Annotated in this window: 44 protein-coding genes and 1 pseudogene; 15 read left to right on the forward strand and 30 right to left on the reverse strand. The window is 69.0% G+C overall.

What is annotated here, in order from left to right; translation table 11 throughout:
- Positions 1 to 23: 23 nt before the first annotated feature.
- Together H5J31_RS28580 and H5J31_RS28585 are read right to left on the reverse strand one after the other, a co-directional pair.
- Entirely contained in the window at positions 24 to 506 is a 483-nt protein-coding gene (locus H5J31_RS28580; protein ID WP_181775757.1) for a hypothetical protein, read from the reverse strand.
- 142 nt (positions 507 to 648) lie between these two features.
- Positions 649 to 3,150: a DNA translocase FtsK gene (locus tag H5J31_RS28585; protein WP_207898940.1), complete on the reverse strand. Its 2,502-nt coding sequence runs from the start codon at positions 3,148 to 3,150 to the stop codon at positions 649 to 651.
- Positions 3,151 to 3,277: 127 nt separating this feature from the next.
- On the opposite strand from H5J31_RS28585, the gene H5J31_RS28590 reads away from it, so the two are divergent.
- The 6 genes from H5J31_RS28590 to H5J31_RS28615 all read left to right on the forward strand — a co-directional run bounded on the left by H5J31_RS28590 (position 3,278) and on the right by H5J31_RS28615 (position 8,443).
- Positions 3,278 to 4,087 (forward strand): lysophospholipid acyltransferase family protein, encoded by an 810-nt coding sequence (locus tag H5J31_RS28590; protein ID WP_181775759.1) that lies wholly within the window; start codon positions 3,278 to 3,280, stop codon positions 4,085 to 4,087.
- A gap of 47 nt (positions 4,088 to 4,134) precedes the next feature.
- Entirely contained in the window at positions 4,135 to 4,749 is a 615-nt protein-coding gene (gene wrbA / locus H5J31_RS28595) for an NAD(P)H:quinone oxidoreductase (RefSeq protein ID WP_181775760.1), read from the forward strand.
- A gap of 69 nt (positions 4,750 to 4,818) precedes the next feature.
- Positions 4,819 to 5,106: a hypothetical protein gene (locus tag H5J31_RS28600; RefSeq protein WP_181775761.1), complete on the forward strand. Its 288-nt coding sequence runs from the start codon at positions 4,819 to 4,821 to the stop codon at positions 5,104 to 5,106.
- Complete coding sequence (locus H5J31_RS28605) at positions 5,106 to 6,644, forward strand: alpha/beta hydrolase (protein WP_181775762.1); 1,539 nt, start codon at positions 5,106 to 5,108, stop codon at positions 6,642 to 6,644. Before H5J31_RS28600 ends, H5J31_RS28605 begins: the two co-directional genes overlap by 1 nt.
- Positions 6,645 to 6,709: 65 nt before the next feature.
- Positions 6,710 to 7,255, forward strand: coding sequence for a hypothetical protein (locus tag H5J31_RS28610; protein WP_181775763.1), 546 nt, complete (start codon positions 6,710 to 6,712; stop codon positions 7,253 to 7,255).
- A gap of 219 nt (positions 7,256 to 7,474) precedes the next feature.
- Positions 7,475 to 8,443 (forward strand): EamA family transporter, encoded by a 969-nt coding sequence (locus H5J31_RS28615; protein ID WP_181775764.1) that lies wholly within the window; start codon positions 7,475 to 7,477, stop codon positions 8,441 to 8,443.
- Here the strand turns inward: H5J31_RS28615 and H5J31_RS28620 are convergent.
- Entirely contained in the window at positions 8,420 to 9,007 is a 588-nt protein-coding gene (locus tag H5J31_RS28620) for a DUF305 domain-containing protein (RefSeq protein ID WP_181775765.1), read from the reverse strand. The genes H5J31_RS28615 and H5J31_RS28620 overlap by 24 nt on opposite strands.
- A gap of 307 nt (positions 9,008 to 9,314) precedes the next feature.
- Here H5J31_RS28620 and H5J31_RS28625 point away from each other — a divergent pair, with 307 nt between their 5' ends.
- The gene (locus H5J31_RS28625; protein WP_181775766.1) at positions 9,315 to 10,715 is read left to right on the forward strand and encodes an amino acid permease; all 1,401 of its coding nucleotides are present in this window, start codon (positions 9,315 to 9,317) and stop codon (positions 10,713 to 10,715) included.
- Here H5J31_RS28625 and H5J31_RS28630 read toward each other — a convergent pair.
- The 7 genes from H5J31_RS28630 to thyX form a co-directional block, all read right to left on the reverse strand.
- Positions 10,666 to 12,258 carry a substrate-binding domain-containing protein gene (locus tag H5J31_RS28630; RefSeq protein WP_181775767.1) on the reverse strand — a complete coding sequence of 531 codons (1,593 nt, stop codon included), beginning with the start codon at positions 12,256 to 12,258 and terminating at the stop codon, positions 10,666 to 10,668. The genes H5J31_RS28625 and H5J31_RS28630 overlap by 50 nt on opposite strands.
- A 239-nt stretch (positions 12,259 to 12,497) precedes the next feature.
- Positions 12,498 to 13,328, reverse strand: a complete 831-nt coding sequence (locus H5J31_RS28635; RefSeq protein WP_207898941.1) for a pentapeptide repeat-containing protein — start codon at positions 13,326 to 13,328, stop codon at positions 12,498 to 12,500.
- Between the two features lie 64 nt (positions 13,329 to 13,392).
- The gene (locus H5J31_RS28640; RefSeq protein ID WP_181775768.1) at positions 13,393 to 15,090 is read right to left on the reverse strand and encodes a ribonuclease J; all 1,698 of its coding nucleotides are present in this window, start codon (positions 15,088 to 15,090) and stop codon (positions 13,393 to 13,395) included.
- Positions 15,087 to 16,100, reverse strand: coding sequence for a 4-hydroxy-tetrahydrodipicolinate synthase (dapA, locus tag H5J31_RS28645; RefSeq protein WP_181775769.1), 1,014 nt, complete (start codon positions 16,098 to 16,100; stop codon positions 15,087 to 15,089). The genes H5J31_RS28640 and dapA overlap by 4 nt, the downstream gene beginning before the upstream one ends.
- A 111-nt stretch (positions 16,101 to 16,211) precedes the next feature.
- Entirely contained in the window at positions 16,212 to 17,732 is a 1,521-nt protein-coding gene (locus H5J31_RS28650) for a serine/threonine-protein kinase (RefSeq protein ID WP_181775770.1), read from the reverse strand.
- Between the two features lie 83 nt (positions 17,733 to 17,815).
- A complete protein-coding gene (locus H5J31_RS28655) occupies positions 17,816 to 18,208 on the reverse strand; it encodes an ACT domain-containing protein (RefSeq protein WP_181775771.1) in 393 nt (130 codons plus the stop codon).
- Positions 18,208 to 18,960, reverse strand: a complete 753-nt coding sequence (thyX, locus tag H5J31_RS28660) for an FAD-dependent thymidylate synthase (RefSeq protein WP_005156312.1) — start codon at positions 18,958 to 18,960, stop codon at positions 18,208 to 18,210. Before thyX ends, H5J31_RS28655 begins: the two co-directional genes overlap by 1 nt.
- A 133-nt stretch (positions 18,961 to 19,093) precedes the next feature.
- On the opposite strand from thyX, the gene H5J31_RS28665 reads away from it, so the two are divergent.
- Complete coding sequence (locus H5J31_RS28665; protein ID WP_181775772.1) at positions 19,094 to 19,618, forward strand: toxin-antitoxin system HicB family antitoxin; 525 nt, start codon at positions 19,094 to 19,096, stop codon at positions 19,616 to 19,618.
- Between the two features lie 10 nt (positions 19,619 to 19,628).
- Complete coding sequence (locus H5J31_RS28670; protein ID WP_181775773.1) at positions 19,629 to 20,537, forward strand: DUF4097 family beta strand repeat-containing protein; 909 nt, start codon at positions 19,629 to 19,631, stop codon at positions 20,535 to 20,537.
- A gap of 198 nt (positions 20,538 to 20,735) precedes the next feature.
- Here the strand turns inward: H5J31_RS28670 and H5J31_RS28675 are convergent, their stop codons facing one another.
- Positions 20,736 to 21,956, reverse strand: coding sequence for a winged helix-turn-helix domain-containing protein (locus H5J31_RS28675; RefSeq protein WP_181775774.1), 1,221 nt, complete (start codon positions 21,954 to 21,956; stop codon positions 20,736 to 20,738).
- Between the two features lie 112 nt (positions 21,957 to 22,068).
- Here H5J31_RS28675 and H5J31_RS28680 point away from each other — a divergent pair, with 112 nt between their 5' ends.
- Positions 22,069 to 22,629 carry a GNAT family N-acetyltransferase gene (locus H5J31_RS28680; protein ID WP_236005437.1) on the forward strand — a complete coding sequence of 187 codons (561 nt, stop codon included), beginning with the start codon at positions 22,069 to 22,071 and terminating at the stop codon, positions 22,627 to 22,629.
- A 66-nt stretch (positions 22,630 to 22,695) separates the two neighbouring features.
- Here H5J31_RS28680 and H5J31_RS40465 read toward each other — a convergent pair.
- Positions 22,696 to 23,103: pseudogene (locus H5J31_RS40465) on the reverse strand (GtrA family protein); the annotation flags it as partial.
- Positions 23,104 to 23,252: 149 nt separating this feature from the next.
- Here H5J31_RS40465 and H5J31_RS28690 point away from each other — a divergent pair.
- Complete coding sequence (locus tag H5J31_RS28690) at positions 23,253 to 23,774, forward strand: YqaA family protein (protein WP_181775776.1); 522 nt, start codon at positions 23,253 to 23,255, stop codon at positions 23,772 to 23,774.
- 55 nt (positions 23,775 to 23,829) lie between these two features.
- Here H5J31_RS28690 and H5J31_RS28695 read toward each other — a convergent pair whose 3' ends face one another.
- The 13 genes from H5J31_RS28695 to H5J31_RS28755 form a co-directional block, all read right to left on the reverse strand.
- Positions 23,830 to 24,279: a tetratricopeptide repeat protein gene (locus tag H5J31_RS28695; RefSeq protein WP_181775777.1), complete on the reverse strand. Its 450-nt coding sequence runs from the start codon at positions 24,277 to 24,279 to the stop codon at positions 23,830 to 23,832.
- Positions 24,276 to 25,028 (reverse strand): 4-hydroxy-tetrahydrodipicolinate reductase, encoded by a 753-nt coding sequence (gene dapB / locus H5J31_RS28700; RefSeq protein ID WP_181775778.1) that lies wholly within the window; start codon positions 25,026 to 25,028, stop codon positions 24,276 to 24,278. Before dapB ends, H5J31_RS28695 begins: the two co-directional genes overlap by 4 nt.
- Positions 25,025 to 26,389 carry a M16 family metallopeptidase gene (locus H5J31_RS28705; protein WP_181775779.1) on the reverse strand — a complete coding sequence of 455 codons (1,365 nt, stop codon included), beginning with the start codon at positions 26,387 to 26,389 and terminating at the stop codon, positions 25,025 to 25,027. The genes dapB and H5J31_RS28705 overlap by 4 nt, the downstream gene beginning before the upstream one ends.
- Positions 26,390 to 26,483: 94 nt before the next feature.
- Positions 26,484 to 28,748, reverse strand: a complete 2,265-nt coding sequence (locus H5J31_RS28710; RefSeq protein WP_181775780.1) for a polyribonucleotide nucleotidyltransferase — start codon at positions 28,746 to 28,748, stop codon at positions 26,484 to 26,486.
- Positions 28,749 to 29,001: 253 nt separating this feature from the next.
- Positions 29,002 to 29,271 carry a 30S ribosomal protein S15 gene (gene rpsO / locus H5J31_RS28715; RefSeq protein WP_003084034.1) on the reverse strand — a complete coding sequence of 90 codons (270 nt, stop codon included), beginning with the start codon at positions 29,269 to 29,271 and terminating at the stop codon, positions 29,002 to 29,004.
- A 128-nt stretch (positions 29,272 to 29,399) separates the two neighbouring features.
- Positions 29,400 to 29,909, reverse strand: a complete 510-nt coding sequence (gene thpR, locus H5J31_RS28720; RefSeq protein ID WP_181775781.1) for an RNA 2',3'-cyclic phosphodiesterase — start codon at positions 29,907 to 29,909, stop codon at positions 29,400 to 29,402.
- Positions 29,909 to 30,388 (reverse strand): helix-turn-helix transcriptional regulator, encoded by a 480-nt coding sequence (locus H5J31_RS28725; RefSeq protein WP_181775782.1) that lies wholly within the window; start codon positions 30,386 to 30,388, stop codon positions 29,909 to 29,911. The genes thpR and H5J31_RS28725 overlap by 1 nt, the downstream gene beginning before the upstream one ends.
- 113 nt (positions 30,389 to 30,501) lie before the next feature.
- The gene (locus H5J31_RS28730; protein WP_181775783.1) at positions 30,502 to 31,464 is read right to left on the reverse strand and encodes a bifunctional riboflavin kinase/FAD synthetase; all 963 of its coding nucleotides are present in this window, start codon (positions 31,462 to 31,464) and stop codon (positions 30,502 to 30,504) included.
- Between the two features lie 39 nt (positions 31,465 to 31,503).
- A complete protein-coding gene (truB, locus tag H5J31_RS28735; RefSeq protein ID WP_181775784.1) occupies positions 31,504 to 32,427 on the reverse strand; it encodes a tRNA pseudouridine(55) synthase TruB in 924 nt (307 codons plus the stop codon).
- Between the two features lie 66 nt (positions 32,428 to 32,493).
- Complete coding sequence (locus H5J31_RS28740) at positions 32,494 to 33,804, reverse strand: MFS transporter (protein WP_181775785.1); 1,311 nt, start codon at positions 33,802 to 33,804, stop codon at positions 32,494 to 32,496.
- Positions 33,805 to 34,011: 207 nt separating this feature from the next.
- A complete protein-coding gene (locus H5J31_RS28745) occupies positions 34,012 to 35,337 on the reverse strand; it encodes an MATE family efflux transporter (RefSeq protein ID WP_181775786.1) in 1,326 nt (441 codons plus the stop codon).
- 9 nt (positions 35,338 to 35,346) lie between these two features.
- A complete protein-coding gene (locus H5J31_RS28750; RefSeq protein WP_181775787.1) occupies positions 35,347 to 36,528 on the reverse strand; it encodes a cytochrome P450 family protein in 1,182 nt (393 codons plus the stop codon).
- Entirely contained in the window at positions 36,525 to 37,538 is a 1,014-nt protein-coding gene (locus H5J31_RS28755) for a DHH family phosphoesterase (RefSeq protein WP_181775788.1), read from the reverse strand. Before H5J31_RS28755 ends, H5J31_RS28750 begins: the two co-directional genes overlap by 4 nt.
- A 25-nt stretch (positions 37,539 to 37,563) precedes the next feature.
- Here H5J31_RS28755 and H5J31_RS28760 point away from each other — a divergent pair, with 25 nt between their 5' ends.
- From H5J31_RS28760 to H5J31_RS28775, 4 genes are all read left to right on the forward strand, one after another.
- Positions 37,564 to 38,607 (forward strand): TRM11 family SAM-dependent methyltransferase, encoded by a 1,044-nt coding sequence (locus H5J31_RS28760; RefSeq protein WP_181775789.1) that lies wholly within the window; start codon positions 37,564 to 37,566, stop codon positions 38,605 to 38,607.
- A 224-nt stretch (positions 38,608 to 38,831) separates the two neighbouring features.
- Positions 38,832 to 39,782: an amino acid ABC transporter permease gene (locus H5J31_RS28765; protein WP_181775790.1), complete on the forward strand. Its 951-nt coding sequence runs from the start codon at positions 38,832 to 38,834 to the stop codon at positions 39,780 to 39,782.
- On the forward strand, positions 39,779 to 40,546 hold the full coding sequence (locus H5J31_RS28770; protein WP_181775791.1) for an amino acid ABC transporter ATP-binding protein: 768 nt from the start codon (positions 39,779 to 39,781) through the stop codon (positions 40,544 to 40,546). Before H5J31_RS28765 ends, H5J31_RS28770 begins: the two co-directional genes overlap by 4 nt.
- A gap of 20 nt (positions 40,547 to 40,566) precedes the next feature.
- Positions 40,567 to 41,514, forward strand: coding sequence for an ABC transporter substrate-binding protein (locus H5J31_RS28775; RefSeq protein WP_181775792.1), 948 nt, complete (start codon positions 40,567 to 40,569; stop codon positions 41,512 to 41,514).
- A gap of 72 nt (positions 41,515 to 41,586) precedes the next feature.
- On the opposite strand, the gene H5J31_RS28780 is transcribed toward H5J31_RS28775, so the two are convergent.
- From H5J31_RS28780 to infB, 5 genes are all read right to left on the reverse strand, one after another.
- Positions 41,587 to 41,841 (reverse strand): hypothetical protein, encoded by a 255-nt coding sequence (locus tag H5J31_RS28780; RefSeq protein ID WP_181775793.1) that lies wholly within the window; start codon positions 41,839 to 41,841, stop codon positions 41,587 to 41,589.
- Positions 41,842 to 41,860: 19 nt separating this feature from the next.
- A complete protein-coding gene (locus H5J31_RS28785; RefSeq protein WP_181775794.1) occupies positions 41,861 to 42,727 on the reverse strand; it encodes an alpha/beta hydrolase in 867 nt (288 codons plus the stop codon).
- Entirely contained in the window at positions 42,708 to 43,184 is a 477-nt protein-coding gene (gene rbfA, locus H5J31_RS28790; RefSeq protein WP_181775795.1) for a 30S ribosome-binding factor RbfA, read from the reverse strand. Before rbfA ends, H5J31_RS28785 begins: the two co-directional genes overlap by 20 nt.
- Positions 43,185 to 43,213: 29 nt before the next feature.
- The gene (locus H5J31_RS28795; RefSeq protein ID WP_181775796.1) at positions 43,214 to 43,507 is read right to left on the reverse strand and encodes a DUF503 domain-containing protein; all 294 of its coding nucleotides are present in this window, start codon (positions 43,505 to 43,507) and stop codon (positions 43,214 to 43,216) included.
- Positions 43,508 to 43,579: 72 nt separating this feature from the next.
- Positions 43,580 to 45,507: translation initiation factor IF-2 (infB, locus tag H5J31_RS28800; protein ID WP_181775797.1), on the reverse strand; the 1,928-nt coding region annotated here is incomplete at its 5' end.

Here is a 45,507-nt window from a genome sequence, read left to right on the forward strand (position 1 = left end):
CAACCCAGAGACCTAGAACGCGCTTAGGCCTTAGAGACCCGCAGGGTGATCTGGTCGCCCCCCGAACTCACGGCGACCAGATCCACCCGGCAGGCGGCGAACTCGACGGACTGCCTGCCCCCACGTCCGGTGGAGGCGAGTTCCGCCGTCGTCCGCTCACCGCGTCCGGGTTCGGCCAGGGTCAGCTCGACCACGGCCTCTCCTTCCCAGACGCAGACCATGCCCGCACCGCAGCGGGAATCGGACACGAGCTTGGCGAACCGGACACTGACGTCCTTCGACGCGACCTCGGCCGTGTCACCGGCCTTGAGGACGACGGTCTTCCCCAGCTCAACCGCGGGCTTCTCGACAGGCTTTTCGACCGGCTTCCCCGCGGGCTTCTCGGCGGGCTGGACCACCGACGCGGGCGCTGCCGCAGCGGGTTGTTCCCGCGCGGCGGAGCTGCCGGCCCCGCAGGCCAAGCCGAGCAGGGCGCAGAGGACGACGAGCAGCTTCTTGGTGTCCACGAATCCTTGACGGAACGGAGCCCCCGGTCCGTTGCATCGGTCCCTCAGTTGATCTCCGCGCGTGCTATGAACGGCTCGTTACTTGCAAAATTTGCAAGTAACGAGCCGTTCATAGCACGACGCAAGAGGCTCCAGGGCCAGGTCAGTCCTCGTCCGGCAGCTCGCCGCCGTTGGCGTCGCCGCCGCCGCGGATCATGAACAGCACCGACTCCAGTTCCTCGGGCTTGATCAGCACGTCGCGTGCCTTCGAGCCTTCGGACGGCCCGACGACGCCGCGGCTTTCCAGCAGGTCCATCAGGCGTCCGGCCTTGGCGAACCCGACGCGCAGCTTCCGCTGCAGCATCGAGGTCGAGCCGAACTGCGAGGTGACGATGAGCTCGGCGGCCTGCAGCAGGACGTCGAGGTCGTCGCCGATGTCGGAGTCGATCTCCTTCTTCTCGCCGGCCTTCGCCGCGGTGACGCCGTCCTGGTAGTCCGGCTGCGCCTGTTCCTTCGCGAAGTTCACCACCGAGGCGATCTCTTCGTCGCCGACGAAGGCGCCCTGGATACGGACGGGTTTCCCGGCGCCCATCGGCAGGTACAGCGCGTCACCCATACCGATGAGCTTCTCCGCGCCCGGCTGATCGAGGATGACCCGCGAGTCGGTGAGAGAGGACGTCGCGAACGCGAGCCGCGAGGGCACGTTGGTCTTGATCAGGCCGGTCACGACGTCGACCGACGGACGCTGGGTGGCCAGCACCAGGTGGATACCGGCGGCACGCGCCTTCTGGGTGATCCGGACGATCGCGTCCTCGACGTCACGCGGGGCGGTCATCATCAGGTCGGCGAGCTCGTCGACGATCGCCATGATGTACGGATACGGCGCGTAGACGCGCTCGCTGCCGGGCGGCGCGGTGATCTCGCCCGAGCGCACCTTCTTGTTGTAGTCGTCGATGTGCCGGACCTTGTTGACCTGCATGTCCTGGTACCGCTGCTCCATCTCCTCCACCAGCCAGGCCAGCGCGGCGGCGGCCTTCTTCGGCTGGGTGATGATGGGCGTGATCAGGTGCGGGATCCCCTCGTACGGGGTCAGCTCGACCATCTTCGGGTCGATCAGGATCATCCGGCACTCGTCGGGCGTCGCCCGCGCGAGCAGCGACACCAGCATCGAGTTCACGAAGCTCGACTTACCGGAACCGGTGGACCCCGCCACCAGCAGGTGCGGCATCTTCGTCAGGTTCGCGGTGACGAAATGGCCCTCGATGTCCTTGCCGAGCCCGATGACCATCGGGTGGTTGTCCTTGACCGTCGACGGTGCGCGCAGCACGTCGCCGAGACGCACCATCTCGCGGTCGGAGTTCGGCACCTCGATACCGACCGCGGACTTACCCGGGATCGGCGCCAGCAGGCGCACGTTGTCGGTCGCCACGGCGTAGGCGATGTTCTTGGTCAGCGCGGTGATCTTCTCGACCTTCACACCCGGGCCGAGTTCGACCTCGTACCGGGTGACCGTCGGGCCCCGGGTGAACCCGGTGACCTGCGCGTCGACGTTGAACTGCTCCAACACGCCGGTGATCGCCTCGATCATGGCGTCGTTGGCCTTGCTGCGGGATTTCGGCGCGTCGCCGAGTTTCAGCAGGTCCGGCGGCGGGAGCTTGTAGTCGCCTTCCACGGTCCTGGTGACCGCGAGCGGCGCCTCCGCCTTCTTCGGCTTCTTCTCCTCGACCGGCTTCACAGCGGGCTTCGGAGGGCGAAGCGGCGTCGGTGCCTCCGCCAGCGCGGCCTCGATGTCGAGCTGCTCGGCCGCGTTGTCACCGGTCCCCTGACGGCGCCGCGACGGCTTCCGCAGACGCACCGACTTCGGGTCGGCCTCGGTGACGGCGTCGCGTTCGTCGTGGATGGCCTTGCGCTCGGCCTCGGCCTCTTCGATCTCCTCGGGGTCGAGACCCCAGTTGCGCAGGCGATGCGGGATCTCGCGGACCGGCGTGCCGGTGAAAACGAGCGTGCCGAACAGCAGCGCCAGCACCAGCAGCGGCACCGCGACCCAGGTGGTGACCCCCATGGTCAGCAGGCCGCCGGAGAACGCGCCGATCACCCCACCGGCGTACATCCGGCCGTCGTTGGTCTCGGGCAGCGCGGTGAAGATGTGCAGCAGGCCGAGGACGGACAGGAGCACCAGGAGCGTGCCGATGACCATCCGGGGCCGGGCCTCGGGCACCGGTTCGGAACGCATCAGCGCGACGGCCACCACGGTGAGCACCAGCGGCAACGTCACCGCGCCGGCACCGAGCACCGACCTGGTGGCGACCTCGACCCAGCCGCCGATCGGCCCCGCCGCCCGCCACCAGACACCGAACGCGATCACCAGCGCCAGCGCGATCAGGCCGAGCGCGAGGCCGTCGCGACGGTGTTCCGGTTCGAGCTCACGGCCGCGGCCGACCGTCCTCGCCAGGGTGCCGAGCCCCTTCGCGAGCAGGTTCCAGGTGCCGCGCACGCCCTTCGCGAACGTGCCGGACGACTTCTTCCTGGCCGCCGGGCGCCGTGGAGCGGGCTTCCTCGCGGCCGTTGACCTGGGCTTCGCCGGGGTACGTGGCTTTCGCGCCGGCCCCTTGCTGCCGCCGCTTCGTGCCGTACTCCGCTTCCTGGTCGTCGACCCGCTAGCCATATCTCCAAGGTAACCGCAACGGCCCTTCAGTCCCGGGTGCCACTCGGAGCACATCCGGAACATTCGTCTCAGGTCACAGCTTGAGCGGCCATCCGGGTGAAAGCGGGGTCATGACATGCTCTGCCCCATGTTCGCGCTGCATCAGGATGAGAATTCGGCTCGCCGCGCCCCGGCCATCTGGCGCACGATGCTGAACATCGACCGGGGGCTGGTCAACTTCGTCGGGAAACTCACCGTGACCGGCCGGGTCCCGGCGGAGCTTCGCAGGAAGCCACTGCTCATGACCGCCAACCACATCGGCGTCTTCGACGCGTTCGTGCTGATGGCGGCCTGTAAACGGATCGGGATCAACCCGCGGTTCATGCTGGCGGGCGGCATCCTCGACGCGCCGGTCATCGGCCCGGCGCTGCGGGTCAGCGGCCACCTGCGGGTCGACCGCAAGGAGTCGTCGACGGCCATCGGCCAGTTCGCCGAGGCCACCGAGGCCCTGCGCACCACCCGCGACCCGCTCATCGTCTACCCCGAGGGCCGGATCAGCCACGATCCCGGTCTGTGGCCCGAACGGGGCAAGACCGGCGCCGCGCGGCTCGCGCTGGCCGCCGGCGTACCGGTGATCCCGATCAGCCAGTGGGGCGCGCACGAAGCCGTCTACTGGGGGACGGAGACCGTCAACGGTCCCGCCGACCTGGTACCGCTCGCGAAGTCCGGGCTGAGCGCGCCCATGCGGCGTCCCCGTTTCCAGGTGCATTTCGGCGACCCGGTGGACCTGTCGGACGTCGAGCCGGAGCGACCGGGCGCCGGTGTCCGCGCGCACGCCAAGATCATGCAGGCCATCACGGACGGGCTGGTGCCGCTGCGCCGCGGCGAACTGGACAAGCCCCGGTTCCACGACCCGACGCGGCCGACCGACACCGTCAGTCCCTGGAAGAAGCACTGAGTTCCGGATCCTGAGACGGGTGCTCACGTTCGCCTAGTGTCGCGGACGTGAGCACCCGCATCCTCGTCGTCTACTACAGCGCGACGGGCAATACCGCGAAACTGGCTTCGGCGCTGGCCGACGGCGCCCGCGAGACCGAAGCCGAAGTCCGCGTCCGCACGGTTCCCGAAACCGCCCCTCCTGGGGCCGTGGCGAGCAATCCGCGCTGGCAGGCCTGGGTGGACGCGGGCCCGCACCACGAACTGGCGACCCTCGACGACCTGGAGTGGGCGGACGGCTTCGCGGCCGGGAGCCCGACCCGCTTCGGCGGGCCCGCCGCCCAGCTGAAGTCCTTTTTGGACAGCTCCGGTGGCCTGTGGGCCAAGGGAAAGCTGGTGAACAAGGTGGCGACGTCGTTCACCACCGCGTCGACCGCGCACGGCGGCCTCGAATCGACCGTCCTGGCGACGAACAACATCTTCTATCACTGGGGTGCCATCGTCCTGCCGCTCGGCTACACCGATCCGCACCTGCTCGAATCCGGCAATCCGTACGGCGGCTCGTTCGTCTCGCGCAAGTCCGCCGAACCCGACGATCTCGCCCTCGACGCGCTACGTCTGCAGGGGCGCCGTCTCGCGACCGTCTCCCGCTACGTTGCCGACGGTCTCTTCAAGGACGGTTAAGGGAACCGCGCGCCCTTCTCCTGCGTCGTAGTGTGGTCACACAGCGTCACGTTGCGGGGAGGAAGCGGGATGACCGGCTTCGAGGTGGTCCTGGAGACGATCGGCGCCGCGTCAGGCGCGGCTCAACGGGCTTCGGACGACGTCGGGCAGGTGAAACTCGCGGCCACCCTGGCCGGTGTCGCGACAGGCATGCCGGGTGGCACGTCCGGCGAGGCGGCGCGGCTGCTCGCGGATGCCTGGGGCCGCGCGGTGCCAGGCTGGGCGAAGAACGCTTCGGAGTACTCCGGGCAACTCGGCGAAGCCGCCGCCCGCTACCGCTCGAACGAGCTGGCGGCGTCCCGGGAACTCCCCGTCTGATGCTCACCTGGGGCGACGTACGCCGATGGGACCCGGCCGCGATCGGCGCGGTCGCCGACGCGCTGAACGACGGCTGCACCCGGATCATCGCCGCGAACGACGACGTCGAGGCCATGGCCCGCTTCCCCGGCTGGACCGGCGAGGCCGCCACGGCCGCGTCGACGCGGGGTGAATCGCTGACCTCCACCCTGGAACGACTCGTGGCCGAGGCGTCCGCCGTCCGGCGGGGCGCGCACGAGGTGCAGATCGCGCTGGACCGGATCGTCGCGTTCGTGCGCGAGACCGACGAACTCGCTTCCCGGAACGGCCTGACCATCGGTTCCGGCGGGGAGATCACGTCTTCCGGTGGGCCTCCGGGGCCCGAGCAGCCGCGCGTGATGGCGGAACTCGCCGACCGGATCGAGCAGATCCTGCGCCGCGCCACCGACGTCGACGCCGACTTCGCGGCCATCATGCGGCGAGCCCTCCGAGGCGAGATCACCGAACAGGGCTCCGGCACCCTCGCCCAAGCCGCCGACGACGGATCCGCGCAAAGCGGCCTGTCGATCATCGGCCCGCCGGAGAACGGCTCCCCCGGCGACAACAAGGCATGGTGGGACAGCCTCTCGGACACCGCGAAAGTCGCTCTGCTGCAAGGGAATCCGGGACTTGTCGGCAATCTCGACGGTATCCCGGCCACCGACCGCGACGCCGCCAACCGCGCCGTCCTCGCCCAGGAGATCGCGCGGCTGCAAGGAGATCCCCGCGTCAAGGGTCTGGAAGCCATCTCGCGGCGGCTGGACCAGCCGGAACCTCAAGCGTTCCTGCTCGGCTTGGACACCGGCGGTGACGGGAAGGCGATCGTGTCGGCGGGGAATCCGGACACGGCGGTGAACGTGGCGACGTACGTGCCGGGGACCGGGTCGGAGCTCAGCAAGATCGGCGGCGACCTCAACCGTTCGGACAAGATGTGGGCCGTGGCGACGACCGCCGGCTCCCCTTCGACCGCCGTCATCACCTGGCTCGGCTACGACGCCCCGGACGGGATCACCGACGCCGCGAGCGAGAAGTACGCCGATGGAGGCAAGGCGGCACTCGCCCAATTCCAGGACGGGCTGCGGGAAACGCATCAGGGGTCACCGTCGCACAACACGGTGCTGGGCCACAGCTACGGCACCACCGTCGTCGGCCACGCGGCCCGCGACGGCGGCCTCGCGGCGGACGAACTCGTTTTCGTGGCCAGCCCCGGCGTCGGCGTGCACGACGTGAGCCAGTTGCATCTCGATGGAGTGGATCCGGGCGAGACCGGCGAACACGTCCACGCGACGGTGGCCGAACACGACATGATCAATCTGGCGAATCTGGAGGTCGCCGGGTACGACCTGGTACTCGGGCAGGACCCGACCGACGCGGACTTCGGCGGGCAGGTGTTCACGTCGGCGCCGGGCACGGACGGGTTCGGCGGGTACAGCCAGGAAGCGCACAGTGAGTACTGGGAGGACAACAATCCCTCGCTGCGGAATATCGGCCTGATCGTCGCGGGCAAGCCCGCCTCATGAGGCTCCCGGTCCTGGCCGCCCTTCTCCTACTCTTGTCGGCCTGCTCCCCCGGAGGTGGAGACGCCATGAAACCGACCATCACCGAACACCAGGCGCGAGAAAAGGTCGAGCAGTACATCCAGGGCACGCTCTCGGCGCTGCCCGGCTCCGCGCGGCTGAAACCGTTCACCCGGAACCGATCCGAGTGCACCGACCCGACGGACGACGGCCCCCAAGGTCGCTTCGAGATCTCGGCGACCTACGAGGTGACCGGTCTCGATGTCGCGGACTTCGCGGAGTATTTCGACGCCGTCGTCCAGTGGTGGTCCGCCCACGACTTCAAGGTCCTGACGGATTCGCGGCCCAAGGACCAGTACGTGTTCGTGCGCAACAACGCGGACGCCTTCGACATGTCCGTCCAGGCGAACGATCTGGGCAAGTTCTACGTCGGCGCGACCTCGCCTTGCGTCTGGCCGAACGGCACACCCGAACCCCAAGCCCTCGAAGCCACCGAACCCGAACAGCCCGTCGCCGCACCCCCGCCGGCGCCGGTTCGCAAGCCGCGACGCGCCCCCGTCGACGACGAGGACTTCGCCCAGACCGACTGGACCGACGGCGGCACCTCCTACTGAGCCGAGGTCTCGAGCGGACTTTCCATGGTGGGCCCGAAGTGGGTTCGTGTGGCTACCGTCGCCGGCGCAGGGGTGGTGTGGTCGGCCCGGTCACGGCCGGTTTCGGAGGGTCGTGAGTGGTAAGGACGGTTAGAACCGTCCTTACCACTCACGAGCCGCCAAATCCATCCGCTGGGAAAACGGGTCGCCCCGCTCCCGCCGGACCTCTACCCTCCGGCCGTGACCGCCGAACTCGCCGCCCCCACCCAGCATGTCGCGCATCGCGGCCGGGGCATCGTGCTCATCCTGCTCGCCGCGCTCTTCTTCGGGACGTCGGGTGTGCTGGGAAAACCGGCGATGCAGGCGGGGTTGTCGCCGGAGCAGGTCGCGGCGATCCGGATCGGGCTGTCGGCGATCGTGTTGCTCGCGTTGGTCGCGGTCTTCCGGCCGAAGCTGCTCAAAGTGACGAAGCGCGAGTGGCCGCTGCTGCTGGCGTACGGCTCGCTCGGTGTGGCCGGCGTCCAGCTCATGTACTTCCTCGCGGCGGGCCGGATCCCGGTGGGCATCGCGATTCTGCTCGAGTTCACCTCCCCGGTGCTGATCGCGCTGTGGGTGCGGTTCGTGCGGCGGGTCCACCTGCCGAGGGCGATGTGGGCGGGGATCGCGTTGGCGATGACCGGGCTCGTCCTGGTCGCGCAGGTCTGGGAGGGCCTGAGCCTGGACGTCGTCGGGTTGCTCGCGGGGCTGGGCGCGGCGGTCTGTTCGGCCGGGTACTTCCTGCTCGGGGAACGCGGCGTCGCGGACCGGGATCCGCTCGGCATGGTCACCTGGGGCATGACGATCGGCGCGGTCCTGGTGTGCGCGGTCGCTCCACCGTGGACGGTTCCCTGGGGTGTCGTCACTTCGCGGACGGCGTTCGGGCCGTGGCATCCGCCGGTGTGGCTGCTGCTGATCGCGCTCGTGCTGATCGCGACAGTGCTCGCGTACGCCACCGGGATGACGGCGTTGCGTCATCTTCCGGCGTCGGTGGCGAGCGTCGTGGGACTGGTGGAACCGTTGATCGCCGCGACCGCGGCCTGGCTGCTGCTGGGCGAGGCGCTCAGCTGGATCCAGGCGCTCGGGGCCGTGGTCCTGCTGAGCGGCGCCTACATCGTCCAGTTGAATTCGAACGTCGTCCAGACGGACTCAACCCTGCTGGAAGCCCCGTAGGTCGGTGATCTCCTGCTGCTGCGAACGCGACGTCGTGGCGGCTAGGTCCCGTGCGTCGGGGTTGCGGCCGTGCTGCGTCTCGGCGTCGGCGATGCGGACGCCGGCCTCGCGCTGCTTCTGCAGCCGCGTGACGAACTTCCGGTCGAAGTCCTTTCCGGACAGTCCGGCCAGTTCCGCCATGTCGCCGGGGGCGATGTAGCCGTCGCGCTGGATGTGTTCGAGGTTCGGATCGTCCGGCGCGGCCTGGCCCCAGGATTCGATGAGCGCGGAGAGCCGCGCGATCTCCGGTTCGTGTGTGTCGATGACGCGCTTCGCGAACGTCTTCAGTTCCGCGTTCTCGGCGCGCGTTTCGGCCAGGGAAGCCAGATCCACGCCCTGCTGGTGGTGCGCGAGGGCCTGCCGCGCGAACGCGACGTCGGCGTCGTTGAACGGAACGGCGGCCTGCTGCGCCAGCGGCGACGACCCGGGCGGCGCCGTCTGCGACTGGGGCGCCTCATCCGAGCAGCCGGTCAGCACGGCGGCCAGGACGACGGCAGGCAGGAACCGGAGGACGGCGTGCGGCATCGAAGAGCTCCTCGGAACGCGCGGTGGAGGTGCCTAGGTCATGTCCTGCAAGTCAAGTTCGCGGTCTCCGCGCCCAGGCGGCCCCTGACGGCCCGACCGAGTACGACCCGGTACGAGGCCGCACCGCCCGCACCGCCAGGAACCACCTGGATCACGAAGCCCATCGAACAGACTCGCAGGACACGACCTAGGTTCGCAGAGTCCACATCGGCCTGTTCACCGGGGGTTGCGCAAACACTTTTCCTCAAGCTCTCGCGGTGCGACAATCCCGCGATTCACCGCCACTGGCGTCAGGAGGTAACCGCGAATGGGCGCAGAAACCACCCCGGACCGGCAGACCGAGCGGGCGGGTCTGCGCCCGGAGCTGCGGCAACGCCACGTCCGGATGATCGCGCTGGGCGGCATCATCGGTGCGAGCCTGTTCATCGGCAGCGGCGCGGTCATCCACACCGTCGGCCCGGCCGCCGTCCTCTCCTATGCCATCGGCGGCCTGATCGTCGTGCTGGTGATGCGGATGCTCGGCGAGATGGCGACGGCCTCGCCGTCGCAGGGCTCGTTCATGGAGTACGCGCGCACGTCACTCGGCGGCTGGGCGGGCTTCACCGTCGGCTGGCTGTACTGGTACTTCTGGGTGGGCGTCGTCGCGTTCGAGGCGGTCGCCGGGGCGAAGATCCTGCAGACCTGGATTCCCGTTGTCCCGCAATGGATCTTCTCGCTCGTGCTGATGCTCCTGCTGACCGCGACCAACCTCGCCTCGGCCCGGTCGTTCGGGGAGACCGAGTTCTGGCTCGCATCGGTCAAGATCGCCACGATCGTGGTATTCCTGGTCGTCGGCGTCCTGTTCGTACTGGGGCTCTGGCCGGGCGGATCGTTCTCGGTCGGCAACATCGCACAGGACGGCTTCCTCGCCAACGGCCCGTTCTCGGTGGTGCACGGCGTGGTGATCGTGATCTTCTCCTACTTCGGCGCGGAAATCGTCACCATCGCCGCCGCCGAATCCCGCGAACCCGAAGCGGCGGTGCGCAAGGCGACGTCGTCGATCGTGTGGCGGGTGGTCCTGTTCTACGTCGGTTCGGTGACGCTGCTGGTGATGATCACCGGCTGGCGCGACATCCCGACCACGACGAGCCCGTTCGCCGCGGCGTTCGGCCGGTTCGGCATCCCCGCCGCTGAGACCGTGGTCAGCGCGGTGGTGCTCACAGCCGTGCTGTCGGTGCTGAATTCCGGGCTTTACACGGCTTCCCGCATGCTGTTCGCGTTGCGCGGCAACGGCTGGGCACCGAAATGGATCGCCGACACGAACCGGCGCGGTGTGCCGTGGAAGGCGATCCTGGTGTCCACTTCGGTCGGTTACGTCGCCGTGGTGATGAACTTCGTGTCCCCCGACAAGATCTTCTACTTCATCATCAACTCCGCCGGCGCCGTCGCGCTGTTCGTCTACGCGATCATCGCCGGTTCGCAGCTGCGGATGCGACGTCGGCTGGAAGCCGAAGCACCCGAACGGCTGAAGCTGCGCATGTGGGGCTATCCCTGGCTGAGCTGGCTGACCCTCGCCGGGACGCTGGCGGTCGTCGCGTCGATGCTGTTCGTGGACGACGACACCCGAGCCCAGCTGTACCTGAGCCTGATCAGCCTGGCGGTGATCCTCGCCGTCTACTTCATCCAGCGCCGGCGATCCGGCCGAGAGCCCCGTAGAACACCTCACTGATCTTCGCCGGATCACGGCTGAGGAAGGCCTGGCCGCCGGCCGGGGCGACGAGCTGATCGAGTTCGGCCTCGTCGGCGTCCGGGCCGATCCCGATGCCGATCAGCGGCACCGGACGGCGCTGGTCGCGCAGCTTTCCCAGCTCCGCCACCAGGTTCTCGCGGCTGATACCGCCGGGGTCGGTGTTGCGGCCGTCGGTCATCACGATGACCAGGTTCAGTTTCCCGGGCTCCCATTCCTTGCGTGCCAGGCGATAGATGTCGAGGACGCTGTCGTAGAGACCGGTCTGGCCGTCCGGGACCGCCCGGACGGCGCGCAGCTTGCCGACCGCCGCCAGCTGCTGCCCGACCGGCGCCATCGGCAGGATCTCCCGATAGTCGCGCTCACCGTCCACTTTGGTCGCAAAGGCCAGGAAACGCACCTGTGACGTGGGTTTGAACAGATGCAGCGCGTTCTCCGCCGCTTCCAGGGTGACCTGCAGCCGGGACTTCCCGGTGCCGGGGACAGGCGCGCTCATCGAACCGGAGACGTCGATGAGCACCTGCACCCGGGCGCTCGCGCTCACACCGGCCCATTGACTGAGCGCTTTGTCGACTTCGGCGGCGGCCGGGAATTCGGCGCTTCGCTGCCCTTGGACCGACAGACGTTGATCGGTTTCGGCCAGCCGCAAGGCCTGCCCGCCGGGAGCGCGCAGCCCCGCTCGCGCGATCGCCGCGGCGCTGGAACCGTTGAGCAGAGCCCGTTTCAGCTCGGCGACCGCACTCCCCTGCCTCGGCGTCGCGCCCGCGATCTCCACGAACGGATAATCCAGCGAGGGGGACGCGGGTGTGTACGCGGCGACCAAGGCGCCCCCGTCCGGCTTCGCGGAAAGATCGGAATTGTGCCGCAGTACCGCGTTCTCCGACGCGGGGAAAACGGTCAGTGGGGCGTCGTAGGTGTTGGCGGAGAACTTCCGGAGCAACGCAACGTACGCGGCGGCGGGATCCGAAGCGCCTTTGACGACGTCGCGCAGCGCCAGCAGCGCGGAAACGCCGACCGGATCCCGTGCCGGATCCGGCATCCCGGCGACGATCTTGTCACCACGCAGGACATCCAGCCAGGTCAGCGGCTTGTACGGCCAGCCGAGCCCTTTCGCGACCGGTTCCGTCACCGCGAGCACCACGGGCGAATTGGCCACGGACGGACCGGATTCGGGGACGCCGGCCGCACCGAGCTGGTGGGCTCGGCGCAGAAACAGCGTGGAGGACGGGATCCAGGCCTGCGGCCGGGACGCGTCGCCGGACAGCTCCTCCGCCATCTGAAGGGATTCGCGGGACTGGACGTCGATCGTGGCGCAGTCGAGTTCGACGTCGCGGGCGGCCTCGGCGATGGCGGGGGCGACGTCGGGCGACGCGGCGACGACCACCTTCGCCGGATCGCATTCGGGGACGGAGCGGGCCATGGCGACGGTCACCCAGGTGGCGGCACCGAGCACGGCCGCCAAGGCGAAGGCCAGCAGAGGGACCAGCACCCGTCTTCGGGTCCGGGCGGTGGAATGGCGTCCCATCGGCTCTCCCGGCATGGGGGCTCAGTGGCGTCCGAGGGTACGCCGCACCGGCCCCTAGGGGAAGGCTGCGACCTACGGCGTAGAAGAACCCCACCGTGGCGGGAGGTGCTCGAAAGCGCGCCGCGGAACACTTACCCCGTAAGGAAAATACTCGATACCGGGGGAATCCGTGATGAACCGGCCCACTCGCGCGGAACAGCGCAAAGCCCGCAACGCCCTGTTCGGTCAGGCGATCACGATCACTTTCGCTCTGCTGATGACGGTGGCCGTCCGTCGGCCTTCATCGGGATGAGCCGGGCTTGAGCGACCGGCGAATTCGCCCAAGGACGCCACGGCGACGGCCACGAGTGGGCGGCGTCGGGCTGTTCCACCCGCGCGTCCGTGAAATCGGCGCCTGTCTCGAACCGGGCGTCGGCGAACGTGGTCGTCCCGCTGAACAGCGCGCCGGCGAAGGTCGCGTAACTCGGGAACGACGCGGCACGGAAGTCGGTGTCGCCGGTGAAGCACGCCCTTTCGAAATTCACGGAGGGCGAGAACCGGGTCCGGCGGAAGTTCCCGCGGACGATCAGGCTGTCCTCGAGTTCGGCGCGTACGAGGAAGGTGTCCGCGAAATCGGGTTCGACGAGCACCGCGTCCCGCAGTCCCAGCTCCTCGACCTCCCAGAACTCGAAGGGTCTGGCCTCCCCCAAAGGCCACCTGAAGTGCCGCGTGAGAAACCTCTGCGCGGCGAGCCGGACTTCGAGTTCTGCCTCGTCTTCGACCGGGTATACGAAAGGTTTACGCAGGTAGGCGCAGATCAGCTCGACAACGTCTTGCCTGACGTCGGGTTCTTCGCGCCCGCAGCGTTCCAGGGCCGCGAAGCATTCGAGGCGCTCCGCGGCGTCCTCGCTCTCCATCATCTCGACGGCGTTTTCCCAGCGGTCCAGCCTGAGCCCTCGAGCCACCAACGCGGGCCGTTCGCGCCGGTCGCGGCGGACGCCCTCGATGTATATCCGGAGGAGGTAGATCGCCCCCACTCCGAGCGCCACACCCACCAGCGCGGCTACCACATGCACCCCCACCATCACCATGTGGTGATTATGCGCGAGAAGGCCCCTTCACTCGACTGAGTAAAGGGGCCTTCTCGTATTACGGCTAAACGGGGATGACCGTCGGCACGATCATCGGACGGCGCCGGTAGGTGTCGGCGACCCACCGGCCGACGACGCGGCGCACGGCCTGCGCGATGCGGTGCGTGTCGGTGATGCCTTCGGCCTCGGTCCTCGCGAGTTCCATCTCCACCATCGGGAGTACGGCGTCGAGGGCCTTCGGGTCGTCGGAGAACCCGCGCCCGGACACCGTCGGCTTGGTCACCGCGCGGCCGGTGTTGGTGTCGACGGCCACCGTGATCGCGATGAAACCGCCTTCGCCCAGCACGAGCCGGTCGGAAAGGGTGGACTCGCCGACGTCGCCGACCGAGAGGCCGTCGACGTAGACGTGCCCGACCTCGACCCGGCCGGTACGCGAAGCCTTGCCGTCGACCAGGTCGACCACGACCCCGTCTTCGGCGATGACCACGTTCTCCGGCGCGACGCCGGTGCGCACGGCCAGTTCGCCGTTGGCGCGCAGATGCTTCCACTCGCCGTGCACCGGCATGACGTTGCTGGGACGCACCGCGTTGTACAGGTACAGCAGCTCGCCCGCCGACGCGTGACCGGACACGTGCACCTTGGCGTTGCCCTGGTGCACGACGTTCGCGCCGAGCCGGGTGAGGCCGTTGACGACGCCGAAGACGGCGGTCTCGTTGCCCGGGATCATCGAGCTGGCCAGTACGACGGTGTCACCCGCGCGGATCGAGATCTGCCGGTGCTCGCCGCGCGCCATCCGCGAAAGCGCCGAAAGCGGCTCGCCCTGCGAACCGGTCGACACGAACAGCACCTTGCTCTCGGGCAGGTCGCTCGCCTGGTCGAGGTTGACCAGGAGGCCGTCCGGCACGTTCAGCAGGCCGAGGTCGGCGGCGATGCCCATGTTCCGGACCATCGACCGGCCGACGAACGCGACCCGGCGGCCGTGCCGCGTGGCGGCGTCGAGCACCTGCTGCACGCGGTGAACGTGGCTCGCGAAGCAGGCCACGATGACGCGCTGGTCGACCCGGCGGACGACGTCGTCGAGCACCGGGCCGATGTCGCGCTCCGGCATGACGAACCCGGGGACCTCGGCGTTGGTCGAGTCGACGCAGAACAGGTCCACGCCCTCGTCGCCGAGCCGGGAGAACCCGGCGAGGTCGGTCAGCCGCCCGTCGAGCGGGAGCTGGTCGAGTTTGATGTCACCGGTGTGCAGCACGACACCTGCGGGGGTGCGGATGGCCACCGCGAGCGCGTCCGGGATGGAGTGGTTGACCGCGAAGAACTCGAGGTCGAAGGCACCGACGGTGCGGCGCTCGCCCTCGCGGACCTCGATCAGGTTCGGCCGCTGACGGTGTTCCTTGGCCTTGGCCGCGAGCAGCGCGTTCGTGAACCGGGATCCGTAGATCTTCAGGTCCGGGAACAGCCGCAGGAGGAACGGGACGGCGCCGATGTGGTCCTCGTGCCCGTGGGTGAGGACGAGGCCGTCGATGTCCTCCAGGCGGTCTTCGATCGCGCGGAAGTCGGGCAGGATCAGGTCGACGCCGGGCTGGTCGTCTTCGGGGAACAGGACCCCGCAGTCGACGATCAGCAGACGGCCGCCGAATTCGAAGACGGTCATGTTGCGGCCGACTTCGCCGATCCCGCCGAGCGCGACCACGCGCAAGGCGCCTTCGGGCAGCGCGGGCGGCGGGGTCGTCGGTCCGGGTCCGGTTGGCAGTGAACTCACCGAGGCATGGTCCCAACGCTGGTATGTGAGGTCGGCGCCGTATAGGCCGCCGCTGAATCTGCTTGTGCCACCCGAGCACCATGCCAGTCACTGGCGGCGCTTTCGCCGAGCGGCACGCCACCCTGGGCGAGATCGGCGGAAATCGCCTGGAGCTGTTCGTCGCCTGCGGCCACGATCGGCAACCGGGGGTCGCCGATGTCGAACCCGCGGAGCCGCAGGGCCGCCTTCGAGAAGGCGACACCGCCGACACGGGACATCGCCCGCAGGACGGGCAGCATGCCGCGGTGGTTGGTGCGGGCGGTCGAGGTGTCGCCCGATTCGTAGGCGTCCATCATGCCGCGGATCCGGCCCGCGGCGACGTGCCCGATCACACTGACCACGCCCGCGCCGCCGACGGAGATCCACGGCAGGTTGAGGCCGTCGTCACCGGAGTAGTAGGCGAGCGGCGAGTTCGCGATGACCTCGGAGCCGGCGATCAGATCGCCCTTGGCGTCCTTGACCGCGAGGATGCGCGGGTGCTCCGAAAGCCGCAGCAGCGTGTCGACCTCGATCGGGACGATCGAACGCGGCGGGATGTCGTAGAGCATCACGGGCAGTTCGGTGACGTCGGCGACCGTGGTGAAGTGCGCGTAGAGCCCGGCCTGGCTGGGCCGCGAGTAGTACGGCGTCACGACCAGGAGGCCGTGCGCGCCGGCTTCGGCGGCCTGCTTCGCCTGCTCGATGCTGTGCGCGGTGTTGTTCGTGCCCGCGCCCGCGACGATGGTCGCGCGGTCACCGACGGCCTCGACGACGGCGCGGATCAGCTCGGCCTTTTCGGCGTCGGTCGTGGTCGGGCTCTCCCCCGTCGTGCCGTTCACGACGAGACCGTCGTTGCCCAGGTCCACGAGGTGTTCGGCCAGCTCCTGCGCCCGCTTCAGGTCCAAGGCGCCGTCGGCGTCGAAGGGGGTGGCCATCGCGGTGAGCACGCGCCCGAACGGTCTTCCCGGCGCTGCGGTAGGTGGAGTGGACATGGTGTGAAGGTACCTCCTGCGCTCGCCGAACCCCTTGCCGACGTGGTCATTCCCGGGAATGCGGGAGATTTTCCGCGACAAGGGGGAACTCGGCGCAAACTCTGGCGTGACCTATTTGACCTTGGTCGTGATCTGGGAGGTGAGCTGCCCGCCGTCGGTCCTGGCGAGCAGGCAGAAGTAGCCGCGCGAGTAGGAGGTGTTCTCCTCGCTCAGCGGCCGTTTCCACTCCGCCTCGGTCGGCACGACGGCTCGCCACGTCAGCGTCGAGCGCTGCGGGGCGGGCACGACGTTCGAGTTGAACGTCGCCGAGCACAGCGCTTCGGCGATCCTGTTGACGGCATCGGCACCGGGGTACTCGGCGATCGCGGCGTCATCGTCGCTGGCGGACTCCACCTCGAGGAGACTCCCCTTGGCATAGACCTCGACCAGGTGATCCTTACTGCAGGTGCCCTGCGTGTCGGAGTTCAGCGTGGCCGCCTGCTGCTGCAGCGGGATGTTGTAGCAGTCGCTGAGCGAGCGGTCGACCTTGAGCTGGCCGTTGATGCCGTAGGTCAGCGTGGGCTGCGCCTGGTTGTTCCCCTCGGGCGCGGCCATCCAGCGGCCCAGGAAGATCCCGCCGACCAGGGCGCCGATCACGGCGACCGCGGCCAGGCTCAGCCAGAGCGGACGGAGGTTGCGCTTGGCGGGGGCAGGAGCGGACGCGAGCCGGGTCATCGGCTGGCCGGGGTGCAGCATCGCCGTGCCGCCCGAGGGCGGGGTCGGCTGGGCCTGCACTCCCTGCGCGGCCGAGAACAGGCTGCGGACCTGGTCGTACGACATCCGCGCCTCGGGTTTGGTGACCAGCAGGCCGAGGATCGCGGCGGCCAGCGGGCCCTGCACCCGGGTCAGGTACGGCGCCTCGGTCATGATCGCGTGCAGGGTGGCCGCGGTCGTCGACCGTTCGAACGCGACGATCCCTTCGGCGGCGAAGAACAGCGTCGTACCCAGCGACCAGAGGTCGGATTCGGGCATCGCGTCGCGGCCTTCGACCCGCTCCGGCGCCATGAACGCGGGCGAGCCGACGATCATGCCGCTGGTGGTCAGCCGCGGGTCGTCGGCGGCGTGCGCGATACCGAAGTCGGTGAGCTTCACCCGGCCGTCCGGCGCGACCATGATGTTGGCCGGTTTGACGTCGCGGTGCACGATCCCGGCGGCGTGCGCGGCCCGCAGCGCGGACAGCACCCGCTCCCCCACCAGCGCGACCTGCTGGGCGGGCATGGGCCCGCGTTCCCGCACGAGGTCGGCCAGCGTCGGCGCCTCGACCAGCTCCATCACGATGAAGGTGGCGCCGTTCTCGGTGACGACGTCGTACACGGTGACGACGGCGGGATCGTTGAGCCGGCCGGCGGAGCGGACCTCGCGCAGCATCCGCTCCGAAAGCACCGAGGCGTCCTCGGGGGCGTCCGGGAACTTCAGCTCCTTGATCGCCACCTGGCGGCCGATCACCTGGTCCTGGGCACGCCAGACGATCCCCATCCCGCCGCGGCCGAGCTCGCCCAGCAGGGCGTAACGGCCGGCGACGATCCGTGCGCCAGTGGCCTGGTACGTCTGCTGGGGCGGCGGCCCGTACGGACGGGTCTGTTCGTCGGTCAAGGTTTCGGCGCTCCTTCGGTTCGCGCAGGATGCTAACTCGGACCCGTTCGCGCCCCGAAAGGTTCCTTATTCCGGCGTCTGGATCAGACCGTGACCTCGTGCCCGGACTCCCGGAGCGCCTTCACCGCGCGCTCCAGCTCGGGAGCCCGGACCAGCACGTGGTCGGTGTCGAAAGTGGACAGCGAGAACAGCGCCACCCCGGCGGCGGCCAGCTCGCTCGACAGCGCCGCGATGATGCCGGTCAGCGTGAACGCCAGCGGCCCGCGGACGGTGAGCAGCCGCCAGCCCTCCTCGACGGTGGCCCCGGACGGCGCGAGGCCGGCCGGGCAGATCACCGACAGCTCTTCCGGCGTCCGCGTGACCGAGATCAGCACGGGCTCGCCCGGGTCGAGCAGGTTCGCCGGAACCGGCGCGTCCGGGGCGAGGCGGGCGACCGCGTACTCGCCGGGCCGGACGTCGATCGCGAGGCGGCGCATCAGCCTTCGAGGACCTTCGGGCTGGACGCGACCTCGGTGCCGTCGGGCAGCGCGGAGATGGTGAAGTCCGCGAACACGTTGCCCGAGGCCTTCTGCAGCTCACGCAGGCAGTCGATGGCCAGGGCGCGGATCTCGACGTCGGCGTGCTCGGTGGCGCGCATCGCGATGAAGTGGCGCCAGGCGCGGTAGTTGCCGGTGACCACGATGCGGGTCTCGGTGGCGTTCGGCAGCACGGCGCGCGCGGCCTGACGGGCCTGCTTACGGCGGAGCGTCGCGCTCGGCACGTCCGCGAACTTCTCCTCCAGCCCGGCGAGCAGCTCGGTGTAGGCGTCGACGGCGGCCTGCGAGGCGGCGAGGAACTTCGCGTGCAGCTCCGGGTCCTGCGCGATGACGTCGGGCTCGACGAACGCGGCGTCGCGCTCTGGGACGTAGCGCTGCGAGAGCTGCGAGTAGGAGAAGTGCCGGTGACGGATCAGCTCGTGCGTCAGCGACCGGGAGATCCCGGTGATGTAGAAGCTGACGGAGCCGTGCTCCAGCACCGAAAGGTGGCCGACGTCGATGATGTGCTCGAGGTAGCCGGCGTTGGTGGCCGTCTTCGGGTTCGGCTTCTTCCAGGACTGGTAGCAGGCCCGGCCCGCGAATTCGGCCAGCGCCTCACCACCGTCGGCGTCGGTCGACCACGGTACGTCCGACGGAGGGAAGAACTCCGTCTTCGCGATCAGTTGAACCTTGGGTGACACGGTCTCGGCCACGTTCGCACTCCCTTTCGACCCCTGCTCCACGACTCCAGGCAGCGTAACCGCAGGCGACTCTGACACCCCGGCGACATCACGGTGACGTCATGGCCTCCTTGACTGACATCACTTATGACGTCATAGTGGTGTCATGGATCTGACGCCGTACATCACAAGCCTTCGCGAGGACCTCGCGAACACGGCTTCGGCCGGCGACGAGCAGACGCGGCGCGCTGCCGCGCTGCTGTCGTCGGCGCTGGAGCCCGCCGCCCGGCTGACCATCATGAACGCCCTCGCCGACCTGGCCGCCGAAGTGACTTCGGCGCTGCCCGGGCACGTCGTCGACGTCCGGCTCGACGGCCGCGACGTGCGCGTCGTCGTCACCGGTTCCGGGGAGCGCGCCGAACAGTCCGCGCCGCGTCAGGAGGCGCCGCGGGAGGCCCCGCGCGGCCCCAAGATCGACACGGGCGACATCACCAGGATCACGCTGCGCCTGTTCGAGCAGGTCAAGGGCCAGGCCGAAGCCGCGGCCGCGTCCCAGGGCGTTTCGCTGAACACGTTCGTTTCGCAGGCCGTCCAGGGCGCGCTGGGCAAGAGCGGCGGCGAGCACTGGCAGCACAAGCAGAAGCCGGACGGCGGTGCCGGTTCCCACCTGCACGGCTGGGTCCAGGGCTGAGGGGACGGAAATGACCGAGGAAAACACCCCCACGGGTGAAGAGGCCGTACGCGTCGAAGAGTTCGAAGCCGACGGCCCGATCGAGATCGACGTGAACCTGGCCATCGGCCGGGTGACCATCGAACTGTCCGGCGAACCCGGCATCCGCGCCGAGGTCCGCCGCGACGGTGGCGAGCAGCAACCCTGGGTCGACGGGATGACGAGCCTGCTCAGCTGGGTCGGGGAACGCTTCGGCGACCAGCTCGGTGGCACGCAGGGGACGTCGGTGGACGACGCCGTCACGCAGACGCGGATCGAGAAGGTCGGCAACCGCCTGGTCGTCCAGGCGCCGAAGGCCTGGCAGCTGAAGAACGTCCCGCTCGGCGTGACCGTCCGGGCGCCCGCCGGATCGCACCTGGAGGTGCGCGCCGGAGCGGCCGACGTCACGGTGACCGGTTCCGCGGGACGGGCCGACATCCTGACCGGCGCCGGCAAGGTCGGCCTCGAACGGGCCGACGGTTCCGCGATCGTCCGCACCGGCACCGGCGACATCAAACTCGGCCCGACCCTGTCCGGTCTGCAACTGCGCACCGGCAGCGGCCATGTCGAAGCGTCCTCGGTGAGCGGTTCGGCCACGGTCGCGACCGGTACCGGCGACGTCTGGCTCGGCGCCGTCGCGGGCGAGGTCCTGGCCCGCACCGGCAGCGGCGACCTCTCGGTGGCGGACGCCGCCTCCGGGTCGCTGGAACTGACCACCGGTTCGGGCGAGGTCCGGGTCGGGATCCGCGGCGGTGTCGCCGCCGAGATCGACCTTTCGTCGACGACGGGTTCCGTATCGTCCGAGCTGGATGTCGTGGAAAGCGCCCCTTCCGAGGTCTCGCTGAAGGTGCGGGCACGGACCGGGACCGGCAACGCGGTGGTGACCAGCGCGGCCCAGTGAGGCCGCGGACTGCAGGGGGATCAAGGGACCTTTGCTCTCGCCTTCCACGGGCGCGAGAGCAAAGGTCCCTTGCTCACTTCAGGGGATCGGGTGGTCGTGAGTGGCGATTCGGGTTAGAACCCGAATCGCCACTCACGACCCCTGCCACCCCAGGTCGGAAAGTAGCGAAGACCTCCTGAGGAACCGGCGCGTGAGAGCTCAGCGCACCAGTCGCGCGAGCACGGGAGCGAGATCGCCCCGCTCCCCCACCACGACCCCGGCCAGTCCTTGCCATTCCGCCATCAGCCGCAGTTCCCCGGCGAGCTCGTTCGCGACCCGCGCGACGTCCACCCCGGGCTCGGCGAAGGCACCCTGAACGCGAAGCACCCCGGCCGCCCGATCGCATTTGAGGTCCACACGACCGACGAGTTCGCCGTCCAGCAGGAACGGGAAGACGTAGTAGCCGTAGATCCGTTTCGGCTCGGGGACGTAGATCTCGATGCGGTAGAAGAAGTCGAAGATGCGCTCGGTGCGGGCGCGTTCCCAGATCAGCGGGTCGAACGGCGACAGCAGCGCGCGGCCGGTGACCGAACGCGGCGCCTTCGCCGCGAAGTGCCGGTACGCCGGGGCGGGCCAGCCGTCCACGATCACCGGTTCCAGCACGCCCGCGTCGACGAGTTCGGCGACGGCCCGCTTGCTCACGTCGGGGCCGAGCCGGTAGTAGTCCCGCAGGTCCGGTTCGGTCCCGATGCCCAGCGCGACGGCCGCGCGGGTGATCAGTTCGCGGGCGCCCTCCTCCGGGCTCACCCGGCGAGCCAGGATCTCGGGCGGGACCACGCGTTCGGTCAGGTCGTACAGCCGCTCGAACGAGCGCCGGGTGCCGGTGGTCAGCTGCCCCATGCCGAACAACCACTCGCAGGCCTTCTTGACCTCCGAGCGCTCCCACCACGAGCCCGGTTTATAGCGGGACGAATCGCTTTCCAGCGCCCGCTCAATACCGCCGGCGCCGATCGGTCCCTTTTCCTTGACGACGGCGAGGATGTCGTCCACCAGCTCGGGCGTCTGTTCCAGCACCTTGGCGTAGTTGGTCCACCAGCCCATCCGCTTCGCCCCGGACCGCAGCAGCGGCCAGTCCTCCACCGGCAGCAGACTCGCCTCGTGCGCCCAGGATTCGACCAGCATCCTGGGTTTGCGCGCGGAATGGGACCAGGCCGCGTCGTCCACCAGGGTGGGCTCGTACGCGCCCAGCCGGGAGAACAGCGGCATGTAGTGCGCGCGGACCGCGACGTTCACCGAATCCAGCTGCAGCAACTGGATCCGCGACAACACACGCTGCAGATGCCGTCTGGTCGCCGTTCCGCTCGGCCGCGCGTCGGCGAACCCTTGTGCGGCCAGGGCGATCCGGCGCGCGACCGGTCCGCTGATGGTCGTAGTGCTCATCGTTCGCATGGTGCCATCCGCCACCGACAGTTTCCGGCGGTCCCACTGGCTCCACCTTCCTCCCACCCCACCCTCAACGGATGGAGCTTCGCCCCGCTGTAGGTTTTCCCGCATGGCCGCCGCCGAAGTCCGCCCCGCAGTCGTGTCCGACGCCCCTGAGATCGCCCGCATCCAACGCGATACCTGGCGTAGCGCCTACACGGAGCTGCTCGGCGAAGCGGCTGTCGCCGAGCTCGACGTCGTAGAGCTCGAAAAGACCTGGGCCGAGACGATCGAGTTCCCGGCTACGCGCGTCTTCGTGGCCACCGAAGGCGAATTCACCGTCGGCTTCTGCGTCGCCGGCCGAGCTCCGGAGAGCGAGGTCGCCGCGGCCGACGGATCGCTGCCGGAAGACGCCTCGACGACGGCGCTCATCGCGTCGCTGCTGGTCGAGCCGCGCTGGGGACGGCGCGGGCACGCCGGGCGGCTGCTCGCGAACGCGTCCGCGTGGCTGCGTGAGGACGGCGCCACCCGCGGGATCAGCTGGGTCGCCCAGACCGATCACGCGTCACTGGGCTTCTTCCGCCGAGCGGGCTGGTCCCCCGACGGAACCGTCCGCATCCTCGACACCGGAAGCACGAACGTGCGCGAAGTCCGGCTCACCGGCACCCTCGCCCTCGAGCTCACTCCCTGACTTCGCGAACACGACCCACCGCATCACCGAGTACATGAAGACGCCTTCGCACGCCCCGGCGATGAGCCGGGACAGGCGGTAGTCGACGCCCAGCGCGGCGAGTCCCGCGCCGACGCCGAGCAAAAAGGCCACGTAGTTGACGACGATCGCGATGACGTAAAGCACCGCCTGCCTGCCGACAGGCGCGTGCGAGCGGAAGTTCATGCTGCGGTTCAGCACGAAGCTCAGCCCGAACGCGACCCCGTACGCGAGCGTGATCGCCAGCCACACCGGCAGGCCGAGCCAGCCGCGGAGCAGCGTCAGGAGGATCAGGTCGACCCCGAAGGTGAACCCGTTGATGAGCGCGAAACCGAGGAAACTCGGCGCCACCAGCCGGGAAAGCCCGAAGGGGAGGCGCCGGACCACGGCCGCGCAGAAGTCGGCGAAGCGATCCGCGAAACCCTTGGCGCGGACCGCGTCGTGCACGTCGGCCACGAGCCCAGCATGGCAGCGGCAGGTGGACGCGAGCCGACCAGCAGGTGATCTTCTGGGGCGGGCCGGAGCCGGGGAACGGGGGCTTGCCCCAGTGCGTCCAGCATTTCAGCTGATAGCTTTGAGAAGACGAAGATAACGGGGAGGCAACGATGGTGGGCTGGTTGCTCCTGTCGTTCGGGGTCGCCTTCGGCTCCGCGATTCTCCCCATCGTCAGTGTCGAGATGTTCCTCATCGGCCTCTGCGCGAGCGAGCCGACACTGCCGTGGCTCCTGCTCGGCGCCGTCGTCGCCGCAGGTCAGGTGGGCGGGAAGACGCTCTACTACCTCGCCGCGCGCGGCAAGATCAAGCTGCCGAAGCCGCTGCACGACCGCCTGCACCGCGAGCGGCCGCCCACCCCGCGCCGCGAGCGGTGGCGGGCGCGCACCAAGAAGATGCGGGCCCGGCTCGACGCGCTTCGCGAACGCTGTCACCGGCATCCCCACTGGATGGCGGGCACCTACGGGGTGAGTTCGGTCGTCGGCCTGCCGCCGTACATGGCCACGAGCGTCCTCGCCGGGCTGGTGAACATGCCGCTGGCGAGTTTCCTGGCCACCGGGTTCATCGGCCGCTGGCTGCGGTTCAGCCTGCTGGCCGCCTCACCGGCCCTGTTCGCCGGCTGGTTCCACTTCTGAACCACCCGCGTTTAGTCCTCTAGTTGCGGTCCTGGGGTCTCCCGCAAGTAGTCCTCTAGTTGCGGGAGGTCGCTTCGAGTTCCACGGCGCGGCGCATGGTCTCCCGGGCCCGCTTCCGGTCTCCCGCGATCTCGTACGCGTAGGCGAGCCGGTACCAGACGCGCCAGTTCTCCTGATCCGCCTCGACCTCGGCCCGGCGCTCGTCGAACCAGGCGTCCGCGGCGTCGCGGTCCACCCGGCCCGAAGGACGACGGGGCAGGTCGGAGACGTCGGGCAGGCCGCCTTCCTCGTCGAGGCGCCGCGAAAGCCGCTGGATCTGGACACCGGAACGCCAGGTGGTGGCGATGATCCAGATCCCGAGCAGCGGCAGCAGCAGGACGCCGATGCCGAAGATCACCGGCACGGTCTCGCCACTGCCCAGCAGCGCGATGCCCCGGCCGGCCAGCAGGACGACGTAGACGGCGAGCGCCGCCGTCATCACCAGCGCGAGATTGCGGGCCCTCACAGGTCGAGGATGTTCTCGAGACCGACCGTCAGGCCGGGCCGCGTGAGCACCGAACGCACGCCGAGCAGCACCCCCGGCATGAACGACGTGCGGTGCAGCGAATCGTGCCGGATGGTCAGGGTCTCGCCCTCTCCGCCGAACAGGATCTCCTCGTGCGCCACCAAACCGGGCAGCCGGACCGAGTGCACGCGGACGTTCTCGACGAGCGCGCCGCGGGCACCGTCCAGTTCGGACGTCGTCGCGTCGCCGCCCGGTTCGAGACCGGCCTCCGCGCGGGCCTCGCCGATCAGGCGCGCGGTGTGCGCGGCCGTCCCGGAGGGCGCGTCGGCCTTGCGGTTGTGGTGCAGTTCGATGACCTCGGCCGAGTTGTAGAACCGCGCCGCCTGCTGGGCGAACCGCATCGCGAGCACCGCGCCGAGGGCGAAGTTCGGCGCGATGAGCACGCCGACCGACGGGTCGGCAGCGAGCCAGGTACGCAGCTTCGCCAGCCTGTCGTCGCTGAACCCGGTGGTGCCGACGACGGCGTGGATCCCGTTGCCGGTCAGGAACTCCAGGTTGTCCATCACCGCGTCGGGATGGGTGAAGTCGACGACGACCTGTGCCTGCTTGAGCGCCGCGAAGTCGTCTCCGGCGTCGAGCGCGGCGACGAGGTCCATGTCGTCGGCGCCGTTGACGGCGTCCACGACTTCCTGGCCCATCCGGCCGCGTGCGCCCAGCACGCCGACGCGGATTCCAGCGGACTCGGTCATGATGCGATCACCTCGTGCAGATCGTCCGGAAGGTCGTCGGCGTGAGCGTACGGCCCGACCACCGCCGCCGCCGTCACGCCACCAGGGCGGCGCAGCAGAGTGCGAGCGAGCGCACAGACCTCTTCGGTGGTGACCGCGTCGATCCGCGCCACCGTGTCGTCGACGCCGAGGTACCGGCCGTAGTTCAGTTCGTTCTTGCCGATGCGCGACATCCGCGACGAGGTGTCCTCCAGTCCGAGTACGAGCCCTCCCCGCAGTTGCCCCTTCGCGCGCGCGACCTCGGCTTCGCTCAGCCCGTCCTTGCCGACGATTTCGAGCACCTCGCGGATCACGCCGGAGACCTCGCCGAGCTTCTCGGGCTGACAGCCGGCGTAGACGGCCATGTGCCCGGCGTCGGCGTAGCTCGCGACGGACGAGTACACCTGGTACGCCAGCCCGCGCTTCTCGCGGACTTCCTGGAACAGACGCGAACTCATGCCGCCGCCGAGCGCGGCGTTGAGCACCGACTGCGCGAACCGGCGGTCGTCGTGCCGCGACAGCGAACGCAGGCCGAGCATCACGTGCGCCTGCTCGGTGTCGTCGGTGTGCAGGGCGAGTTTCGGCGCCATCGCGATCCGCGCCCGCCCGCCCCGCGGCGGCACCGGCGTCGCCGTACCGGTCAGCCGGTTCCGCAAAGCCTTGCGCACCAGGCGAAGCACCTGGCCGTGCTCGATGTTCCCGGCCACGGCGAGCACCATCCGCGGCAGCGTGTAGCGGCGCCGGTAGAACCCGCGCAGCGCCGACGCGGACATCTCCACGATGGACTTCTCGCTGCCGAGTACCGGACGCCCCAGCGCGTGATCGCCCAGGATCGCGCCGACGAACGTCTCGTGCAGCAGGTCTTCGGGATCGTCGTCGCGCATCGAGATCTCTTCGAGCACGACACTGCGCTCGGTCTCGACGTCGGAGTCCGTGCACAGGGCCTCGAACACGACGTCGGTGACGAGGTCCATCGCCAGCGGCAGATCCTCGTCGAGCACCTGCGCGTAGTAGCAGGTGTGCTCCTTCGCGGTGAACGCGTTGAACTCCCCGCCGACCGCGTCGATCTCCTCGGCGATCTGGGTGGCGTCACGGTTCGTGGTGCCCTTGAACAGCAGGTGTTCGAGGTAGTGCGCGGCGCCTTCGACCGACGACGGTTCGTCCCGCGATCCGACACCGACCCACAGACCGACCGTCACCGACCGGGACGCGGGCACATGCTCGGTGATGACCCGGAGCCCTCCGGCGAGCACACTGCGCTTGACCACCGCACCGTCCGAAGTGGACTCCAGCGTGCGGGTGCTGCCGACGGGCTGTTCGTGCCCGGAGATCTGACGTGCCAACGGATCCCTTACTCACATGTCATGAAAGGGTCGTTCAGGACGAAAAATGTCCTGAACGACCCTTTCATGACGGTTCACATCGGTACAGCCAGGACTACTGGGCGTCGGCCTTCGGAGCCTCGGCCTTGTCGCCTTCGGCGGCCTTGGCGTCCTTCGAGTCTGCTGCGTCCTCTTCCTGCACCACGATCAGGCTGATCTTGCCGCGGTTGTCGATGTCGGCGATCTCGACGCGGAGCTTGTCGCCCACGTTGACCACGTCCTCGACCTTGGCGATCCGCTTGCCGTTGCCCAGCTTCGAGATGTGCACCAGGCCGTCCTTGCCCGGCAGCAGCGAGACGAACGCGCCGAACGCGGCCGTCTTCACCACGGTGCCGAGGAAGCGCTCGCCGACCTTGGGCAGCTGCGGGTTGGCGATGGCGTTGATCAGGTCGATCGCCGCCTCCGCCGACGGGCCGTCGGCCGCGCCCACGTAGATCGTGCCGTCGTCCTCGATGGAGATGTCGGCACCGGTCTGCTCGGTGATCGAGTTGATCATCTTGCCCTTCGGGCCGATGACCTCGCCGATCTTGTCCACCGGGATCTTCACGCTGGTGACGCGCGGCGAGTAGGGGCTCATCTCGTCCGGGCCGTCGATCGCCTCGGCGATGACCTCCAGGATGGTGAGGCGAGCGTCCTTCGCCTGCTTCAGCGCGGCGGCGAGCACCTCCGACGGGATGCCGTCGAGCTTCGTGTCCAGCTGCAGCGCGGTGATGATGTCCTTGGTACCGGCGACCTTGAAGTCCATGTCGCCCATGGCGTCCTCGGCACCGAGGATGTCGGTCAGCGCGACGTAGCGGGTCTCACCGTCGACCTCGTCGGAGATGAGGCCCATGGCGATGCCGGCGACCGGCGCCTTCAGCGGGACACCCGCGTTCAGCAGACCCATGGTCGAAGCACAGACCGAGCCCATCGAGGTGGAGCCGTTGGAGCCCAGCGCCTCGGAGACCTGGCGGATCGCGTACGGGAACTCGTCACGCTTCGGCAGCACCGGGACCAGGGCGCGCTCGGCGAGCATGCCGTGGCCGATCTCGCGCCGCTTGGGGGAACCGACGCGGCCGGTCTCGCCGGTGGAGAACGGCGGGAAGTTGTAGTGGTGCAGGTACCGCTTGTGCGTCTCCGGGGAGAGCGAGTCGATCTGCTGCTCCATGCGGAGCATGTTCAGCGTGGTGACGCCCAGGATCTGGGTCTCACCGCGCTCGAACAGCGCGGAACCGTGCGCCCGCGGGATCACGGCGACCTCGGCGGCGAGCGAGCGGATGTCGGTCAGGCCGCGGCCGTCCATGCGGATCTTGTCCGTGAGGACGCGCTTGCGCATGATCTTCTTCGACAGGGCCTTGAACGCCGCGCCGATCTCCTTGTCACGGCCTTCGAAGGCTTCGCCCTCGCCCAGGCCGATCTTCTCCAGCACGGCGGCCTTGACCTGGTCGGTCGCGTTGTCGCGGTCCTGCTTGCCGGCGATGGTCAGGGCGTTTGCGAGGTCGTCGGTCGCGATGGCGGCGACGGCGTCGAACGCGTCCTGCTCGTAGGCGAGGAAGACCGGGAACTCACCGGTCGGCTTGGCGGCGAGGTCGGCCAGCTGCTGCTGGGCCTCGCACAGCACCTTGATGAACGGCTTCGAGGCCTCGAGGCCCTCGGCGACGGCGATCTCGTCCGGCGCCTTGCCACCCTCGGCGATCAGGTCGAGCGTGCGCTCGGTGCCTTCGGCCTCGACCATCATGATCGCGACGTCGTCGCCCACGATGCGGCCGGCGACCACCATGTTGAAGGTGGCGTCCTCGAGCTGCTTCCAGGTCGGGAACGCGACCCACTGGCCCTCGATCAGCGCGACGCGGACGCCGCCGACCGGACCGGAGAACGGCAGGCCGGCGATCTGGGTCGAGGCCGAAGCCGCGTTGATCGCGAGCACGTCGTACGGGTCGTCCGGGTTGAGGCTCTGGACGGTGATGACGACCTGGATCTCGTTGCGGAGACCGTCGGCGAACGACGGGCGCAGCGGCCGGTCGATCAGGCGGCAGGTCAGGATCGCGTCGGTCGAGGGGCGACCCTCGCGACGGAAGAAGGCGCCCGGGATACGTCCGGCGGCGTACATCCGCTCCTCGACGTCCACGGTCAGCGGGAAGAAGTCGAAGTGGTCCTTCGGGTGCTTCGACGCGGTGGTCGCCGACAGCAGCATGGTCTCTTCGTCGAGGTACGCGACGACGGCGCCGGCGGCCTGACGGGCCAGGCGGCCGGTCTCGAAGCGGACGGTGCGGGTGCCGAAACGGCCGTTGTCGATCACGGCTTCGGTTTCGTGCACGGTGACTCCGGTGGAGTCGGTCATAGGGTGTATCTCCTCTTTTGATCCTCTGTAACGGCGCGAGTCTCCCATCCTGGGACCTGTTTCGCCTGCGGACGCTCGAGGAGTGAGGCCGGTCTTCGATCGAAGCCCCCGGGCCGTTACCCGGGAACCACTACCGAGGACCGGCGGACGGTTCCTCGTGCGCGCTCGCGCCTCGCTCTTCGAAAGGACAGAGCTTCTTTCTTCTTAGACCGAGGGGGAGCGACCGATGTGGTCACTCCCCCTCGGGTTCAAGCTATCGGCGGAGGCCGAGACGCTGGATCAGCGCACGGTATCGCTCGATGTCCACCTTCATCACGTAGTTCAGCAGCCGGCGGCGGCGGCCGACCAGCAGCAGGAGCCCGCGACGGGAGTGGTGGTCGTGCTTGTGAGCCTTGAGGTGCTCGGTGAGGCCGACGATGCGCTTGGTCAGCAGCGCGACCTGGGCCTCGGGGGATCCGGTGTCCGAGTCGTGCACGCCGTACTCGGCAAGGATCGACTTCTTCTCTTCGGTGGACAAAGCCACAGTGGTGCTCCTAGATATTCTGTGCCGTGCGGCCCGGACGATGCTTCACGCCGGGTGAGACGGTCACGGCCGCCACGGACTGCAGCCGGACCCGACCATCGAGGTTACCAGCCTCGTGATCAGCGGCTTCAGGCGCGGGCGTGCCGCAGCTCGTACGAGCTGATCACCCGGTAACTCACTTCGTCCTGCTCACGGTCACTGCGGATCAGAACGGCTTCGGTGGCCGTCCAAGTTCTGCTGGTGAACCCGGCCAGCCGCTCCTCCCACGCGCTCGCGGCTCCGGGCCGGTCGCGGGGGAAGCGGGCCAGTGTCAGGTGGGCCACGTACGGCCTGCCTTCGTTCCCCGCGCCGGCCTGCGTGGCCAGCTCGTGGAGCCCGGTTCCGGTGACACTCAACCACAGCACCCCGGGGAATGTCGCGGCCTTTTCCAGCGAGACGTCGATCGCGGACGCCCCGGCCAGCCGTCCGGCGAGCCAGGCGTTCCGTTCTTCAGGGTCGCCTTCGCCGTAGAAACCGAGGGTGATGTGCCAGTGCTCCCGAGCCGACCAGCGGAGGTCTCCGTTCTCGGGCGTGCCGAGCGCGGCGGCGACCTCGTCCAGGACGTCGTCGGGCGGGACCAGGGCACTGAAGAGGTTCATCAGCTGTGTTTGGCCGCCCGGCGCAGCAGATCCGCGAGGGACGGGAAGTCGTCGTCGAGCAGCTTCGCGGCTTCGGTGAGGTCTTCGTCCTCGCCGATGTCCCGCAGTGCGACGAGCACACCCTGGTCGTCGGCGACGGCGCCGACCGGGATGCTGTCCCGGCCCACCGTCGGCCGCGAATCGCGGACGTCTTCCAGGGCCTCCTGCATGGCCTTCCGGTCGCCCGCGGCGACCGCCGGGACCAGCACCTTGCGTTCCAGCATGATCATCTTGGCGAGCACGACCGGGTTGCCGATCTTCGCGCGGCGCCCGCTCATCACCTGGCTGAGCATCGGCGCGCTGATGCCGAGGACCTCGGCGAGGAAGGCCTGGGAGATGTCGAAGGCGACGACCAGTCTCCGTACGCGATCGCCGAGCGGCTCCCCGTACCACTCCCTCTGCAGCGCGATGTTCCGCTGGACGATCTTGTGGTCCTCCACCTGGCCCGCTCCCCTAACCCCATCGATCCCCACGTGCGGTCCGTGACATCTTGCCACCGGGCGCACCGTGACGGGCGTGTTTGTCGATTGTCCCCCGGACCCGGCCGGTCCGGTCAGTTCTGCCCGTCGAGTAGTTCCCTGGTCCGGACGACGTCGTCGTCGATCTGCTTCACCAGACCTTCCGACGTCGGGAACCGGACCTGATCCCGCAGCTTGGCGACGAAATCGATGGACACGTGCTGACCGTAGAAGTCTTCGTCGATGTCGAGGACGAAGGCCTCGACGGTCCGCTCCCGCCCCGAGAAGGTCGGGTTGGTACCGACCGAAACAGCGGCGCGAAGCCGGCGGCCAGGATCCGACGAACGGGTGAACCAAGCGCCGTAGACACCGTCGGCCGGCACGGCGGCGAAGCGCGGCGTCGACAGGTTCGCCGTCGGGTAGCCGAGATCGTGCCCCCGGCCGTCGCCCCGGACGACGATGCCCTCCAGCCGATGCGGCCTGCCGAGCGCCTCCGACGCCGCGACGACGTCCCCGGCGTCGATGCACGAGCGCACGTAGGTCGAGGAGAAGGTGATCTCGTTCTCGGTCTGTTCCTGGGCGAGCAGTCCCTGCAGTTCCGCGCCGTGCGCCACGAACCCGAAGCGCTTCCCCAGCGTCCGCAGCAGACCGACGTCGCCGGCGGCCTTGGCGCCGAAGGTGAAGTTCTCCCCCACGATCACCGCGGCCGCGTGCAGTTTGTCCACCAGCACCTCGTGCACGAACTCGTGCGCGGTCAGCCGGGACAGCTCCACCGTGAACGGCAGCACGCAGAACACGTCCACGCCCAGGCCCTCGACCAGTTCCGCCTTGCGGCGCAACGTGGTCAGCTGCGCGGGATGGCTGCCCGGCCGGATCACCTCCGACGGATGCGGGTCGAAGGTCAGCACCACACTCGGCACGCCGCGTTCGGCGGCGGCGCGGACCGTCCTCGAGATGAGCTCCTGATGTCCGCGGTGGACGCCGTCGAAGACGCCGATCGTCACCACGCACCGTCCCCAGCTCCCGGGAAGGTCACCCAAACCACGCCAACGCTGCACTTGTGCCCCGTCTCCTCCAGGCCTGCTCCGGACACCACCCTAGGCGGGCAGCAGTACGACCACCGAGCGGGCCAGTTCCCCTTCGTCCGCGGCGAGCGCGAGCACCCGGCCGTCCGGTCCGAACATCCCGTATGTCCCCACGATCCCGGCCGAAGGCACCCTCTGTCCATATCGGACCGCCTGCGCCGTGCGGGCGTCCAGGTCCCGGCGCGGGAAGGCCGCGGCGACGGCGGCGTCGAGGTCGAGCGACAGTTCCGGCTTGTCTTCGAGCTGGTCGAGCGTACGGGCCTTGGCCAGGGTGAACGGCCCGACCGTGGTGCGCCGCAACGCGAGCAGATGCCCGCCGACGCCCAGTCCGGCGCCGAGGTCGCGGGCCAGCGCCCGCACGTACGTCCCGGACGAACACTCGACGACGGCGTCGAGTTCGATCCGGCCGGCCTCGCGGCGGGTGGCGAGCAGGTCGAAGCGGTGCACGGTGACCGGACGCGGCGGGATCACGACCTCTTCGCCGGCGCGGACGCGGGCGTACGCGCGTTTGCCGTCGATCTTGACCGCGCTGACCGCGCTCGGCACCTGCTGGATGTCACCGGTCAGCGCGGCGATCCCGGCGGCGATCTCCTCGTCGGTGATCTTCTCGACGGCCTCCGGGGCGGCTTCGGCGATCGGCTCGCCCTCGGCGTCGTCGGTCGTCGTCGACAGTCCCAAGGAGAGGGTCGCGAGGTAGGTCTTGCGGTCCAGGGCGAGGTGGCCGAGGAGTTTCGTCGCGCGTTCGATGCCGAGCACCAGGACACCGGTGGCCATCGGGTCGAGGGTGCCGGCGTGCCCGACCTTGCGGGTGCCCATGAAGCGCCTCGCCCTGGCGACGACGTCGTGGGAGGTCATCCCGGACGGCTTGTCGACGATGACGAGACCGGGCGGCGGGGCGGGACGTTTCTTGGCGGGGGCTTGATCGGAGCGCGACACGCGCCGAACCCTATCCAGCCGTCCCGCTGGACACGCTTGCCGTCCCTCCAGTACGCCGTGGGTCGGCTAGGACGAGACGGGCAGCGGCGCTTCGGCGTCCCACCGCCGGCGCCGGATCTGCACCGGGAGTTCCTCGCCGCGCGCCTCCGCCGCGAACAGTTCCGCGCGGGTCCGGCGCCACCACACGAGCATCCGGAAGGTGCCCAGCGCGAGCACCGCGACGACGGCGAGCAGCGCCACCCGGAACGTCCCGCCGGTCCATTCCAGCAGCACGCCGACGGCCAGCGCCGAGATCGTGGTCGCCACGAAACCGCCGACGTTCACGACACCGGTCGCGGTGCCGACGCGCGAGAGCGGGTTGTAGTCCCGTGCCAGCGCGAAGCCGATCATCGACGCGGGTCCGCCGAGCGAGAGGAACGCGAACGCGGGGACCAGGACCGCGATCGGGATCGACCCCGGCCAGCCCAGCAGGACCGCCCAGATCACCGCGGCACCGCCGATGTACCCGCCGACCAGCGGCATCCGCAGCGACGGGCGGCGTCCGATCAGGCTGCCGATGAACGGTCCGCCGATCATCGAGCCGAACACGAACACGATCAGCAGCGAACTCGCGGTCGCCTTCGGGAAACCCTGTCCCTGCACCAGGAACGGCACACCCCACAGCATGGTGAGCACGTTGGGCGCGAACATCGTGCTGAAGTGGACCCAGAATCCCAGCCGGGTCCCCGGTGTCCGCCACGCTTCGGTCACCTGGCGGCCCAGCACCTTCGGATGCACCTTTTCGCGCGGTGGCACCGGTTCGCCGCGCGGCGTGTCCTCGACCCGGAGCACGACGACGGCGGTGTACAGCGCGGTCACCAGGCCGACGGCGAGGAACGTCGGGGTCCAGCCGGGGCCGTCGAGCAGCAGGCTGAGCGGCAGGGTCGCGGCGAGGTTGCCGACGTATCCGATGGCCGCGGTCAGCGCGGTGAGCAGGGCGTACTGGCGGCCCGGGAAATGCGCGGCGATCAACCGCAGGACGCTCACGAAGGTCAGCGCGTCACCGAAGCCGAGGACGGCGCGGGCGAGCAGGCCGAGCGGGTACGAGTCGGCGACCGCGAGCAGGATCTGGCCGAGACCGAGGATGAACACGGCGCCGGTGAGCACGCGGCGCGGGCCGTAGCGGTCGACGAGGACGCCGGTGGGGATCTGCATCGCGGCGTAGACGCCGACCTGCAGGACGGTGAACGTGCCGAGCGCGGCCGCGCCGACGCCGAAGCGTTCGGCGGCCTGCAGCCCGGCGACGCCGAACGACGTGCGGTGGAAGACGGCGAGCAGGTAGACGGTGACGGCGGCGAACCAGATGAACCAGGACCGGCGTGTGGCTCGGCCTGTCACAGTGATTCCTCCTCGGAAAGGTAGTCGGGCGAGACGAGACGCCCGCACTGCCGCCTCATATAGTTGTAGCTCCTAAGCAACGGCGAAACATACCCGTTACCCAGGTGGTATTCGCCACAGCTCGCTCCGCCCACTCCCGCATTCAGTCCTCTGAATGCGGTGGTTGCACGCGCAAGTACCGCATTCAGAGGACTGAATGCGGGAGGGTCAGGCCGTCCGGACGGCGCCCTCGACGGCCCAGCGGCCCGAGCGCCAGCGCACCAGCAGGGTCACCAGCCGGAGCAGCATGAACAGCGAGAGCCCGGTCCAGATCCCGGCCAGTCCCCAGCCGAACGCGAGCGACAGCCAGATCAGCGGCAGGAAGCCCAGCGCCGCGCTGAAGAGCGTCGCGTTGCGCAGGAACGCCGCGTCGCCCGCGCCGAGCAGGACACCGTCCAGCGCGAACACCACCCCGGCGATCGGTTGCAGCGCGACGAAGAACCACCACGCGTGCGGGATCTCGCCGAGTACGCCGGCGTCCGACGTGAACACCTGAGGCAGGACGCCGGCCAGTGACGCGAACACGACCCCGAGGAAGCAGCCGAAAGCCAGGCCGTACCAGGTGATCTGACTGGAAACACCCCTCGCCCGTTTGCTCGCACCGGCGCCGAGCGCCGCCCCCACGAGCGACTGCGCGGCGATCGCCAGCGAGTCCAGTACGAGGGCGAGGAACGTCCAGAGCTGCAGCACGACCTGGTGAGCGCCGACGGCCTCGGTGGACGTCCGGGCGGCGACAGCGGCGGCGGAGACGAAGCAGGCCTGGAAGGCGAGGCTGCGCAGGACCAGGTCGCGGCCGAGGCCGAGCTGGGCGCGCATCACCTTCGGCTCGGGCCGCAGCGGCACCCGCTCGCGGACCAGGGCCGCGATGAACAGCGACGCCGAGATCACCTGCGCGACGACGTTCGCGATCGCCGAACCTTCCAGCCCCCAGTCCGCGCCGTACACCAGCAAGGGGCACAGGACGGCCGAGATCCCGTTGCCCGCCAAGACATAGCGCAACGGTTTCGCGGAATCCTGGACGCCGCGCATCCAGCCGTTGCCCGCCATCGTGATCAGGATGAACGGCGTCCCGAACAGCGCGATCCGCAGCCACGAGACGGCGGCGTCGGTGATCGCGTCGTCCCCGGAGAGCACGCGCGCGATCGGCCCGGCCAGCAGCTGCCCGGCGACGATCACGACGAGACCGACGAACACCGCCAGCCAGGTCGCCTGGACGCCTTCGCGGACGGCCTCGGGACGACGTCCGGCGCCGTGCAGCCGCGCCGTCCTCGACGTGGTGCCGTAGGAGAGGAACGTCAGCTGGCTCGAAACCTGCGACAGCACGACACCACCGACGGCGAGCCCGGCCAGCGGGAGCGCGCCGAGATGCCCGACGACGGCCGTGTCCACCAGGACGTACAGCGGTTCGGCCGCGAGTACGCCGAGCGCGGGCACGGCGAGTCCGAGTACGCGTTTCGGCGGGACGCGTTCGTCGATGTCAGAAGCTTCAGGCACCCGTGCAGACTAAGGGTCCGGTACGACAGTCCCATCCGGCGGGAAGACGATTACCGGCAGCTCGGCGAGCCCTCGCGTCCGGAACGACGGCCGCCACCGCAGCTCCTCCGGCGCCACCGCGAGCCGCATCCCCGGGAATCGCTTCAGCAGCATCCCCAGACCGGTTTCGAGCTCCAGCCGGGCCAGCGGCGCGCCGAGGCAGAAGTGCGGTCCGTGCCCGAATCCGACATGCGGGTTCTCCGTGCGGTGGACGTCGAGCACGTCCGGATCGGGGAAGCGTGAGCCGTCGCGATGAGCCGAAGCGACGGCCAGCATGACCGTGTCCCCCGCCGGAATGGTCACCCCGCCGATCTCGACGTCCTCCAGCGGGAACCGCCGGATCGCCAGTGGTCCCGGCGGTTCGAACCGGAGCAGTTCGTCCACAGTGGACGGCAGAAGGGCCGGATCGGCGAGGACCGCGGCCAGCTGGTCCGGCCGGGCGAGCAACGCGGCGACACCGTTCCCGATCTGGTGCACCACGTTCTCGTATCCCGCGAACAGCAACAGGAAGGCCGCGCTGAGCAGTTCGTCCTCGGTGAGTTCGTCGAGCGTCACCAACGTGCCGAGCAGATCCTCGCCGGGTTCCGCGCGTTTGGCCGCGATCAGCCCGGTGAGGAAGCCGTACATCGCCACGAGGGCTTCCTTGGCGTCTTCCGGGCTCGCGGGCAGCAGGATCCGGTCGGTCCAGCCGCGGAACCCGGACGCGTCGGCGGCCGGGACGCCCAGCAGTTCGCAGATCACCGCGATCGGCAAGGGCGCCGCGTACTCGGCGATGAGATCGGCTCGGGAGGACAGCCCGTCCAGTAGCTCCCCCGCGATCTCGGCGACCCGCGGCCGGAGCCGCTCGACCTGCCCGCGGGTGAACGCCTTGCCGAGCACCTTCCGCAGCCGTGTGTGCTCGGGCGCGTCCATGTTCAGCAGGTTCTTGTCCAGCGCCGGCGGCAGCGACAGCCCTCGGTAGCCGCCGCTCGAAGTGGCCTTGTCCAGTGACAGCCGGGGATCCCCCAGCAGCGCGCGGACGTCGTCGTACCCCGTGACCAGCCAGACCTGGGCGCCGTCAGGGGTCTCGGCGCGGTGCACCGGCCCTTCGGCGCGCAGGCGGGCGTAGGCCGACGCGGGATCCTTCAGGAACTCCTCGTCGAACCGGATCACAGCAGCGGGGCCCGCCGCAGTGCCGTCTTCAGCTGGTCGAGCACCTCTTCCGGACCGCCCTCCGCGGTGCACCCGGCGGCCTGACGATGTCCGCCGCCGCCCAGTTCACCGGCCGCGGCCGAGACGTCGACGCCGCCCTTCGATCGAAGCGAGACCTGCCACCGCCGCCGCGGCCCCGTCGGCTCGGCCTCCTTCAGCACGACCGCGACCCCGGCCTCGCGAGTGGACCGGACGACGTCGACGACCGACTCCACCTCTTCGGAACGCACGGTTCGCGCCGCATCGAGGGTCACGACGGCGTACGCGAGCCCGAAGCCCTGTGCCTCCTCCGGTTCGAGCCGGGCATCCGAAAGCACCTCCGAGAGCATCGGCAGCCAGGCGAACGGGTGATCGTCGACGATCTCGCGGACCACCTTGTCCGGGTCGACACCGGCTTCGAGCAGCTTCGCGGCCATCAGGTGCGTGGACGGCCGGGCCCGGCGGAAACCGCTCGTGTCGGTCACGAGGCCCGCGTACAGGCAGCGCGCGATCGGCTCGTCGAGCTCGGTGCCGAGTTCCTTCAGCAACGCGAAGACCAGGACGGCGGTGGCCTCGGCGGTGTCGTCGACGACGTGTTCGGTGCCGTAGAAGACATTGGACGCGTGGTGGTCGATCACCAGCACGTCACCGCCGGCCGCGCGGACCGCGTCCACACGCGACGCGAGTTTCCCGAGCCTGCCCGGCGTGGGCGTGTCGAGCGCGACCAGCAGCTGTTCTGACTCCGGAAGCTCGCTCGCGGGGACGTAGAGCCCGCCGACGTCCAGGCTCCGCAGGGTTTCGGGCATCTCCTCGGGCTCACCGACCGAGACGCGGACCTTGACGCCGCCTCTCAGGTGGAGGGCCCGGCCGAGCGCCAGCGCGCTGCCGAGCGCGTCCGCGTCCGGACGGACGTGGCCGAGCAGTGTCACGTCGTTCGCGCGCGCCAGCAGGGCGGCGGCGTCCTTGAGGTCCTGCGCCAAAGTCGTCGTCACAATGAGTCAAGCTACGCTCTACGGGATGTCCGAGTACGCGATCCTGGTCTACCCGTCCGCCAACCGGGTCTACACCGACTCCACCCCGGCCCTGCTGCGCGCGGAGCTGGCGGTGTTCGGCCTGTCCGCGCTGGAGACCGTGATCTCCGAGATCGGCGAGACGGAATTCGGCGGCGTCGGCTACATCACCTTCACCACGCCCGCGCCGCTGAGCGAACGCGATCTCGCGCTCCTTTCGAACCTTTCCGCGCTCTACGCGCTGTTCGAGGTCGGCGACGGCGTCCTGAAGCCGGTCACGATCAGCCCGCTGGCGAATTTCGACTCGGATCTGCTGACCATCCAGAAGTATCCCGGCAAGACGAACGAGCTGTTCACCAAACTCCTCGTCAACGTCACCCTGCTTTCGACCGCGAACCCGACGGCGCTGCTGGACGGGCCGCTGCATCTGCTGGACCCGCTGTGCGGCCGCGGGACCACGCTGAACCAGGCGATGATGTACGGCTTCGACGCGACCGGCCTCGACGTCGACGGCAAGGACTTCGACTCCTACGAGCTGTTCATCAAGACCTGGCTGAAGCAGAAGCGGATCAAGCACACAGCCGAATCCGGTCAGGTGCGGCGCAACAAGGTCCGGTTCGGCAGGCGGCTCGACATCGGGTTCGGGATCACCAAGGAGCGGTACAAGGCGGGCGAGGTCCGCAAGCTCAGCTACCTCAACTGCGACACGCTCACCACGGACGAGATGCTGCGGCCGAACTCGGTCGACCTCATCGTCACCGACGCCCCCTACGGCGTGCAGCACGGCAGCCACCGCACTCAGGACGCGTCGCTCGCCCGCAGCCCGAGCGACCTGCTCGCGGCCGCCGTCCCGGTGTGGACGCGGGTGCTGCGCCCCGGCGGCGCGCTCGGCATCTCGTGGAACACGAACGTCGCGCCGCGTTCGGAACTCGCCGCGATCCTGGACAAGGCCGGACTGGAGGTCCGCGAGGACGGCCCGTTCGCCGAGTTCTCGCACCGGGTCGACCAGGCGATCGTGCGTGACCTGATCGTCGCCGCCAAACCCGCCTGACCCACTCCGTCCCCGGCCGCCGCAAGTAGTCCTCTACTTGCGGCGGCCGTGTTTCCACCATCTGGAACCGGCACCGGCTTCGTTGACCGGAACGGGCAAGCCTTCCTAAAGTCGGTCCGACGAGAAGGAAAGCGGCGATCAATGCCGCGTCGATGACATTTCCTTTTCGACCTTCCCGCTTCCGGCCGATTCGTGCTGCCCATTTCCCGTGAGACAGGTGTCTTATGACGAGTGATCTCGACGCGCCTCCGGCGCCGCCACCACCGGCACCGGCCCGGCCGGAAGAGCGCTTGAAGATCGTGCCCGCCCGGCGGCCGTTGACCTGGCTGGCCGCGGCCGTCGTCGCCGTCCTGGTGGCCATGGCCGGGCACGCGCTGGTGACCAACCAGGCCTGGGAATGGTCGGTCGTCGCCGATTACGTGTTCGCCGACGCCGTTCTCTCCTCCGTTGTCCTGACGGTGGAATTGACGGTTTTCGGCGTGGTCGCGGGATTCGTACTGGGCACGGTTCTCGCGCTCATGCGCATTTCCCGGAATCCGCTCCTGCGTTCGGTCAGCTGGACCTATACCTGGATCTTCCGGTCGGTACCGCTCATTCTCCAGCTGCTTTTCTGGTACAACCTCGCCATTCTCTACAATCAGCTTTCGTTCGGGATACCGTTCGGCCCGTCGTTCGTCTCGGTGGACACGATGAGCCTGATCCCGCCGTTCCTCGCGGCCGGGCTCGGACTGGGCCTGCACCAGGCCGCCTACTCCGGGGAGATCGTGCGGGCCGGGTTCCTCTCGGTCGACCAGGGACAGCGGGAGGCGGCCGCCGCGCTGGGCATCCCCGCCGCCCGGCAGTTCCGCAGGATCGTGCTACCCCAGGCGATGCGCTCGATCGTGCCCAACGCGGCGAACGAGATCATCGGCATGGTCAAGAACACCTCGCAGGTGTACGTGATGGCGCTACCGGAACTCTTCTACCAGGTCCAGGTGATCTACAGCCGCAACGGCCGCGTGATCCCGCTGCTGCTGGTGGCCACCGCCTGGTACCTGCTGCTGACCACGCTCCTTTCGGTGGCGCAGTTCTACGTCGAGCGGCATTACGCCAAGGGCGCGTTGCGCACCGTCCCACCCACACCCCTGCAGAAGGCCCGAGCCGGCCTGGCGAAACTGAAGGCGGTGGCCCGGTGAGCGACGACTTCAAGGTGGACGTCCGGGGCGTGCACAAGGCGTTCGGCACGCTGACCGTGCTCGACGGGGTCGACCTCCAGGTCCGGACGGGCGAGGTGACCGTGGTGCTGGGCCCGTCCGGCTCCGGCAAGTCCACCCTGCTCCGGCTGATCAACCACCTCGACCGCGCCGACCGCGGCTTCATCAGCGTCGGCGGCGAACTGATGGGATATCGGCGCTCGGGTGACCGGCTGTACGAACTGCGCGAACGCGAAATCCTCAAACAGCGCACGCGGATCGGGTTCGTGTTCCAGAACTTCAACCTGTTCGGGCACCTCACCGCGCTGGAAAACGTCATCGAGGCACCGATTTCGGCGCAGCGCCGCTCCCGCGCCGAGGCGACGGACCACGCACGCGAACTGCTCACGCTGGTCGGGCTCGACGACAAGGCGGACACCTATCCGCGGCAACTGTCCGGCGGACAGCAGCAACGGGTCGCGATCGCCCGCGCGCTCGCGGTCCGCCCGGAAGTCCTGCTGTTCGACGAACCGACGTCCGCGCTCGACCCGGAACTGGTCGGCGAAGTGCTCGACGTGATCAAGAAGCTCGCCCGCGACGGCACCACCATGATCGTCGTCACCCACGAGATCGGCTTCGCCAGGGAAGTGGCCGACACCGTGATGTTCATGGACGCCGGCCGCGTCGTCGAACAAGGCCCTCCCGCGCGGATCCTCGACGCGCCGGAACACCCTCGTACCAAGGCATTCCTCGAAAAAGTCCTTTGAGAAAGACCGGGAGTACCACCGTGAGAAAGCTCTTGTACCCGATCCTGCTCCTGTCCACGGCCGCATTGGCCGCGTGCGGGACGACCGAGGCCGCGGCCCCCGCCGCACCCCAGCCCGGCACCGAGGGGATCAACATCACCGCGCAGCAGAACCGGATCCGCGCGCAGAAGGTCGACGCCGTCGCGAACCTCGTGCCGAAAGCGGTGCGCGACACCGGGAAACTGACCGTCGGCACCACCGGCAACGGCACTCCCCCGCTGTCGTTCCGCGCCGACGACGACAAGACGGTGATCGGCGTCGAGACCGACATCGCGCAACTGGTCGCGGACGTGCTGGGCCTGGAACTCGACCTCCAGGCGACGTCCTGGGAGAACCTCTTCCTCTCCGTGGAGACCGGCCAGTACGCGGCCGGGTTCTCCAACATCACGGTGACCGAGGAACGCAAGGACAAGTACGACTTCGCCACCTACCGCAAGGACACCATCGCCTTCGAGGTCAAGAAGAACCGCGACCTCACCGTGAAGGAGCCCAAGGACATCGCCGGGCTCAAGGTGGGTGTGGGCTCGGGCACGAACCAGGAGCAGATCCTGGTCCGCTGGGACGAGCAGAACAAGGCCGCGGGCCTGAAACCGGTGGAGTTCCAGTACTTCCAGAACACCACCGACTACTACCTCGCCCTGCAGTCCGGCCGGATCGACGCCTACGCCGGCCCCAATCCGACGGCCTCGTACCACGTCGCCGTCGACGGGCAGACCAAGATCGTCGGCACCGTCTCCGGCGGCGGGCAGATCCCGGCCGACATCGCCGCGATGACCAAGAAGGGCAACGGCCTCGCCGAACCGCTGCGCCAGGCCATTCAGAGCGTGCTCGCCAACGGCCAGTACGGCGAGGTGCTCGAACGCTGGAACCTGGGGAACGAGGCCGTGGAGGCTTCGCGGATCAACCCGCAGGGCCTCCCGCGCAAGTAGTCCTCTGGATGCGGTAGTCGGCATCACCGACTACCGCATCCAGAGGACTGAACGCGGAGGAATCGGCAGGGGTCAGCCGGCGAGGTGGTGCTGGGCCACCTCGCGCAGCTGGATCTTGACGTTCTCCAGGGCCGCCGTCAGATCGTCGATCAGTCCGACGGCGTTCTGGATGGCGCCCTGGAGGGTGTCGGAGGTGGCGGTGTGCCCCAGTAACGCCACCACCTGGTTCTGGATCGCCTCGAGTTCGGCCTTGGTCGCGAGCGCGACGCCGGTGGGGACCTGGTCGGCGAGCGCGTCCACCTGCTGGGCCTGTTCCTGGATGCTCATGTCTCCAGGATGACCCCGATCAGGCGATGCGTTCCCCCACGAACTTCACGACTTCGGGAAGGATCTCGCGCCAGTAGTCGTCGTTGTGCTCGCCGGGGGTCAGCTTCGCGACGGCGGGGTCGAGTGCCTTGACGAGTTTGCGGTCGGCGCGGACGAAGGGGTCCGAGTTGCCGCACCACACGCCGGTCGAGGCGGGGTCGATGTCGTCGGTGTGCAGCAGCGGCTCATGCGATTCCCACTGCGCGCGGTCGGCGAACACCTTGCGGGACTTGGCATCGGGCCAGCTGAGGAACAGGGCCGCGCTCGCGACGGCGACGGCCTTCAGCTCCTTGTGGTCGCGGGCGTAGCGCAGGGCGCCGAAGCCGCCCATCGAGATCCCGAACATCGCCGACGGCGGCTGCAGCTCGCGTTGCGCGAGCCAGCCGGGCAGTTCGTCGGACAGCATCCGCTGCGGGTCGTCGCCCTTGCCGACGTCCACCCAGTAGTTGTCACCGTCGACGGCGGCCACCGCGAACCCGGGCAGCCCGGCGGCGACGACCTGGTCGAGTGCCTTCTGCAGGTCGAGGTCCAGGAACGTCCGGGCGTCCGCGCCGCGTCCGTGGAGCGCGACGCAGACCGGCATCCCGACCTTCGACACGCCTTCGGGCGCGATGATGACGAGGTTGACGTTCTTGTTCCTGGCCGCCGACCGCATCTGCTGCACGGTGACGGCCTCGGTCAACGGGGTCGGGCTGGTCGGCGGGGCCACCGGCGGTGGTCCCAAGATGGGTTTCTTCTCGGCCCCGCAACCCGCCAGCAGCGCCGTTCCCCCGAGCGCCGCGGCTCCGAGCAGCAGGCCACGCCGGCTCACGGCGTGGCCCACTCCCTCAGCTCCGGGTCTCCTCATCGGCGAACTCATCGTCATCGGCCTCTTCCCGCGGCGCCTTGTACGGGTCGGGTTCACCGGCGTGCTGCGCTCCGGTCGCCCGCCGGGCGACCTCCGCGTCGGCTTCCCGGGCCTTCGCGAGGAGATCTTCGATCCTCTTCGCGTCCTCGGGAATGCTGTCGGCCACGAAGGCCAGCGTCGGCGTGTAGCGAACTCCCGTGCCCTGCCCGACCTTCGTGCGCAGGACGCCACGCGCGGACTCCAGCGCCGCCGCGGCACCCGCGTGGTCGGGCGTGGACTCGAGGTTCTCGCCCAGCACCGTGTAGTAGACCGTCGCGTCGTGAAGGTCCGCGGTGATCTTCGTGTCGGTGATGGTCACGTAGTTGAGCCGCGGATCCTTGATGTCGTGCTCGATCGCGTGGGCGACGATCTGCGAGATCCGCTTGGCGAGCTTACGAGCCCGAGCGGGGTCGGCCATGGGGTTTCGTCTCCTCGAAAAGTCTTCTGTCAGTCATCCGGACCGAGCAGCCGGCGGTGCGCGGAAAGCAGTTCGAACTCCGGCCTGCCCGCCACGAAACGCTCACACGAGTCGAGCACGTCACGAATGTGCTCGCCACTCGCGGCGACCACGGCCACACCGACCAGTGCCCGCCGGTGCAGATCCTGGTGACCCGCTTCGGCGACGGAGACGTCGAAACGCCTGCGTACCTCGGCCAGCACCGGCTTGATCACGGATCGCTTCTGCTTGAGCGAGTGAACGTCGCCCAGCAGGATGTCGAGCTCTAAAGCTCCTACGAACATGTGGGGTTCTGGGTTGTGTAGAAGGTGAAGCGGCGCTCCCCCGCCCAGAGCGAGGGAGCGCCGCCGTGTCACTTACGCACGCGGCTTTTCGCGCTGCTCGTAGGTCTCGATGACGTCGCCGACCTTGAGGTCGCTGTACGACCCCAGCGTCAGACCACACTCGTACCCGTCGCGAACCTCGACCACGTCGTCCTTGAACCGCCGCAGCGAGCTGATCGGCAGGTTCTCGGCGATGACGGTCGCGTCGCGGAGCAGACGGGCCCGCGCGTTCCGGCGGATCTCGCCCGAGATGACGAGGCAACCGGCGATCGTGCCGATCTTCGACGACTTGAAGACGTCGCGGATCTCGGCCTTGCCGAGCTCCACCTCTTCGTACTCCGGCTTGAGCATGCCCTTCAGAGCCTGCTCGATCTCCTCGATCGCCTGGTAGATGACCGTGTAGTACCGGACGTCGACGCCTTCGCGGGTGGCCCGCTCGGTCGCCTTGCCCTGTGCACGGACGTTGAAGCCCAGGACGATCGCGTCGGACGCGGTCGCGAGGTCGATATCGGACTCGGTGACGCCACCGACACCGCGGTGGACCACGTTGAGTTCGACGTCGTCGCCGACGTCGAGCTGCACCAGCGAGGCTTCGAGGGCCTCGACGGTACCGGAGTTGTCACCCTTGATGATCAGGTTGAGGCTGTTCGTCTCCTTCAAGGCGGAGTCGAGGTCCTCGAGGCTGACCCGCTTGCGACGCGACGCGTTGAGGGCGTTGCGCGTCCGGGCGGAGCGGCGCTCGGCGATCTGCCGGGCGACGCGGTCCTCGTCGACCACCAGGAAGGTGTCGCCCGCACCCGGCACCGAGGTGAACCCGATGACCTGGACGGGACGCGAGGGCAGCGCCTCGGTGACGTCGACGTTGTGCTCGTCGACCATCCGGCGGACGCGGCCGTAGGCGTCACCCGCCACGACCGAGTCACCGACACGGAGCGTGCCTCGCTGCACCAGCACCGTGGCGACCGGACCGCGACCGCGGTCCAGGTGCGCCTCGATCGCGACACCCTGTGCCTCCATGGCCGGGTTGGCCCGGAGGTCCAGCGCGGCGTCGGCGGTCAGCAGGATCGCTTCGAGCAGGCCATCGATGTTGATGTTCTGCCGCGCGGAGATCTCGACGAACATCGTGTCGCCGCCGTACTCCTCGGCGACCAGGCCGTACTCGGTCAGCTGCTGCCGGATCTTGTCCGGGTTGGCGCCTTCCTTGTCGATCTTGTTGATCGCGACCACGATCGGGGCCTTGGCGGCCTGCGCGTGGTTGATCGCCTCGACCGTCTGCGGCATCACACCGTCGTCGGCCGCCACCACGATCACCGCGATGTCGGTCGAGTTCGCACCACGGGCACGCATGGCGGTGAACGCCTCGTGACCGGGGGTGTCGATGAAGGTGATGAGACGCGGGTTGCCTTCGAGCTCGGTCTCGATCTGGTAGGCGCCGATGTGCTGGGTGATGCCACCGGCTTCACCTTCGCGCACCTTCGTCTTGCGGATCGTGTCGAGCAGTCGGGTCTTACCGTGGTCGACGTGACCCATGATGGTCACGACCGGCGGACGGACCTGCAGGTCTTCTTCTTCACCCGCGTCTTCGCCGTAGGTGATGTCGAAGGTCTCCAGGAGCTCCCGGTCCTCTTCCTCGGGACTGACGACCTGAACGTTGTAGTTCATTTCGCCGCCGAGCAGTTCCAGGATGTCGTCGGACACCGACTGCGTCGCCGTGACCATCTCGCCGAGGTGGAAGAGCACCTGCACCAGCGAAGCCGGGTTGGCGTCGATCTTCTCGGCGAAGTCGGTCAGCGAGGCACCACGCGGCAGACGGATCGTCTCGCCCTGCCCCTTGGGCAGACGGACGCCGCCGACGCTGGGCGCCTGCATGTTGTCCATGTACTCCTGGCGCTTCTGACGCTTCGACTTGCGTCCCTTGCGCGAGGGGCCACCGGGACGCCCGAAGGCACCCGCGGTACCGC

Source organism: Amycolatopsis pittospori, from assembly GCF_013870525.1.
GTDB lineage: Bacteria > Actinomycetota > Actinomycetes > Mycobacteriales > Pseudonocardiaceae > Amycolatopsis > Amycolatopsis pittospori.

Excerpts from the sequence above, each read along its gene's own strand:
- H5J31_RS28585 (WP_207898940.1), bottom strand. The coding sequence starts at position 3,150 with ATGGCTAGCGGGTCGACGACCAGGAAGCGGAGTACGGCACGAAGCGGC.
- H5J31_RS28590 (WP_181775759.1), top strand. The coding sequence starts at position 3,278 with ATGTTCGCGCTGCATCAGGATGAGAATTCGGCTCGCCGCGCCCCGGCC.
- H5J31_RS28600 (WP_181775761.1), top strand. The coding sequence starts at position 4,819 with ATGACCGGCTTCGAGGTGGTCCTGGAGACGATCGGCGCCGCGTCAGGC.
- H5J31_RS28605 (WP_181775762.1), top strand. The coding sequence starts at position 5,106 with ATGCTCACCTGGGGCGACGTACGCCGATGGGACCCGGCCGCGATCGGC.
- H5J31_RS28610 (WP_181775763.1), top strand. The coding sequence starts at position 6,710 with ATGAAACCGACCATCACCGAACACCAGGCGCGAGAAAAGGTCGAGCAG.
- H5J31_RS28620 (WP_181775765.1), bottom strand. The coding sequence starts at position 9,007 with ATGCCGCACGCCGTCCTCCGGTTCCTGCCTGCCGTCGTCCTGGCCGCC.
- H5J31_RS28625 (WP_181775766.1), top strand. The coding sequence starts at position 9,315 with ATGGGCGCAGAAACCACCCCGGACCGGCAGACCGAGCGGGCGGGTCTG.
- H5J31_RS28630 (WP_181775767.1), bottom strand. The coding sequence starts at position 12,258 with ATGGGACGCCATTCCACCGCCCGGACCCGAAGACGGGTGCTGGTCCCT.
- H5J31_RS28635 (WP_207898941.1), bottom strand. The coding sequence starts at position 13,328 with ATGGTGATGGTGGGGGTGCATGTGGTAGCCGCGCTGGTGGGTGTGGCG.
- dapA (WP_181775769.1), bottom strand. The coding sequence starts at position 16,100 with ATGTCCACTCCACCTACCGCAGCGCCGGGAAGACCGTTCGGGCGCGTG.
- H5J31_RS28655 (WP_181775771.1), bottom strand. The coding sequence starts at position 18,208 with ATGCGCCGCCTCGCGATCGACGTCCGGCCCGGCGAGTACGCGGTCGCC.
- H5J31_RS28665 (WP_181775772.1), top strand. The coding sequence starts at position 19,094 with ATGGATCTGACGCCGTACATCACAAGCCTTCGCGAGGACCTCGCGAAC.
- H5J31_RS28670 (WP_181775773.1), top strand. The coding sequence starts at position 19,629 with ATGACCGAGGAAAACACCCCCACGGGTGAAGAGGCCGTACGCGTCGAA.
- H5J31_RS28675 (WP_181775774.1), bottom strand. The coding sequence starts at position 21,956 with ATGAGCACTACGACCATCAGCGGACCGGTCGCGCGCCGGATCGCCCTG.
- H5J31_RS28680 (WP_236005437.1), top strand. The coding sequence starts at position 22,069 with ATGGCCGCCGCCGAAGTCCGCCCCGCAGTCGTGTCCGACGCCCCTGAG.
- H5J31_RS28690 (WP_181775776.1), top strand. The coding sequence starts at position 23,253 with ATGGTGGGCTGGTTGCTCCTGTCGTTCGGGGTCGCCTTCGGCTCCGCG.
- dapB (WP_181775778.1), bottom strand. The coding sequence starts at position 25,028 with ATGACCGAGTCCGCTGGAATCCGCGTCGGCGTGCTGGGCGCACGCGGC.
- H5J31_RS28710 (WP_181775780.1), bottom strand. The coding sequence starts at position 28,748 with ATGACCGACTCCACCGGAGTCACCGTGCACGAAACCGAAGCCGTGATC.
- thpR (WP_181775781.1), bottom strand. The coding sequence starts at position 29,909 with ATGAACCTCTTCAGTGCCCTGGTCCCGCCCGACGACGTCCTGGACGAG.
- H5J31_RS28760 (WP_181775789.1), top strand. The coding sequence starts at position 37,564 with ATGTCCGAGTACGCGATCCTGGTCTACCCGTCCGCCAACCGGGTCTAC.
- H5J31_RS28765 (WP_181775790.1), top strand. The coding sequence starts at position 38,832 with ATGACGAGTGATCTCGACGCGCCTCCGGCGCCGCCACCACCGGCACCG.
- H5J31_RS28780 (WP_181775793.1), bottom strand. The coding sequence starts at position 41,841 with ATGAGCATCCAGGAACAGGCCCAGCAGGTGGACGCGCTCGCCGACCAG.
- H5J31_RS28785 (WP_181775794.1), bottom strand. The coding sequence starts at position 42,727 with ATGAGGAGACCCGGAGCTGAGGGAGTGGGCCACGCCGTGAGCCGGCGT.
- rbfA (WP_181775795.1), bottom strand. The coding sequence starts at position 43,184 with ATGGCCGACCCCGCTCGGGCTCGTAAGCTCGCCAAGCGGATCTCGCAG.
- H5J31_RS28795 (WP_181775796.1), bottom strand. The coding sequence starts at position 43,507 with ATGTTCGTAGGAGCTTTAGAGCTCGACATCCTGCTGGGCGACGTTCAC.